Below are 56,977 nucleotides of genomic sequence, written 5' to 3'. Positions count from 1 at the left end.
TCCCCCTCGTACGTCGTCGGGGCCGCCGTACCGCCCTGGCCGCAGGGCGCCGGGTGCCGGGGGTCGCCGGGCGGGAGCGGGCTGGTGAGGACCGCGTCGTCCTTGATCAGGCAGGCGCGGGAGTCGGCGTACCGCTGGGACAGCAGCTCCTTCGTCGGCACGTTCTCGAAGGCCGGGTCGCCGACCCAGCGCCCGCGGTCGGCGAAGGCGATCCGGCTGGCCTCGATGAAGTGGTGCAGGTACTGCACCTCGCTCGCCTTGGACAGGTCGGTGTTCTCCAGGATGTTGAGCGCCTCGCCGACCGTGGTGCCGCCGGAGGAGGAGGGCGCGATGGAGTACACGTTCAGGCCGCGGTACGACGTCCTGGTGGGCGCCTGGAGCTTGGCGCGGTAGACGGCGAAGTCCTTCTCGGCCAGCTTGCCGGGGCGGGCGTTCCAGCCGGAGGCGGGGTCCACGGGCGGGTGTTCGACCGTCTTGACGATGTCGTCGCCGATGTCGCCGCGGTAGACCGCGGCGATGCCCTGCCGGCCCAGTTGCTCGTAGGTGCGGGCGAGTTCGGGGTTCTTGAACGTGGAGCCGACGACGGGCAGCCGGCCGTTCGGCAGGAACAGCTTGGCGGTGTCCGGGAAGTAGCGGAACCGGGTCTCGTTGGACGCGGTCTGCGCGCGGAACGTGTCGTCGACGGTGAAGCCGTCGCGGGCCAGCCGCTCGGCGGGCTTCAGCAGCGTGCCGAGCCGCTTGCTGCCCCACTGGTCCAGCGCCTTCTGCCAGGTGGCGGGCGTGCCCGGGGTGCCGACGCTCAGCCCGCTGCTGACGGCGTCGGCGAAGGCGAGCGGTTTGCCGTTCTCCGTGAACAGGTCGGCGTCGGCGCTCAGCGGCGCGGTCTCGCGCCCGTCGACGGTGTGCACCGTGCGGGACTTGGCGTCGTAGTAGACGAAGTAGCCGCCTCCGCCGATGCCGGCCGAGTAGGGCTCGGTGACGCCGAGCGCGGCGGCGGTGGCGACGGCCGCGTCCACCGCGTTGCCGCCGTGCTTGAGCACTTCGATGCCGGCGGCGGAGGCGTCGGCGTCGACGCTGGCGACGGCGCCGCCGTAGCCGACGGCCACGGGGACCTTCGCCGGCGTCCTGTTCGCCGTCGCACCGGGTGGCGCCGCCGCCCCCACCGACACCACGGCGGCCGAGACCGCCAGAACCGCCAGTTTCCGCGTGCCTGGACGACGACCCATCCGTACCTCCCGTCGGGACAAGTCCGCGCAGCGTAACCGGATGACCGGTACTACCGACAGTACGCCTGCGCGCCGTGGCCGTCGTCCGGGCCCGCTACCATGCGCGGCCATGAACGACGACGTGCGCAACATCGTCCTCGGGGTGATAGCCGCGGGTGTCTCGGCCGCGCTGGGCTGGGTCGCCCGGACGTACCTGTGGAAGCGCCGGCTGCGCCGCAAGCAGGCCTTCTTCGGGCTGCCGGACCACGCCGAGTCGCTGCTGGTGGTCAACCGCAACGCGGGCGGGCCGGAGCTGTCGGTGATGCGGCACGACGTGTTCGCCCTGCTGGAACTGTCCGCCCTCATCAAGGACTGCAACGCGCACGCGCGGGTGGTGGCGCACGACGCCGCCCAGCAGGGGTTCGGCGAGCGCACGGAGTTCTGCCTCGGTGGTCCCGCCTCCAACCGCCGGATGGAGGCCCACCTGTCCTCCCTGCTGCCGGGGGTGCGGATGAACGCGGAGGCCGCGACGGGCCCGGACGTCGGCGCCTTCCGGATCGGCGGCGAGGAGTACCGCATGGACGGCGGCCGCAGCGAGTACGTGCTGCTCGCCCGGCTCACCGCGGACGGGGGCCGGGACACCCGTCCGGTGTTCCTCTTCTGCGGTCAGCGGGCGATCACCAACCAGGCGGCGACCCGCTATCTCGCCCGCCACCACGAGCGGCTGGCCCGCAAGTACGGCGGCTCCTTCGTGTTGCTGCTGAAGGTGGTCAACTCCCAGGCGTACGGCCCGGATGTGGTCGAGCTGGTCGCGGACGTGACGCGCGCGGCGCGGACACCGCTGCCGGAGCCCGCCGCCCCCACCACCGCCGAGTGACGCTTCAACAATCTTTACCCGCACGTAACTTACCGACGGGTTACTTGCGGTAAGGGCGCGCGGTTACCGTCGGGTCACTTTGCACGGACACGAGTGAAGGAGTGACCCATGGGACACGGTCGCACCGCGCTGCGCGCCTCCGCCGCCGGAGCCGTCTCGGCGGCCCTGCTCGCCGGCTCCGCCGTCGGTCTGGCGCCGGCCGCCGAGGCCGCCCCGAGCATCCGGTTCGTCGACATCACCGGCGACGGCGGCACCGTACTGAAGGCCAACGTCCTCACGCCCGGGGGCGCCGACGGCTCGCGCCGCTATCCGCTCATCGTGCTGCCCACGAGCTGGGGCCTGCCCCAGGTGGAGTACCTGGCCCAGGCCCAGAAGCTGGCCGACTCCGGCTATGTGGTGCTCACCTACAACGTGCGCGGGTTCTGGCAGTCCGGCGGCCGGATAGAAGTGGCCGGTCCGCCCGACACAGCGGACGCCTCCAAGGTGATCGACTGGGCCCTCGCCCACACCCCGGCCGACCCGGAGCACATCGGCATGGCCGGGGTGTCGTACGGCGCCGGGATCAGCCTGCTCACCGCCGCCCACGACAAGCGGGTCAAGGCCGTGGCCGCGCTCAGCGGGTGGGCCGACCTGATCGACTCCATCTACTCGGGCCGCACCCAGCACCTCCAGGCGGCGGCCGTGCTGGACGGCGCGGCCACCCTCACCGGCCGAGAGAGCCCCGAACTGCGCGCCATCTTCGACAACCTGTACTCGTCGAACCTGTCGAAGGAACAGGAGATGATCGACTGGGGGCGGAAACGTTCCGCCACGACCTATGTGGACCAGCTCAACAAGAACGGCGCCGCGGTGATGCTGGCCAACGCCTGGGGCGACACGGTGTTCCCGGCGAACCAGTACGCCTCCTTCTACGAGAAGCTGACCGTCCCGAAGCGGCTCGAACTGCGCCCCGGCGACCACGCGACACCCGAGCTCACCGGTCTGTTCGGGCTGCCCAACGACGTGTGGACGGACACCCGGCGCTGGTTCGACCACTACCTCGCGGGCGCCGACAACGGCATCGACCGCGAGCAGCCCGTCCGGCTGAAGTCCCGTGGCGCGGGGGAGTACGAGGGCTACCCGGACTGGAAGTCGGTCACCGCGACCCGGCGCGAGCTCGCACTCACCGGCTCGCCCACGATCCACGCGAACGTCGACTCCGGCGCGGACGGCGGGATCGTCTTCCTCTCCAGCATCCTGGACCAGGTCGCCCAGCTGCCGCCCACCGCCTCCCTGCCGCTGCTGCCGCGCCGCTGGGCGGCCGTGTGGCAGTCGGAGCGGTACGGCGCCGCCCAGCGGGTGCGCGGCACGGCCACCCTGCACACCACGCTCACCCCGACCCGCGAGAGCGGCACGCTCATCGCCTACCTGTACGACGTGGGCCCGCTCGGCATCGGCAAGCTGGTCACGCACGCGCCCTTCACCTGGCACGGGCGGACGCCCGGCGAGCCGTTCGCCGTCGACCTGGACCTGTTCTCCACGGCCTACGACGTTCCCGCCGGGCACCGCCTCGCGCTGGTGGTCGACACGGTCGACCCGCTCTACGCCGAGCACAACCCGTCCGGCGCGCAGCTGACCTTCTCCTCGCCCTCGGACGACCCGTCGTACGTGTCCGTCCCGCTCGGCGAGCAGTGATCTCCGGCTGCCGCCGGACGAGCCTGGCCCGTTGAACTGCCGCCCCCCTCATGCCTTCGGGGCCGTGGGGGGCACCCCACCCGGCAGCAGCGCCCCCGGCCCGGGAGCGGCGACCGCCACCCCCTTGGTCCTGGGGCTGCGCCGCTCCCGCCGGGACACCCGGTCGGCGAACCAGGAGAGCAGCATGCACATCCCGATGCAGATCGGCGAGATCACCATCACCACAGGGATGAACGGCAAATCGTAGTCGAGGTTGGAGCCGATGAGCTTCCCCGCGTGAAGGAACTCCTCGTAGGCGATGAGAAAGCCCAGGGAGGTGTCCTTCAGGGCGACCACCAGCCGGCTGATGACGGCGGGCAGCATGGCACGCACCGCCTGCGGGACGAGGACGTGCGCCATGACCTGGGTCTTGCGCATGCCGAGCGCGAACGCGGCCTCGCCCTGGCCGCGTTCGACGGCGTTCACGCCCGAGCGGAGGACCTCGGCGAGCACCGAGCCGTTGTAGAGGGTGAGCCCGGCGACCAGCGCGGGCAGCGGCTGCGCCTTCAGCGGCACGAAGATGAAGGTGGGGCACGGTGTTGATGCCAGAGCGCAGCGCCTCGCAGATGAACACCGAGGTGGAACAGCCGAGGGCGAGGACGGCGAACACCTGGACGGGCAGCGCCAGTCCGAAGCGGTGCAGGCCGAGCAGGACCGCGAAGACTGCCGAGGAAACCGTCGCCGTAGGTGGAGAAGTTGTCGGTCAGTACGTTCATGCCGTTCGGTCAGCTCGCCGGGTAGCGGTCGATGGCGGGAGGTCTGGGTGGGGGCACGCCGGACAGGCCGAGCGTGGCGTCGTACGCCTTCTTCCAGTCGCCGTTCCTCTCCCGGGCCGCCAGGGCGTCGTCGAGGGCGAGGCGCAGCGCGTCGTCGGCGTGCGGGACGCCGATGCCGTACGGCTCCTCGGAGAACGGCCTGCCGGCGACCTTGAGTTCGCGGGGGGCCTTGGCCGCGTGGCCGATCAGGATGGCGTCGTCGGTGGTGACGGCGTCGACCTGGTAGGTGAGCAGGTTGTCCTCCTCGGCGAGGTAGGGCTGGTCCTCCCTGGCGCCGACGACGACGTGGCCGCGCTTCTCCGCCCGGGTCCAGTCGGAGAGGCGGGCAGGCGGAAGTCCCGGGCCACCTGTTAGTGCGGGAGCTTCCCGGGCGCCGGACCCTTGCCGGGCGGGCTGCCCTCCTTGCCGCAGGCGGCGGCCGGCACGGCCAGCAGGACGCACAGGGCGCGGGGCACACGGGCGGGACGGAGCACGACCGGCACTCCCCCGGTCAGTGCGTGAGGATCTTGGAGAGGAAGTCCTCGGCGCGGTCGCCGCCGGGGGGGGAAGAACTTCGCCCCCGGCGGCGACCGCGTCGTCTTCATGGCCGACGGCCGGATCGTCGAGGACCGCAGCCCGGACGGCCGGCGCAGCGGGTGTCAGGTCTCGGCGATCTCCGCGTACCACTGGGACAGCTCGGGAACACCGCTCACCGCCCATTCCTCACCGGCCGGCACCACCTCCACCGCACGGCCGGAGGCGAGGCGTACGACGGGCTCGCCGTCGGGCCGGATCAGCCAGGCGGCGCCGGGTACGGTGCGCACGACGACCGTGCCCAGGTACAGCCCGGCGTCGTGGCCCAGCCAGGGCAGGACCTCCGGGTCGTCCCGCCAGCGCGGGACCATCTGGTCCAGGGCCTCCAGGGAGGCCGGGGTGTCGTCGAGACGGACGCCCGCCCGGTCCGCCTGCGAGCGCAGCAGCTCGCACTCGGAGAGCAGCGCGGCGACCGCCTCGGGGTCGACGCGGAGCGCCGCTTCCGCCTTCTTCGCGTGCCGGGGGCCCAGGAACGGAAGGTTCATGGACCCAGCGTGGCATCACACGTCCAGGTCGACCACCACCGGCGCGTGGTCGGAGGCGCCCTTGCCCTTGCGCTCCTCGCGGTCGACGTACGCGTCCTTGACGGCCTTGGCGAACGGCTGGTTGCCGTACACCAGGTCGATGCGCATGCCCCGGTTCTTCGGGAAGCAGAGCTGGCGGTAGTCCCAGTAGGTGAACGGGTGGTCGTACTTCAGCGGGCGCGGCACGACGTCGTCGAGGCCCGCCTCGCGCAGGGCGGCCAGCGCGGCGCGCTCGGCGGGGGTGACATGGGTGGAGCCCTCGAAGGCGGCAGGGTCGTAGACGTCGTCGTCCGTCGGCACGACGTTGTAGTCGCCCAGCACCGCGAACGGGCGGCTGCCCTGCGCGTCGCCGTACACGGCGGCCTTCAGCGCCTCGAACCACTGGAGCTTGTACGCGTAGTGCGGGTGGCCGACCTCGCGGCCGTTCGGCACGTACACCGACCAGACGCGGACCGGGCCGCAGGTCGCCGAGAGGGCGCGCGGCTCGGTCACGCCGTCGAAGCCCGGGTCGCCGGGCAGGCCCTTGACCACGTCCTCGATGCCGACGCGGGAGAGCACCGCCACGCCGTTCCACCGGCCGGTCGCGTGGACCGCGGCCTCGTAGCCCAGCTCGCGGAGCTGGTCGAACGGGAACTGCTCCTCGGCGACCTTGGCCTCCTGGAGGCAGAGCACGTCGGTGCCGCTGCTCTCCAGCCAGGCCAGCAGCCGGGGAAGGCGGGCGGTGATCGAGTTCACGTTCCAGGTAGCGATGCGCATGCCTCACAACCTACCTGGCGGGTCCGACAACGCCGGTCCGCGTGCTCAGACCTCGGTCCACGCCCCGGGGTGGAGCCGCTGGTGCTCCGTGCCGCCCAGGCGGCCGAGGTGACCCTCGTAGATCGGCAGGGCGAGGTCGGTGATCAGGGCGTCGTGGACGTCGTACGCGCGCCGCGGGCCCACCTCGCGGACGTAGTCGATCACCTCGGAGATCTTGTTCCAGGGGGCCATCACCGGCACCAGCAGCGTCTCGACCGCCTGGCCGGGCACGGTGAAGGCGTCGCCGGGGTGGAACACCTTCCCGCCGTCGATCAGGTAGCCGACGTTGGTGATGCGCGGGATGTCCGGGTGGATCACCGCGTGCAGCTCGCCATGGACCTGGACGTCGAAACCGGCGGCGGTGAAGGTGTCGCCGTGCCCGACGGTGTGCACCCGGCCCGGGAAGGCCGCCTCGACCTGGTCGGCGACCGACTTCAGCGTCCAGATGTGGGCGGCCGGGTTGTTCTCCATGGCGGCCCGCAGCCGGAACTCGTCGAAGTGGTCCGGGTGCTCGTGCGTGACCAGGATCGCGTCCGCGCCGAGGGCGGCGTCCTCCTCGGAGAACCCGCCCGGGTCGATGACGAGGGTCTGCCCCTCTTTCTCCAGGCGGACGCAGGCGTGGGACTTCTTCGTGAGCTTCATGTCTCCCCATCCTGCCGTCTGCGGCCGCCCGCGGCGCTACTCGGCGGGCGTGGTCTCCTCCCGGATCACCTGCTGGGCCACCCGGAACGCGCTGTTCGCGGCCGGCACCCCGCAGTAGACGGCGGCCTGGAGCAGCACTTCCTTGATCTCGTCCGGGGTGAGCCCGTTGCGCAGGGCCGCCCGGGTGTGGAAGGCCAGCTCCTCCAGGTGGCCGCCCGCGACCAGCGCGGTGAGCGTGATGCAGCTGCGGGTACGGCGGTCCAGGCCGGGCCGGTCCCAGATCTCGCCCCAGGCGTAGCGGGTGACGAACTCCTGGAAGTCCCCGGAGAACTCGCCGGCCTGTGCCAGCGCCCGGTCCACATGGGCGTCGCCGAGCACCTCGCGGCGGACCTTCAGTCCGGTCTGGTACCGGTCCGGCTGCCCGGCGGGCCGCTCCGGCAGGGCGGCCGGGGCGATCTCGGCGACCGGCGCGGGCTGCGGCGCGGCGGCCGGGACCGGGACGGCCGGCATGCCCGGAAGGGCGGTCTGGCCGGTGTCGTAGGGCTGCTGCCAGGCGGTGGAGAAGTGGTGGACGAGCAGGTCGGTGACGGCGGCGGGCTGCTCCACCGGCACCAGGTGGGAGGCGCCGGGGACGACCGCGAGCCGGGCGTCCGGGATGCCGGCGACCAGGGTGCGGGCCTCGGCCGGGCCGGTGACCTGGTCGTCGGAGCCGACCAGCACCAGCGTCGGCACCCCCACCCGGCCCAGCTCGGGCCGTACGTCGAAGGAGGCCAGTGCCTCGCAGGCGGCGATGTAGCAGCCGGGATCGGTGGTGCGGACCATCTGCACGGCCCACTCGGTGATCGCGGGCTGCGCGGCGGCGAACCCGCCGGTGAACCAGCGGTCGGGCGCGGTCCGGGCGATCGGGTCGAGCCCGTTGGTCCGCACGACCACCCCGCGCTGGCGGAACTCGTCGGCGGTGCCGAACCGGGGCGAGGCCGCGACCAGGGCCAGGGAGGCGAGCCGCGCGGGGTGGCGCAGGGCCAGCTCGATGCCGATCGCCCCGCCCAGCGCGCAGCCCGCGTAGCCGAACCGCTGCACGCCGAGCGCGTCCAGCGTCGCCAGCAGCCGGGCACTCAGCTCGGCGACCGATCCGGCCGGGTGCGCGGGGGCGCCGCCGTGACCGGGCAGATCGAACCGGAAGACGCGCCACTGCTTGGCCAGCTCCGGTACCTGGCGGTCCCACATGTGCCATGTGGTACCGAGGGACGGTCCCAAGATCAAGACAGGGGCGTCTTCTGGCCCGTCAAAGCGGTATTGCAGCGTTTCGATCTTAGCTTCGCTCACGGGTCTACACCTTCATCTGTCACGATCTGTCACACGCCCCCTGCGAGACCTCCCCATGCCTCCGCGGCTGGAAGCAGGTCCGCCACGTCCGGCTTCACGTACCACTTCTTCGTCGTCTTCACGTTCGTGTGCCCGGCCCACATGGCGAGCAGGTGATCCGGCACCCCGTTGTTGGCGAGGTACGTGAGGCAAGACGCCCGAGCATCGTACAGACGGACTCTGCGAAGGCCGTTTGCGTCCATGATCTTGTATGCTCGCACCCGCAACTGCCGCCCGTTCAGCGCGGCGCCAAGTTCATTCGCGAGTACGTAGCCGGCGCCTTCGTAGCCTTCACCCGCCGCCAGGCGTTCCACTGCCTGCGTGGCGCGGAACGTCTTCAGCGCCTCCCTTACCAGGCTCGGGAGCGGCAAAACGCGCTCGCCCGCTATGCTCTTCGTGTCCTTCTCCACCACGGTGCGGTTCCCCATCATGGTCCGCGTGTTAACGATGCTGAGCGTGCCGGCGTTCAGGTCGATGTCCGACCACCTCAGGCCGCAGACCTCCGCCGGACGGAGCCCCATCAGGGACAGCAGCAGCGGCGCGTACAGCCGGTCCCCCTTCATCGCAGCGACGAAGGCACCCACCTCCGAGGCGTTCCATGGCTGGACGACCGCCTTCGTCTTCCGCTCCGCCTTCCGGGCCTTCAGCGGGATGTGTACTTCGCTGGCTACATTCACGGTCACCAGGCCGCGCGTGACAGCGCGGTTCAGGGCATCCTTCAGCCTGGCCAGGCTCATGTCTACCGACGTGACCCCGAGACCCATTCCGGCTTTCTCGCCACGCACACGGCCCCCCTGAAGTGCCCACCGCATCCACTCCACCACATGGTCCTCCGTAAGCTCTTGCAGCCGGAGGTTGCCGAGCTTTCCGCGCATACGATCCAGGGTCACCTGGTAGTTGTAGATCGTGGTCGGCTCCAGGTCTTCAGCCTTCATCGCGAGCCACTGATCCAGCCATTCGTTCACGGTGATCTTGTTGGGCGGGACGAATGTTCCCTCGTGCCGCTTGCTGGTGATGCGGGCATACTCCGCCTTCGCTTCCTTCAGTGTGCCGAAGGTGCGCCGCAGCTGCTTCCGCTTCCCCGTCTCGGGATCCACGCCCACGTCCACCACGAAACGGTAGCGCACCTGCCCCTTCGCGTTTGGCGGCAGCTTCTTGATCGGTTCGGGCATCTCAATCTCCTCCGTTGCTTGCCGGGTCTTCTTGCAGGGCAGTTCGCGAAGTCATCGCGCCGTACTCGCAGAGATCAATCGGGAAGTCGGATACAGCGAGGGACCGCGTCCCCATCTGTCGCCATGCGTGGAAGATCGACCTGGCGCTCTGCAACTCGCGGCATACCTCGTGGCTCGCTGAGGGCGCCCAGGGTCACGTAGTGCAACTCGCAGCAACAGCAACACGCGTCATCCAGCGGGGCGTTACCAAACCACAAGGAATAACGTTGCAAGCTTGGGCGCAGCTCAGGAAAACCGCTGGCTGTCTGTGCCCTTCGCGGCATCGCCTACTGCATCAATCCGGCTCCACCGCCGAGCGCAGCCGAATCGAACACAACCCATGGTCCAAAGGATCGCCGGTTTGGCCAACAGGCGATCGTCGTCTATGTTGCCGCTCGTCCACCAACAGCGCCGACCGGGTTAGGGGGGTAACCGACCCACTTCCCCAGTAAGGCCGGCGAGCAGGTGCTCACCTCATGACAGGAGCCACACATCGGTTCGCCAGTCACCTGCGCGATGACGACCTCAAGCTGGCCTGGAGGGCGAGCAAACGAGCTGGCAGCCGAAAGGAATTCAGGACACCCCAGCAGAGAGCTTCTCCTGACATCGTCGACGGCAGGTCACTTCGCGACCACTTACTTCCGCGGTGTTGTACGTTGACATATACCAGCCACGAGTTCCAGCTTTTGCAAGGTCTTTCTCGTCTGCCGTGGGCGAATGCCGGGTTCTCGGTGGACGCCAGGCGGTGATGCGCCGCCGCGGGAAGCACTTCATCGGCGCTGTTTCGCTCGGCTTTAAGCAAGGCAACGCAGGCAGGTAAAGGAGGCAACAGAGAGAAGACTTTCCTCTTGGTTACGTCGATGGGCGGTCCTTCGCTGACCACTTCCCAGAGCGTGGGAATCCCGATCAACTCGTGGCCCGACCGCCTGGGGGTCACCGTCGAGCGCTGATCATTACGGATGCCTTACAAGGCAGTCGGATGATCCCCTGACCTGCGGTATCAAAATTATGGCGGCGTCGCGAAAGTACTGTCATCCCGAGCCGCCTGGGGGCTACCTGCGACGGCGCCCGCCCCCACTAGGGAGCCTGAACCTGGTCGATGAGGCCGAGGAGGGTTGTGGTGACGGTGAGGTCAGGCACGACGTGGTTTGCTCCTGCGGCGTGTAGTTGCTGTTCGGTGGTGGTGCCTGACGCGACCGCGATGACCTTGGCACCACCTTCCAGGCCGGTGCGTACGTCTTCCAGCGAGTCACCCACGATCACGGTGTTGTCGCGGTCGAACCGGCCTCCGTGCTTCGCGGCTGCCCGGTCCTGTGCGATGCGGACAAGGGCCGGACGGTGGGGATCGTCGGACGCGTAGCCACCGATGGTGGTGTCGAGGTAGTCGATGAGGCCCAGCGCGGCCAGCTTGGTCTCCGCGCTGCCTCGCAAGTTCCCGGTAACGACGGTCGGGATCAAGTGCTCCGCCTGCTGGACCGCGGCAAGCGCGTCCACGGCTCCGGGCATGATGCTCCCGTCTTTGGCCAACAGCTCCCGGTGTCCGGCGAGGCGTTCGGGGAGTTCGGCGACGATGCGCGCCGCAAGCGCCTCCACCCTCTCTTCGGGAACCTGGTTGACGCGCAGAAGCTCCCGAACGGCCAAGGGCATGGTAACCCCCGTGCCGCGGGCGGGCAGGGCAGTTGGGGGACGACCGACGACGCTGGTGAAGGTCTCCTTGTAGACGCGCCGGTCGATGTCACCGGTGTAGAGGAGAGTGCGGTCGATGTCCCACAGAACCAGGATCATGCGGCACGTTCCTCCATGACGGTCCGACCGCGTTCCAGGAGTTCCCTGGCAGGTTCAGCCGAGGAGTAGCGGCGCGCTTCAGTGAGCATCGTGGCGAGGTTGTCGTCCAAGCGTGCGGAGCGGACTCCGGCGACAAGGGCCAGAACTTCGTGTCCAATGGCAGATCCGGCGTCGACATCGCCGGCGCGCATCTGGGCGGTGGCAGCGCGGGAGAGGAACTGGGCGCGGGTACGGATCTCGTCCGTGCTGAAGGCGTTGCGCGCGTCAGCGAACGCCTCGGCGGCTTGGTCGGGACGGCCGAGATCGAGCAGGCAGCTGCCTGTCTGGCCCATGATTTCTCCCGGGTTGATCCAGTACAGCCAGTGCGGATCGTCCTCTCCGCGTCCGCGGGCACACAGGGCCTGTGCCTCTTCCAGAGCGGTGAGGGCCTGACGGTCTTCGCGTAGGCGGGCGTGCCCGCGGGCCTGGCGTGTAAGGAGCATGGCGTGCAGGGCGGGTGCGTCTTGGTCGGCGATGACCTGGCGGGCGGTGCGCGCGGCGGTGACCGCGTCGCGGGGGTCGCCGGCGGAGTACCCGTGAATGGCGAGGAAGGACAGCGCCCCGGCCCTCAACCTGCTGTCACCACTGGCGTGGGCTGCGCGCAGGGCTCCAAGGAGGAGGTTGTGGGCAGCGGTGTGGGCGCCGCTGTCGAAGTGATACCAGCCGGTCTGGATTGCGGTGTCCGCAGTCACTGCCGCGAGGCGTCGGCCGGTCGCCTCGTTGTAGTTCCCTTCTTTCAGGAGTCGGAGCAGGACTTTGAGGTGCGCTGCTGCGGCTCGGGCGAGATTGCCGCTGCCGTGGCTGGCGTCGGCCTGGCGCAGGGCGTCAGTGGTGGACTGCAGGCTGGTGAGGAGCTGGTCGGAGACGCTGATTCCATTCCGGGCGGTGGCGGCGACGGCCTCGGGAGGGGCGACGGCTGCTTGCAGGATGTACTGCGTGAGACTGGCCCCGCCCAGGGCTGCGATCACGCTGCGGCGGTTCAATCCGTTCATGGCTCCTCCGACGGCTGCTTCCAGTGACGTCACCATACGAGCCGCCGTCCATGGCAAAGCCGGGTCGATGGCGTCGACAAGTCGCTGCGATTCGGCCTGTGCGAAGGGGACGAGGAGGAGCGGGCGGAGGTCGGAGGGAAGTCCGAGTCCGGTCAGGAGATCGATGATCGTCTCGCGACCGTTGACCTGTTTGAGGCCGCGCTCCAGGTCCGAAATAAAGCCCTGAGTGAGTCCGGTCAGCTCCCGTACGGCCTTCTGCGACAGCCCGGATCGGCGCCGGACCAGGCGCACGACCGTTCCGAAATCCCAGACCGCCAGGGCCCGTTGAACTTCCTCGTCGCGCCAAGCCCGGTCCGGGATGGTCGGTGTCGCTTCGGTCCGGGCGCAGGTGGAACAACGTGTATCCGGGTTGTACCGGCTGATCGGCAGCCCGCACCGCACGCATGTGCGCCCTGGTCCCCCTGGCATGTTCGCCTCGGCTCTCCTCGTCGCGATCCAGCTCGCCCCGGCCGTGATACCAGGCTAGGTGGAGATCGATATCGCTGCAGCGATATCGCTACAGCGATGCCCCTCATGGCCGACGCGCCTCCAAACTCATGGCACTGCACCGCCTCTGCGGCGCCCACCTGGGAGGACTCGGATGCGCCCTGGACTAGGCGTCGCACCGACCGCGGCCAAACCGAGTTGGCCTGATGCGAACAGGAATTGTGTCATGCGTCGTCCGATGACTTCTCGTCGCAACGCCCGCCAGCGCGTTGCCTCCACCAGACAGGACGGTACTGGCGCCGAGCTGGGCCCGCAGCGCGATCGGGCAGTGGCCGCAGCGGAGACGGTGGCGCTCGTGTTGGCCGAGGAGTCGCCGCTGCCGGAGAGCGCTGGCGACGTGGAAGAACTCGCGCGGCGCCTCCGCGGTCACATCAGCCAACTTGCGGTCGTGGCCCCGTCGGGAGCGTGCGCGCTGCGTTGCGCGCAGCAGCTCGCTTCGGCGGGCGTCCCGGATGGTTACATGCCCAGCAGGGTCCACCTGGTCCGTCTGGCCGAGGCAACCCAGGCACTTATTGCTGTCGTACGGGCGCACGGCGTTGTCCCCGCCAGGCCGAGAAAGAGACGGTGTTGGTGGAACGCGCGGGCCAACGTGCTGCGCGGAGCGGTATTCGCTCTTGCCTTGGCGTGCTTGGTTGTGGCCGCCTCGGTGCCCCGAACGTGACCATCACCGGGGCAGTTCTGATCGCGCTGATTCTCGGCCCCATGGCGTGGCTGGTTCTCCAAGGTGTCGAGCAACCGGCCGCTCCTCCGGCGGACGAGCACTCGGCGCCGAGGCAGAACAGGCTTCCTCGCTCCGGTGGCCAACGAGCCTCTCCTACCGACATCCCGGCTGCTACGGCGGCCCCGAAGCAATCCCCGGATTCCCGGGCCTACGGAGACCCACACGATGAATCGCCTTCCGCGCATCGAGCAGTACGGCCTGATCGGTGGCATGCAGACCAGTGCTCTCGTCTGCGACGACGGCATGATCGACTGGCTGTGTCTGCCCCGTTTCGACTCGCCGGCCGTCTTCGCCGGCCTGCTCGGCACGCAGGAGCATGGCACCTGGCAGATCGCTCCTGCCTCGACTACTGGGCGCCCCAGTTCCGGAGCGGTCGCCGAGCGCCGGTACCGCGGCGACTCGCTTGTCCTGGAATCGGTGTGGCGCACCTCAGCCGGTTCGGTCCGCGTCCTGGACTTCATGCCGCCGCGCGACGGGACACCGCAGGTGATCCGGATCGTCGAGGGCTTGGACGGCGAGGTGGAGATGGTCTCGGCCATGCGCCCGCGATCGGGATACGGCAGCGTCAGCCCGTGGATCCACGAGGCCGGTGGGCGCATGATCGCAGAGGCCGGCGTGGACGCGCTATGGCTCGACACCTCCGTCCCGCAGGCGGAGAAGGACGGCGTCATCGTCAGTGCCTTCGCCATCTGCGCTGGGCAGAGAGTGGCGTTCGTCCTCAGTTGGTGCCCGTCCCACGCACCCGCTCCGGAGATCCCCGATCCCGACGCCGCGCTCGCCGCGACGCTCACCTTCTGGCAGGACTGGACGCAGGAGTGCACCTACGACGGGCCCTACCGCGAGGCCGTGGTCCGTTCCTTGATCGCGCTGAAGGCGATGACCTATGGACCGAGTGGTGGGATCGTCGCGGCGCCGACCACGTCGCTGCCCGAGGAAATCGGCGGCAAACGTAACTGGGACTACCGCTTGACCTGGCTGCGCGACGCCGCCATGACCCTCGCCGCCCTCCTGGGCACCGGGTACGCGCAGGAGGCGCAGGCATGGCGGCGATGGCTGCTGCGTGCCGTGGCCGGTGATCCGGAGAACCTGCAGATCATGTACGGGATCACCGGGGAGCGTGACCTGGAGGAACGGGAGCTGCCCTGGCTGCCCGGGTACGAGGGCTCAACGCCGGTGCGGGTCGGCAATGGGGCAGCGGACCAGCTGCAGCTCGACGTGTACGGCGAGGTGATCGAGACTCTTTACCGCGCGCACGAGAGCGGTGTGGCCCATTGCGCCGACACCGCCGTGCTGCACCGGCGGCTCGTCGAGCACCTGGCACAGCGCTGGCAGGAGCCCGACGAGGGAATCTGGGAGATCCGCGGGGCACGTCGGCACTTCGTCCACTCCAAGGTGATGGCCTGGGTAGCGATCGACCGCACCATCCGCCTGGCCGAAGCCGGCGCGCTCGACATAGACCTGGCTCCCCTGGTCGAGCTGCGGGCAACCATCCACCACGAGGTCTGCGACAAGGGCTTCGACCCGGTGCGCAACACCTTCACCCAGTCCTACGGCTCCCAGGAACTTGATGCCGCCACGCTGCTGATCGCCCGCGTTGGCTTCCTGCCGCCCAACGACCCGCGCGTCATCGGCACCGTGGACGCAGTACGTCGTGAACTTTGCACCCCGGACGGGCTCGTACGCCGTTACCCGACCATCGGTGACCAAACCGGGATGGACGGCCTGACCGGAGACGAGGGCGCATTCGTCCTGTGCTCCTTCTGGCTCGTGGACGCCCTGGCCCTGACCGGTCGCCTCGACGAGGCCCACGCCCTGTTCGAACGCCTCCTGGCGCTGCGCAACGATCTCGGGCTCCTGGCCGAGGAGTACGACCCCGTCCGGCAGCGCCAGCTCGGCAACTTCCCGCAGGCGTTCAGCCACATGGGCCTGATCCAGAGCGCCCGGCTCCTTCAGGTCCTGGGGTTGCAGTTCCCCCACCACCGCGGCGTTGTCGCGGTTCCGGCGCCCCACTCGACCTCTCGTAGCACACGTCAGACCTGCGCAGACATGACGCCGCAGCACGCTTAACCCCCACCCCCTTACGAGGATTCCCATGCCTGACAGCGCCTTGCCGGCACGGCCGGCCGCTACCGGCCACCACAGACGGCGGCCTTCGATCGACGCGTTCACGCTGCACCGTGTCCGCCGCGCCGTTGCGCTGCCCCTGGTGCTGCTTGCTGCGCTGCTGGGTGCCGTCTTCTCCCTCTGGTCGGTGTCCGCGGTGAGCCCCGGCTGGCTCCTGGCCAGCCTGGTCTGCGGACTGACTGCAGTCGCCACGGTTGCGGCTCACGGAGCACAAAAGGCTGCAGGGGCAGTACAGATGGCCGCGGAGGAGGGCCAGGCCACGGCACTCGCAGCGACGGCGGGGGCAGCGGCGGCCGTCGAGAAGTCGGTGCAGTGGTCGGCAGACGAGCTGTGCCGCGGGGGACGGCCGCCGCTGCCGGACCTGCAGGTGCCACCATTGGCCAGTCCGAACGCTGAGATCAATAAGGCGTTGAGTGCCCTCCAGGTGCAGGCCATCGCGTCGCTGATACGGGTGCACGACGAGTCCCAGTCCGTCGTCCTCCTGGAAGTGCTGCGTCGCCTGGCCATGCGCGAGCACGCGCTGGTCGGCAAGGCGCTTGAGGCACTGAGCCAGCTGGAGATGCTGACCGACGACCCGGAGTTACTCGCCAAGATCTTCGAGATCGATCACCTCGTGACACGGATGCGTCGCCAGGTCGAGAGCACGGCGGTGCTGGGCGGGCAGTCCCTGCGCAGCGTGCGTCGGCCCGTTCCCGTCAAGAGCGTGCTGCGCGGCGCCGTCTCCGAGGTCGTGCAGTATCCGCGGGTGGCGGTTGCGGCCGGATCCGTGGGCGCGGAGCTGGGCCTTCCCGGCCATGTGGGTCCGGACCTGACGCACCTGCTGGCTGAGCTGATCGAGAACGCCTGTGAGTGTTCCGATCCGGCTACGAAGGTGATGGTGCGTGCGCAGCGGGTGGCGAACGGGCTGGCGGTCGAGGTCGAGGACCGGGCCATCCCCATGCATCCGCAGACGCGAGCACAGATGAACCACCTGCTCCAGGCCCCCGACGAGGTCGACGTCAGCGGCCAGGTGCGAGCGGGGCAGCTCGGCTTGCTGGTCGCCGCGAAGATCGCCCAGTCGCACGGGCTGTCCGTTCTCCTGCAGGAGAACGTGACGGGAGGCACCACCGCCCTGGTGGTCATCCCGGCACGGCTCCTGGTAGCGATTCCCTCCATCGACGATGCGAGCGCGCTGCCCCAGGACACCCGCCCCTTGGCACCGCAACCGCAGCAGGTTGCCGCGACTCCAGCCACCCCGAGGCCAGGCCCCGGTACCGCAGGAGCGCCGGAAGCCGCACAGGCAGGTCACTCTGCTGATGCGCCCGCCCTTCCCACGCGTAGACGCCAGGCCGGCACGTTCCATCCGCCGCACGAGCGGGAGCAAGCCCCCGTGACCGCGGCGACGCCAGGGCTCGCAGCCGCCTTCCGCACCGGCGTCCAGGCCGGCGGGCAAGCCGGTTCTCCCACCGCTTCGACAGAGCACCCCAGTCCCTGAACCTCGTCCCTCCACGTTCCCGCTGGCCGTTACATCCGCTGGCCCTTCCCCCCTTCTGGAGCGATCCCTGTGAGCACCCACCCCGCGATGAACAACGTGACCGGCGACGCACCCGCAACCGAGACAACGGCAAGCGGACAGCGGGACAACATGGCGTGGCTGCTGCGGCAGTTCGCCTCCGACACGACGGGCGTCACGCACGCCGTCCTGCTCTCGCGGGACGGACTACGGCTGCTGGACAGCGACGTCGACAAGGACTGGGCGGACGAACTGTCGGCCGCCATCAGCGGAGTGGCCTCACTCGCGGCGAACATCACCGGTCCCACCCACAAGAAGAGGCCGGCGAGGCAGGTCGTCATCGAGCGAGACGACTGTCTGATCTTCGTCCAGAGCTCCGGTCGCAGCGCGGCCTTCGAGGGCCATCCCGGCAACGAACGGGGCGTGGTGGACACGGTCCTCGCGGTGATCGCGACCATGGACGCCGATGCCGGCACCGTCGGGTTCGAGATGGGGCGCCTGGTGCAGAAGTTCGCCCCCTACATGCAGATCCCCGTCCGCGTCGGCACGGGTGATGAGGTCCGGTGACCGCACACGGCAGCGCGGCCGAGGATTCGACGTTCGTACGGACCTACACCCTGACGCGCGGTCGCACCCGGCCACGGCATCTGCTCGGCCTGGACACGGTGCTGGATGCCGGACCCGGGCGGCCCGGCCCGGGCCAAGCCGAGGAATGCGCAGAGATCCTCGCCCTGTGCCGGGAGCACCGGCGTTCGGTGACCGAGCTGGCGGGCCGACTCGGCCGTCCCGTAACCGCCGTCAAGATCCTCATCTCCGACCTCCTGGACGCCGACGCCCTGGTAGTCCCCGTCACCGCCTATGCCGCGTCCGACGCGCATGCACGTCCCTCTGCACAACTGCTGGCGGCCCTGTCTGCGGGCCTGAAGAGGAAGTGGCCCGATGCCATCGCCTACCCCCAGGCCGGGTGACCCGGCCGCGGTGCTGCGGCCGTCGTCGCGCCCGCGTACCGGTGCACCGACCATGCTGAAGGTCGTGATCGCCGGTGGTTTCGGCGCGGGCAAGACCACCGCCGTGGGTGCCGTCAGTGAGATCACGCCGCTGAGCACGGAGGAGTATCTGACCGAGGCGAGCGCGGACGTGGACAGCCTGGCGGGCGTCGAGGCCAAGCAGACCACCACGGTCGCCTTCGACTTCGGTCGCCTCAACCTGCCCGACGCGCCCGTGCCCCTGGAATTGTTCCTGTTCGGCACGCCCGGCCAGGACCGGTTCGTCGACCTCTGGTACGACCTTTGTCGCGGAGCCGTCGGCGCGGTCGTCCTGGTCGACACCCGCCGCCTGGAAAGCAGCTTCACCCCCGTCGGTTTCTTCGAGGACATCGGCCTGCCCTTCGTCGTCGCGGTGAACCAGTTCGACGGAGCACATCGCTACCACCCCGAAGAGGTCCGCGCCGCCCTCGAACTGCCCGCCTCTGTGCCGGTGGTCAGCTGCGACGCTCGCGATCCGAACCACGTCGCTGGCGTCCTGCTGACCCTCGTTGGCCACGCCTTGAAGAGCGCATCGGCAAGCCCCGATCGCCCCGCATCCACTACCACCTTTCAGGACGCCTGATGTCGTATCAGCCCAACGATCCCTACCGCGCGCGGCAGATCGCCCCCCTCACGCAGTCGCTGCCGCGACGCACCATGCGGGACGTCACCCATGGGCCATCCCTCCCCGCCGGCGCCGCCGTCCCCGTCCCGCAGGCCCAGCAGGCGACCGAGCTGGCGCAGCGGTACGAGCTGCTGGATCGCCTAGGCGTGCCCACCGCTGCCAACGAGGACTTCGACGAACTGGCCCGCGACATGGCCACACGAGCCGGGTTCCTGTACGGCTTCGTCAACCTCTTCCTGGAGGAGCAGACCTTCGTCGGGCTGCACCAGCCGCCCGCGGACAGCGGGTACGTCATCGTCGGCCGCACCATGAGCCGCGACCACGGCTGGTGCCCGGAGGTCATAGCCCGCAAGAAGGCGCTTCCGCTGCACGACGTGCACGCCAGCCCGCGCTTCAGCGGCAACCCCGTGGTCGACGCGGTCGGGATCCGCTCCTACTTCGGTGCCCCGCTCATCCACGACAGCGGCACCGTGCTGGGCACGGTGTGCGTCATCGACCCCGAGAAGCGGCCCCTGAGCGAGGCCCGACGGCTGAGAGACATCGTCATCAACGCCGGCGTCCAGGTGATGGACCACATCGCCCGCGCGCCCGTCCGCTAGTCCGTTGCACGACCCCCCACCCGGGAGCCGCAGGCGATCCCCGGCGGCTCCACCGTGCGACCTTCTTCCAGGGAGAGGGAGACGACCATGCCCGCCACACCCACCACGCCGCCGCCGGCGCTGCGCCCCTATCTCACCGCCCGCCACGAACTGCTGTGGGACGAGGCGGACGCCTTCGCGGCCGAGCACATCGCGCCGCGCGCCGCACGCATGGAGGCCGCCCCCGGCAGGGTGGAGCGCAAGGTCGCCGACCTGATGGCCGCACGACGCTGGTTCGCCGTCACCGTCCCGTCCTCCTTCGGCGGGCTGGGCGCCGGACACGTGGCCAAGACCATCCTCGTCCACCGCATTGCCCGCGTCTCGGCGGCTGCGGCGGCCATCCTCCAGGCCACGCTGATCCCCGTCGGCGCCCTGCTGCACTTCGCCACCTACGACCAGAAGGGCCACTGGCTGCCCCGCGTAGCGGACGGTTCACTGCTCTTGTCGATCGCCGTGACCGAACCGCGAGCCGGCGGACACATCGGCGGCATCGAAACCATCGCCGAGCACGTCGGCAACCAATGGGTGATCACCGGCAGCAAGATCCACATCGGGAATAGCCACCTCGCGGGAGCCCACCTCGTGGTCGCCCGGACCGCCAAGGCAGGCGTGAGCACCTCCCAGGCGCTGACCGCGTTCATGGTCGAATCCAAGCGCCGAGGGCTCTCAGTCGCCGACCACCGTCCCGGCCTCGGGCTGCACGGCTTCTCCGCCGGCCGCCTCGACCTCGATCACGTCCGCGTCCCCGAGGAAAACGTGGTCGGAGAGATCGGCCAGGGGCTGGGCGTAGCGCAGAGCAGCAGCATCCTGTACGGCCGTCCCAACCTGGCCGCAGTCAGCCTGGGAATACACGAGGCAGTCGTGGCCACCTCGACCGCATACCTGAAGGCGCGCTCCCGCTACCGGGGCGCCCTCTCCGATCTGCCGGTTCTGCGGGACCGCATCGGTGACATGGAGGCCCGCCTGCGCGCCGGGCGAATCCTGGCCTATCAGTCCGTGCACCTCCTCGACCAGGGCCTGCCCTGCGACACCGACCTGATCAATGCCAAGTATCTCGGCCACCAGTGGGCGATGCAGTCAACCCAGGACGCCATGGAGCTGCACGGCGCCCACGCCCTCAACGGCGACTACATCCTCCAGCGCCTGTGGCGTGACATCCAGTTCACCTACCCACCGGCCGGAACCGGCGAAGTCCAGCGCATACGCCTCGCCGACGCCGCCTTCGACGAGGCCCACATCCAGTGGTCAGAACGTCTCGCCGCCGAAGCGGCGTGGGCCCGCCCCGACCCGACAGCCGCATGAGCCCCCGTGTGCGGCGCCCCGTGAATCCAGACCGCCGCGCACGGGCCCGTGTCGCCGGCCCCCGTCCCCCGCGGGGTCCGGCGACACCCCACCCGATATCCCTCAACCCAGCCGCGAAAGAGACACCCGTGACCCCGCGCATGACGACCAGCGCACCGATCACCCCCCTGACCCCGACCCAGCAGCGCGTCGCCCAGCACCTCGTGGACGGCCTCGGCCCTCAAGAGATCGCCGCGAGGACCGGGCTGTCGGCCGTGACCGTCCGCCAGTACGTACGCGACATCCGGGAGAGCCTCCACTGCCCGCCCCGCTGCAAGCCCCCGGTGATCGTGCACTTCCTGTGCAGCGCCCGGCAGGTCGCTCCGCCCGCAACGGACAGGCCAAAGCCGGAACTCAGACCAGAGCAGCAACTGTTGCTGCGGGCGGTCGCTGAGCACAGCAATCCCAGCGACATTGCTGCCATAGCCAAGATCGCGCCCGCCGACGTGCGAGCCGCACATGACGAACTGCTCGACAAGACCGGGGCGGCCAACACCACCCAACTTGTCGTCTGGGCCCACGCGTGGGGCCTGCTGGGCGCCAGGCGGGCCACCACGATGGACAGCGGAGCGAGCAAGTGAATGCCTCACCCGCTTCTGCGGCCATCGAGTCCTCCCCCGCGCCTCGAAGCCAGTGCGCGACAGGGTTACCGGCCGTGTACGAGATGCGGTCGTTGCGCACCGACGCCGAACGGGACGAGGCCGCGGCCCTCGTCCAGGACCGTCAGCGCTGGCTCGCCATGCGCGGCGTGCCTACACCCGCCCGGTCCGATATCCCGGCCCTGTTCCGCGCCCCGCAGGTGAAGCCGGCTGGACTGTTCGAGGACGGGCTGCTGCTGGCCTGTATGATCCCGCAACGCGGGCCCGACCTCGGATGGGGCGAAGGCCCGTGCCTCTTCCTGGACTGCGTCCACACCCTGCCCGGTCACTCCGATGACACCGTCCGGCTGATCACTCTGTGGGCCTCCGACTTCGCCGCCCGGCTCGAGGTACCGCTTGTGCGGGCCGAGGCCATGGCCCGTCATCCTCTCGACGTCGATCCGATCGCCACATTCCTTCGTCGGCTCACCGACATGGGCTGGGACGTCCGTGGATCGGGCACCGGACAGCACCATGAGCGAGTCGCGCGCCTCGAACTCACCGCCGAGCTTCGGCCTGGGCTGAGCGCGCTCATCGGCTGCCAGGTCCACGAGCCGCAGTCCGCCGCCGACCAGCGGAGTATCGCGTGAGGACCGCGGAACCGCTGCGGCCGGACCTCGCCCGCGAACTCATCGCCCGCGCCGCACAGTCGGCAGCACGCCGGGCAAGACGCGTACGCAACCAGCTCGACGCCGTCCACCTCGGCCAGGACCGTCACGCTGAGCACGCCGACACCAAAGTGCTGCGCCGCATCCTGGCCGAACATGACTGGCCCGGCCACCGTCTCGTGGGCCCCGACGCAGCACGTGCCGCCTGGAGCATCGCTCTGCACGCCGACGACGAACCCGACTTCCAGCGGGCGGCCACCACCCTTTTGAAACGTGCGGTCCAGGACGGCGATGCGCGCATCCAGCACTGGGCCCACCTTCACGACCGCGCCCTGGTCAACAGCGGGCGACCCCAAGAGTTCGGGACGCAACTCGTCCTCAGCGCAGCAGGGGTGGAGCTGTGCCCACTGCGTGCGCCGCAGTTGCTGGACCAGCGAAGGGCCGCCGTCGGACTGCCGCCGATCGCCGTCGCTTTGGACACTGTGCGCCGCCGGTACGCCCTGGATCGCATTGACGGCGGCTCACCGGCCGTCGTGCTAGCGGGGGTCGCATGACGCAGCGAGCCCCGCAGGCTTCCACAGACCCGCCCTCGCCCCAGATCACTTTGCGTGAAAGGACCGTTAAAGCATGAAGCTCACCACCGCCGTCCTCGCTGCCGGCGCCGCGGTTTCCCTCGCCACCGTCGTGGTCGGAGCCGCCCGGCTGAGGCAGGACGCGCGGCACCAGGCCGAACGAAATGAGGCGACCGTCGCGCGCAACCAACTCGACTGGCTGACGCAGATGTCCGCCAACCCTGACCTCGCCAAGCTCTGGACGCCCGAGGACCTGGATGTCGAGGAGTACATGCAGCTGCTGAAGGCCAACCAGCTCATCTGCACGCTCAGCCTGCGCGACCGCCTCGGCTTCGTCCGGGACGGGCGTCTGCCGTTCTACTCCTCGAAACTGATGGAGAGGGACGTCTGCCGGCGGTACTGGGCCCGTTTCGGGGGCCTCCGCGCTCAGGAGGCCGAGGGCGACGAGCGCGCCGAGCACTTCACCAAGGTGCTGGACAAGGCCGCGAAGAACCACCTGGGGGCACAGCCCGTAGCCCCCTGAAGAGGCGGCTGCCCCACCCCGCCCAAATCAGCCACACCCTCACCTCTCGGAGAAAACGAATGGGCTTCACTGCTGTTCCACTACCGCCCGGCAATTTCACCATTGGTAAGAAGTTCGGCTTCGAGGCTGGCCATCGGCTTCCCCGGCTGCCGCATGAGCACAAGTGCTCCCGCCAGCACGGGCACAGCTACGAGGTTGAGGTCATCCTCACTGCATCCGCACTGGAGGATCCCGGCTTTGTCACGGACTTCGGTGCGCTCGCCCCGTTCAAGTCGTTCCTGGACACCGAGCTCGACCACCACAACCTGCACGAGATCCTGCCCTTCGAGCCCACCTCGGAGCGCCTGGCCCAGTTCCTGGCCGGCTGGTTCGTTCAGAACCTCCAGTCGGAGATCCCCGGCCGCCTTGTCGCCGTCCTAGTCCACGAGACCGCAAGCAGCTGGGCCCGCTTCGATGTGGTGGGCCAATGACCACAACCAAGCCGCTCAACCTCGAACCGGAAGCTGCCGAAGGCGAATTCCTGATCGTCGCGGAGTGCTTCGGTACCGAGGTGCCGACGTTTCAGGGCGAGGGCCCAAGCTGCGGACACCCGGCCCTGTTCATCCGCCTGTCCCGGTGCAACCTCACTTGCACGCGATGCGACACGAAGTACACCTGGGACTGGTCTCGGTTCGACCCGCACGAGGAGTCGACGAGGCAATCCGTCGCGGGCCTGGTGGCCTGGGCCTCGTCTTCACCGGTCGAGCTGGTCGTGATCACCGGCGGCGAGCCGTTGATCCAGCAGGCGCGACTGGTGCCTCTCGTCCGGGGACTGATAGCAGCCGGCAAGCGGATCGAGTTCGAGACGAACGGCACCATCGCGCCCACTCCCGAGCTGGTGGCCGACGGGGTCCGGTTCAACGTCTCGCCCAAGCTTGCCAGCTTCGGCGTGAAGGAGACCAAGAGCATCGTGCCAGCCGCGCTGGAGGCATTTGTGGCCTCCGGGCGCGCGGCGTTCAAGTTCGTCGCTTCCACGGTGCACGACCTCGACCGGATCGCCGAGCTGGCCGACGCCCACCGGCTCGCGCCGGTGTGGGTGATGCCGGAGGGCACCACCCCCGAGGTGATCACCGCGACTACCCGGGTCCTCGCGGACGGGGTCGCGGCCCGGCACTGGCACTTCACCACCCGCCTTCACGTGTTGGCCTTCGCGGACACCCGAGGCCGCTGACCGCACGCGACTCCACGCCCCATCCGTTCCCCAGTCCCCGGAAACGAGAGACGCCCATGACGACCTCTATCGCCAGCCCTGCGGCGGCGCCGACGGCTGCCGTCGCCGGGCCCGCTGCGGTCATCGACACCGGCCGGGTCGCCGCCCTGATCCACCAGCTCTTGGTCGAGCTGGGCGAGGACCCCGCCCGCGAGGGGCTGACCGGCACCCCGGACCGCGTCGCGGCCTGGTGGAAAGCCTTCCTGTCCCCGGACTGCGCCGAAACGGCCACCTGCTTCACCGAGTCCCAGCTGGGTGGTCAGCTGGTCATCGTGGGCGGCATGAGCGTGTGGTCGCTCTGCGAGCACCACATGCTGCCCATGAACTTGCAGGTCACTGCTGGATACGTGCCGGATGGCGAGGTGGTGGGCCTGTCGAAGTTCGGACGGATCGCCCAGCACTTCGCCGGCCGACTGCAGGTCCAGGAACGCTTCACCCGCCAGGTCGCCGAATACCTCAACGGCGTGATCGGACACGAGAACATCGCCGTCGCCGTGGTTGGCGTGCACCTGTGCATGAGCATGCGGGGCGTACGGATGGAGGAGGCTCGCACCACCACGGTGCACTCGGGCGGGCGCTTCGGCACCGACCCCGTCCTTTCCCAGCAGTTCCTCACCCTCACCACCGGCCTGTGGGGGGGCGTCGTGATCACCACCGCGGGCATCGACTTCTCCGTCATCGCTCCGCCTGCCTACCTGAAGAACTTCGTCGCCCAGGAGCCGGCCCGCGTCCACCACGTGGCCGCCCAGCACGTGCTGTCCGACGAGAGCTACCGGGCCTTCTTCGCTCACGAGGCCGAGCGCGGCGCCGAGATCATCATCGACAACGGGCTCTTCGACCTCGGCTACGCCCTGCCGGCGGAAAGCCTCGTCGAAGCCGCGCTGGCGGTGTCCGCGAGGGAGATCATCCTGCCGGACGTCATGCGGGACGGGACCGCGACCCTGAAGGCGAGCGAGAAGGCCGCGCGAGAGATCCGGAAGCTGTCCGGCGACGCATTCCGGCTGTGCGCAGTCCTGCACGCCGCGGACGACGACGAGTGGCTGCGCACCTACGACGCCTTTGTGACCAGCGGCTGGGCCGGGGCCATCGCCCTGCCGGCCTCGCGTCGACCGGATCCCGACGAGCAACTGTGCCGCACCCGCTGGTTGGCGACCGCCTACCTGCAGGATCGCGGCCTGGTCGACGATCTGCTCATCTACCGGCTGCTCGGTCTCGGCCGGACCGGGCACCTGGAGCTGATCGAGCAGCGCGAGCACGAGTGGATCTCCTCCGTGGACGGCGCAGCCCCGGTCATCCTCGGCGCTATGGGCATCGCCCTGCTACCCGAAGGGCCATACGAGAAGCCCTCCACGCCCCGCATCGAGAAGCTCGGCCCGATCCCCGAAGACCGGTTCGACCTCATCCGGAAGAACATCTCCGTCGTGCGCGCGGCGGCCGGCAGCACCGTGACGATCGCCGAGGAGCACCGATGACGCCCTTACTCGCCGACCCGACCCCCGGACTCCTGCGCGCCGCACCGATCGAGCCGGCCGGGCACACCATGACCCACGCGAGGCTGCTGCGCTACCTGGAGATCAAGGTCCACCACCTCATCCAGGACCAGGACTGGGACAGCATCCGCGTCATCGGCGGCTACGACCGCACGGCGGTGATCTCCCGGTACGAGAAGACCGGGAAGCTGTTCAACATCGAACGGCCCACCGCAGAGATCCACGGCCGTGACCTCATCGTCAAGGCGTTCCCCGGAGCCGACTACGTCCAGCACTACGCCCTGATCATCGCCACGTATCTGGCCATGACCGGCCGCCCTGTCGGCACCGTCACCTATCAGCCGCCCGAGCAGGAGGAGTGCCGAACGGCGCTCGACGCGCTCGACCTGGAACTGGACGGCGACCTGGTGATCGTCGGCTGGGGCCTTCAGTACCTTGCTCCCGAGAACGGAGTGTGGACCCGCGGACCCGGCTACGCGTGGCAGCGCACCGAAGTCGCCGGCCGTCGCGTGGTCTACCTCGGGTTCCTCCACAGCATATGGGGAGACGTGGCCGGACGGGTCGTCGCGCGCCTTGCCGAACTCGGCGCAGGCGATGTCGTCTACGTCGGCAAGGTCGGCTCGCTGACCCCCGGCGTCGAACCGAACGCCTGGCTGGCGACCGGCAACACCAGCCTGGTACGCGGGGCGATGGTGAGCTGGGACGACTTCTTCGACGACTACGCCGCCGCCCACGATGGGGTGCGCAGCGGCCTGCACGTGTCCTCCCCGTCGATCCTGCTGGAGAACCGCGACTGGCTGGCGCAGCACACCGCCTCGTACGCCTTCGTCGACCCGGAGATCGGCCCCATGGGGGCGGCGGCGCGCCAGGCGGGGATCAGATTCGGTTACCTCCACGTCATTTCCAACAACCTCGCCACCCACTATCCCGCCGACCTGTCCAATGAGCGTCACAGCGACGTCCTGCGCCAGCGCGCCGTCCTGGTGGGCCGCATCCGCACCATCATCACCGGCCGCCTGACCGCAGCCCGACCCACCCCCTGGGAGAATCCCGATGACGGCGAACGCGCCGACCACCACCGCAGCCGGGAAGCTGATCACCTTCGTCGGTGGTGACGGGGCCGGCAAGTCCACCCTCGCCGCCCGCCTGCACCAGGCCCTCAACGACGCCGGCCACACGGCAGTCCTCATCGGCAAGCACAGCACCGATGTCCGCCGGGACCCGGAGCTGTCCGCCTACCTCGACCGCCTCAACGAGCTGGTCTACCGGCGCGACGCCGGCGTCGCCCAGGCATGCGGCGACCACTACTGGCTGCTTGCCCTGGCCTCCTGGTACACCCTGCAGGACCGGCTCGTCATCCAGCCGGCCCTCGCTGCGGGAACCCACGTGATCCTCGACAACGCGCACCACAAGATCCTCGCCCGGTACGCGGTCAACCCCGAGGTCTCCCCCCGTCTGTGCGAGCAGGTCTTCGCGCATCTGACAAAGCCGGACCTGGTGTTCTTCCTGAACATCGGGGCCCGCGAGGCTCTCGTCCGCAAGGGCTCTTTCACTTCCCTGGAGGCCGGCCACGCCGGCGGCGGTGACGAGGACTTCATCCGCTACCAGGACACCGTCCTGGAGCAGATGCGCGAACAGGCGGAGCGCGGCGCCTGGCTGACGCTGGACGTGGCCCAGTTGGACCGCGACCAGGTCTTCAAGGCCGCCTCCGCTGCCCTGGCCGACCGTCTGCACCTGACCGTCTGACCCAGCCCCGATCCCGATCGACAAGGAACGCACCATGGACCAGGCCCTGCCCGCGAGCGGGACATACGTCTGTCACGGCATCACCTGGGCGAGTGGAGACCCCCGTCTTCTGCTCGCCCCCGTGACCGGCGGACCACTCGTCTACGCCCCGGTCATGGGCAGGCGCCTGGGTTACCAGGTGAGTGGTACCGGCCGGTGGTGCACCGGCCGGTACCGGTTCGCCGACCGCGTCCGCGTCGAGGCGGTCGCCTGCCCTGACCGGGCCCCGGCCGAGGCCGGCGGACAGTGCCCGGCCTGCGCCGGGCGGGACGACTTCCGCTTCGCCCACCGGTTCCACTCCGGCGGGCATGTTCCCGACGCCCTGGCGGCGTACATGGCCCAGCCGCACTGGCTGTACCTGGCGACGTTCGCCGACGGCACCACCAAGATCGGCACCGCGGCCGAACCCCGTAAGCGCTCCCGCCTCGACGAACAGGGTGCCCTGATCGCTACCTACCTCGCCCGGAGTGCTGACGGCCGCGCCGTGCGGTTCCTGGAGGATGCCCTCACCCGCCACCTCGGCCTGACGCAGACCGTGCGAGCCGCGGCCAAGCTGACGGCCCTGGCCGAGCTGCGCGACCTCGCCCCGCTCGGCGCCGCCCACCAGCGGCACCTCGACCGCACCACCGAGGCCCTGAGCGGCCTGAACGTCCCGGCCACACCGGAGCCGTGGACGCCGCCCAGCGAAGGCGACCTGCTGCGGACGCCGGAGACCGGGCGCGCCTTGTACCCGCACGACCCACGCTCCGGTGAGCACGGGCTGACGGTGCTCTCCTGCCTCGGCTCCCAGGTCCTCGCCACCCTCGACGGCGACGGTGAACAACTGCCCTACCTGCTCGACCTCGGCACCCTCAAGGGTCGGCGCATCGTCCTCGGCGCACAGTTCTCCTCACCGCCCGCCGCCGTACAGTCCGCGCTCTTTTGACCCTGCCCGAACGCCCGGCCTGCACTGCCGGGCCGCTCTGAGAAGCGAGGCCACAGCAACATGGCACCCCAGGACGCCATCCTCGGCTGGGACGAGGACAGCAACGCCGAGGCGTACGACGCCTTCACCCGCGCCCACCCCATGTACGACGCGACCAGCCGCGACCTTGCCCGCCGAGGCCATCTGGCCAACGCCAGCCTGGTGGTCGACCTGTGCGGCGGCGCCGGCGCGACCGCCCGCGCGATCCTCGACCTGATCCCGGCCCGCGCTCGGGTCGTCTCTGTCGACAACGCCGCCGCGATGCAGCGTGTCGGTCGCCGCACCCTGACCGACGCCCGCCTGACCTGGATCACTGCCCCGGCCGAACGGCTCGCCGACCACCTGCACGCCAGCAGCGCCGACGCCGTGGTGTGCAACTCCGCGATCTGGAAGACCGACACCGCCGCAGTGTTCGCGGCCGTCGCCCACATCCTGCGCCCAGGCGGGCGCTTCGTCTTCAACATCGGCGGTGGCTTCGCCGGCGTCCGGCACCCCGACGAACTGTCAACCCGCACCGGGCCTTCCCTGAACGCCCTCATCCGCCAAGTCGCCGCTGAGGCCCACGGATACACCCCACCGCCGCGCGACGCGGACAGGCCGCCGAAGCTGCCGCTGAAAACAGTCACCGAGCAGCTGACTTCAGCCGGACTGACGGTCGTCGGCACAGAGGTCACCGCCCAGCACAGCACCATGGCCGAGAAGAAGGCGTGGCTGTCCATCCCCGTCTTCGCGCGGCCCGAGGGCGACTTCACCCACGCCCAGCGGATGCAGATCCTCGACACCGCCTACGCCATGACCACCCCCGATGCCCCGGCCGTGACGAGCTGGCTCGTCGTCGTCGCCCAACGGCCAGAGGCCGCCGCATGACTCCGGCCGCCCCGGCTCCCGGCGGCGGGGCCCGCCTATGTGACCACGCAAGCGTCGGGGTACTGATCTCCTCCCCGAGCGGCCTGCTGGTGTTCGAGAGGGCGATTCCTCCGGCCGGAATCGCCCCGGTAGCCGGCCACGTCGACGAGCATGGCGGCCCCGAGCAGGCCGCGCGCGACGAAGTCACCGAAGAGGTCGGTCTTACCGTCACCCACCTGCACCTGCTGCTGGACCAGTGGCGGCCCAACCACTGCCACCGCGCGCTCAGCGGTCCGGTCGGCCACCACTGGTGGATCTTTCAGGCCGAGGTTTCCGGGTCGCTGTGCCCATCGCCCCGGGAGGTCCGCGCCCCTCGGTGGATCCACCCGGCCCAGCTGCAGCAGCACGCGCTGCGGACCGCCGCGCACGCCAACGGATGCCTGGACCGTGAGGAGTTCGAGCGCGAACCCGGCCTGGAGCCGGTGTGGTGCCGCTTCCTGCACGACCTTGAGCTCGTCACCATGCCCTTGGCCGACCTGGACCGGATCGAGGCCCTCCTGTGAACGGCGGCCAGGGGCCTACCTCAGCGGGAGCCGACCGCCCAGCCGGCTGCCAGACGGCGAGCGTGCGCATAGATCCGCTCGCGGTCCTCGGGGAAGACACTGTCCCACCCTGTGTCCAGACGGAACCATGCCGCCGGCTGGTTCTGCTCCCCGGCGAGCGGCACGTCGCGTCCCACGATCGCGGCGTAGGACAGGCCCAGCGTCGGAGACCAGTCGGCCCGGTAGGAACGCACCGCCACGGCCGCGGGCTCGGGCAGCAGCTCGCAGCGCAGGCCGGTCTCCTCCAGCAGCTCTCGTGCCGCCGCCGCACGCGGCGCCTCGCCCGGCTCCACCTTGCCGCCCGGCGGCACCCATCCGCGCACGCGGTGCTTGACCAGCAGGACGTGCTCGAAAGCAGGGTCGGTGACCCACACCTCGGCCGCCAGCGGCTCCATGGGATGTCGGCGGGCTTCCTCCAGCCAGGCCCGTGCACCGTCGAACTCCCATGCGGCGAGGCGGGCATCCGCAACAGCCTCGTCCAAGATCACCTGACCGACTTCACCATGACTCACCCGCCCCACCCTAGGCCGACGAACCGGCCGGACGTCGCAGCGACGAGCAGGCAGCCATCCGGGGATGTCCGGCCGGCCCGGTGGCCCCTTCGGGCTGCAGGGCGATCACCCGTGGCACCCGCTTCACACGAAGGAGACCAGCGTGCCCGATGAGCAGCCCTCGGACCGGGGAGCCTGGGTCGTCCTCGGCGGCGTCCACCTCCTCAACCGCACCGCGCCACGGCGACCAGACGAGCCGATCGTGCTCGTACGTGTGTCACCGCAGGAGGTATGCCGGCCGGCCACCACCGTGATCGTCCGCTGGAACGCGCTGGGGCCCTGCCCGGTCGAAGCGCTGTACCCGGGCGGCACCCGGCTCGGGGCGGCCAGGATCGACGGCGGCGAACTGTTCCCCGACGCCATCGCCGGCCCCGCCCTGCGCGGCCTGGTCGGTACCGAGGCCGCCCCCGGCCTGGTGCCGCTGTGCTACCTGGCCGAACACCCCGGCGGCGGCTACCACGCGTACGCGCAGATCCGCTTCCACCCCGAGGACGCCTGCTTCGTCCGCACCACCCGGGACCCAGTAGGCCACGGCCCGGTCGAGGAACTGCGCTGGTTCGACCCCGTGCTGACGGCGCACGCAGAGTCGAGCACGGCGCTCAACAATCATCTGCGGTACTTCCGCAAGCACTTCTCCGGCACTGAGCTGGAGTTCAAGTACACCCTCGACCCGGCACCGGACATCTGGTCCGCGTCCATGGAACTGCTCAAGGCACTGCGCGACGGCAAGCTGGAAGGCTGCCGTCCGGAGTACCGGGAAGAGTTCCAGATCCACCACACCGAGAACCATCTGTTCGACGTCACCGGTCCCGAGCCCGAGATCGGCTACGCCTCCTTCATCCCCACCGTCACCGCCGGGCACGTGCTCAAGCGAAAGTGGTTCACTGAGGACGCCTTCGCCCGCCGCGAGGAACTCACCCCTGGCCTCGACATCACCCCTGACCGCTTCGAGACGTTCCTGCGCGAAGACTTGAACCTCCAGGTCCGGGCCATGCCGCCCTTCCAGCGCGTCCGCTACGACATCCAGTGCGAGTCGCTGCGCACCGGACACGTCTACGGCATCTTCCTCGACCGCTGCGCCCTCCTGGCGGCCCCCGACGTGGTGCTCTCCCAGTGCGAGCTGGAGTACCTCCGCTCACGCAGCATCCTCGACCACGACCAGGACGAGATCCTCATCGAGATGAAGCGGATCGACAGCTGGCTCTGCGAGTACCTCGCCAGTCACGGTTGGGCCGCCGAGCACACCTTCTACTCCAAGCGCAGCTTCCTTCGCGACGCCGTCGCCCTCCGCCCGGACCTCGCCACGCGATGACTGACCAAGCGCCCCCGGCAATCCCCCGCAGGAGGTACCGCAACCCACATGAGTGATCGAACACTGCATCACAGCCCGCCCCACCCGACCGCACAAGGAGAGAGCCCGGTATTCGAAATCATGTTCTAGATTTCGCCCCCCTCCACCCGTTACGGCTACAGCAGGACCGCCGTTACCCGATCACCTGTCCGCATCTCGCCCCGAGGAGTCCCCATGCATCCCGTACGCCGTCCTGGACTCATTCATCCTGCGTTCGAAAATGCCGCTACCTCCTCGGGCGCCAGCCTTCGCCTCACCTCCAGTCGCGCAGCTCTGCTCGCCGACGGGTCACGACCGGATACGAGGTACCTGGCATGACACAACCCACACCTCTCCCGTCCTCCGTCCTCACCTATAGCTTTCGGCACGGCGGTGCCCTCGTGACCAATGGTCGGCACACCGTAGAACGCCTGGTACAGGAGGGCCGCCCGTGAGCGACTCGCCTCACCAGCTGATCGCCGACGTGGCACAGGTCCTGCTCCGTACGAACGGCGCCGCCCTGTGCGTACGCCGCGCGCTGGACGCCGCCCTCGCACCGGGACAGCTCACTGTCGTGGGCGGTCACCTGGAAGTCGGTGAACCACTCGACCATGCTGCGCGACGCGAGGCCATGGAGGAGGTGGGGGTCCTTATCACTGCTGAGCAGCAGGAGTTCTGCGGGCTAATCCACCACCACGACTCCGACGGTGGCCTGGACCGGATCACCGCCGTGTTCGTGGCGCAGTCCTGGACGGGTGAGCCGTACAACGCCGAGCCACACAAGCACGAGGGGCTCTTTTGGGTGCCGATGGAACGACCGTCGCCGGACTGTCACCCCTACACCGCCACCATCTTCCACATGCTCACCCACGGCCCGTCCTACCGAGCCATCAACTGGCCTACGGGAGGCGCCCGGTGAAGAGATTCTTCGGCCCAGTCACGATGGCCGATCCGCAGGTCTCCGACGCCGAACACGAGCTGTTCGGCGGCCCCCTGCGCTACGACATGGGCTGGTCCCAGCACGAGCACGCGACCTTGGACCTGACCATGATGTCCGCGCTGCGCTCCATGCCCGCACTCGTCGGCGCAACGCTGCGCATGGCGTGGCAGGCCGACCGGCGTGCTCTGCTCTCGGTCGGGGTCAGCGAGATCGGCCAAGGCATCGCCGCAGCCGCCGGCCTGCTCGCCGTCAACGCCGTCATGCACGCTCTGCTCGCCGGCAGCGGCAGCGCTGCCGAGCGGCTGCACGCCCTGTTACCCGGCCTGTTGGCCGCCGCCGCTATCGGCGTCATCAACTCCGCCCTGTCCGCCTGGTCCACCTCCCGCGCAGGGCGGCTGGAGCCGAAGGTCGAGCGGATCGCTACCACGCAGTACCTGGCCGCCGCAGCCAGCGTCGAACTGGAAGCCATCGACGATCCCGACTTCCGGCGGCTCGTGGACATCGCCCAGCATGGCCCGGGTTCGGCCCGCCGCATGATCAGCGCCTGCGTCGCCGCGCTGAACGGCCTCATCTCGCTGATCACCACCGCCGGCGTCCTCGCCGTACTCCACCCCGTACTGCTGCCCATGCTGATCCTCATCGCCGCCCCGCGCGGCTGGGGCGCCATGCGCGTGGCCCAGGAACGATACGTGTCGGTGATGAGCTGGATCGAGCACGTGCGGGCCAGCCGCCTGATCGGCAACCTACTCACCGAACGCACCGCCGCCCAGGAAGTGCGCCTCCACGCCGTAGGCGACTTCCTCCTGAGCCGCTACGAGCAGATGGCCGAGAGCGCCGAGGCCGAACAGGAACGCCTCGCCTCCAACAAGGCCCTGACCGAGTGGGTCGCCTCCGCGCTGTCCGGTCTGGCGATGGCGGCGACCTACGGGGCCATGTTCTGGCTGATCATGGCCGGGCACATGAGCCTCGCCGTCGCCGGGACCGCCGTCATCGCGGTACGCACCGGCTCGGCGAGCCTGGGCGCGCTGGTCATGAACATCAACCAGCTCCACGAGGAGAGCCTCTACGTCCGCGACCACGGCCGCTTCCTCACCCAGGCCGCCCAGCGGACGCTGCCCGCCGGCGGTGCGCCCGTACCGGAACGCGTCAGGGAAATCGTTCTGGACCAGGTCACCTACCGCTACCCCGACCGGGACACCGCCGCCCTGGACAGCGTGTCACTGACCCTGCCTATGGGATCGGTCACCGCCGTGGTGGGTGAGAACGGCTCCGGCAAGAGCACCCTGATGAAGATCCTCTCGGGCATGCTGCTTCCCGAGGCCGGCACCCTGCGCTGGGGCGACGCGGACCTCACCGGTCTCGACCGCTCCCAGGTCTTCGAGCGTGTATCCCTGCTCACCCAGGACTTCCAGCGCTGGCCCGTGACCGCCGCGATGAACATCCGCCTCGGCCGCCCCGACCACCCCGCTACAGACCAGGACCTCAAGCCCTCGGTCGACTACGCCGTTGCCAGCCCCGTCATCGCCAAACTCCCCGACGGCCTGCGCAGTCTGCTGGCCCGCATGTTCCGCGGCGCCATCGAACTGTCCGGCGGCGAATGGCAGAAAGTCGGCCTGGCCCGCACGCACTGGCGCAGTTCAACATCACAGGCAGACGGCGTCCTCATCGTCGACGAACCGACCTCCGCCCTCGACCCCGAAGCCGAAATCGAAGCCTTCGACCGCATCCGCCGCCTCGCCGCACCGAACCGAGCCGTCGTACTGGTCACGCACCGCATGTCCGGCGTCCGCCACGCCGACCACATCTACGTCCTCAACAACGGACACCTCGCCGAGCACGGCACCCACGACGAACTCATCGCCGCCCGCGGTCGGTACGCCGCCATGTTCGACGCCCAGGCCGCCCAGTACGCCCCGACCGCGACCATCCCGAACCCTGCAACGCCCACCGTCTCGGACCAGGTATGACCCGCACGACCGAAAGGCCCGACGTGACAACACGCCCCACCACGGACCTCGACGAAGCCACCGCTCTGCGCCACCAACTGGCCGACGAACTCGCCGCCGCCGGACACATCCGCACCCCCGCGGTCGACCGCGCCCTGCGCACCGTGCCCCGGCACGCCTTCGCCCCCGAAACGCCCCTCCATGCTGCGTACGCCAACGAGATCATCGCCACCCGCCACAGCGACGACGGCACCGTCATCAGCTCCATCTCCGCACCCTGGCTGCAGGCCGACATGCTCGAAGCCGCCCGCATCCAGCCCGGCCACCACGCTTTGGAGATCGGCTCCGGCGGCTACAACGCTGCTCTCATCGCCGAACTCGCCGGCCCGACCGGCCACGTCACCACCCTCGACATCGACCCAGCCGTCACCGACCGGGCCAACCGCTTCCTGACCCAGACCGGATACGGCCGCATCCGTCTAGGATCCGCGATTCAGTGAGCATTTCCGTGTGACCATGAGCAGGATCCGAGCAGATTCGGGTGATCGTGAGCACTGGTTACGTTCAGTAGCGGTCAGTTGTCGGCCTTCTGCGATTTTTCGACTCGGACTGGACGACTCCCTTCGTACGGTCCGGGGTATGGCGGTACGGAGTTCGGGCAAGGGGCGGAGTCGGGATCGGGTTCCCACGGTGTCGGTCCGGTACGTGGACGGATCGACGTGCGATATCCCGTTCGCGCGCCTTCGGGCGGCGGACTTCGCCGAATCGCAACCGTGGCGTCGGGTGCGGTCCGTCCATGGCATGCTGCACCACTCCGGGGATTACGCGTCGGCGACGACCGGCGGGCAGGTTGTGTACGAGAGCCGGTTGGAGCTGGCCCGGCTGCTGCTGGCGGACTTTGACCCAAGCGTGGTGGGCATCTTTGCGCAGCCGTGCCGTGTGGTGGCCCATGTGGACGGTCGTGTGCGCAGTCATGTGCCGGACTTCTTGCTGATCATGCGGCCGGGGACGGTGCGCGTGGTCAACGTCAAGCCGGCGGAGCGCGCGCAGGATCCGAAGATCGTCGAGGCCCTGGCCTGGCCGGGGCGGCTGGTCGAGCGGCACGGCTGGGAATACGAGGTCTGGACTGGCGCGGACCGGGTGCTCCTGGAGAACGTGCGGTTCCTGACGGGCTACCGGCATCCCGGCATCGTGCCCGCCGAGGAGATCGAGCGGGCCTGGCGCGAGGTCGTTGACGGCGAGGAGCTGGCCGTTGCGGAGCGGCGTCTGGCGGGCGGCGGCCCGAGGGAGGCGGCGCGGCCGCCGCTGATGGCCCTGTTGTGGTCTGGACGGCTGACCACGGACCTGACCAGGCCGCTGTCTGGCGAGTCCATCCTGCGGAGGTGCGGATGATCGAGTGGACGACGTCGCTGCGGCCGGGGCTGCCGATCGCCTACGACGGCGAGCAGTTCACGGTGGCGGAGATTGAAGGCCGTCGGATCCTGTTGCGGCAGACCGGGGTGGTCGGGGCACCGAAGCTGCGGCAGGTGGATATCTCGGCGCTGCTGGCGCATCCCAGTACGGAGATCCTCGTGCCGGCCCCGGCCGAGGAAGCAGCGCCGGCGGCGGCCCTCTTGGGTGGCCTGACCGACGACGAGGACGACGAGCTGACGCAGAAGGTCCGGCACATACAGGAGGTGCTGACCGGATACCGCCTTGGCGATGCAGTCCTCGCCCTGGACGGGGAACCACGGGAGGACTACGCGCCGGGAACTCCGATGCTGCATCGCTATGCCGCCAAGGCCACGGAGCTCGGGGTCGGGGAGAGCACGATCCGTCGCTGGATTACGGCGTTTCGCACGGCTGGTCCGGCCGGGCTGGTGCACGACCGCCCGGCACGCAGTGTCGTGGAGCGGGCCGACCCACGCTGGGTGGAGATGGCCCGGGCGGTGCTGGACAGACATGTCAAGGCGAGTCGGCCGGTACGGAACCTGATCCTGGCCGAGATCTAGGAGCGCCTGGCGAAGGAGTACGGGAAGGGTACGGTCCCGCTGCCGGGCCGCACCACCGGCTACGAACTGCTGAAGCAGCTGTCCAAGGGAACGAACGCGTTCGAGGGCAGCACGAAGGGCAAGCGGTCGATCGCCAACGCACCGCAGGGCACGTACGGGCGGCTTCGGGCGACTCGTCCGGGCGAGTACGTGGTGCTGGACACCACCCCGCTGGATGTGTTCGCGATGGAGCCGGTCACGTGCCGCTGGGTGCGCTGTGAACTCACCGTCGCCATGGATCTGTACAGCCGCTGCATCGTCGGCCTGCGGCTGACCCCGGTTTCCACGAAGTCGGTGGATGTGGCCGGGGTGCTGTTCGAGACGGTGCGGCCGCGCGAGGGGTCCGAGGCCGGTCCGTTGCCGTGCTGCGGGGTGCCGTCCACGGTGGTGCTGGACGCGGAGAAGCTCGTCGACCGGGACGGGCAGCCGCTGTTGCCGTCGGTGGCTGCCGAGACCATCGTCTTCGACCACGGCAAGATCTACGTCTCGAACCACATGCAGAGCGTGTGCGCCAAGCTGCGGATCTCGCTGCAGCCAGCGCGCCCGATGACCCCGACCGACAAGCCGGTGGAGCGCTGGTTCCGCACAATCAGCCAGGGTGTGCTGGCCGCGCTGCCGGGCTACAAGGGATCCGACGTCTACAGCCGTGGCGAGAGCGTCGAGGACGAGGCGTACTTCTTCCTCGACGAGCTTGAGACGATCATCCGCGAGTGGATCACTCTGGTGTATCACCGGCGCCACCACCGAGGGCTGTGCGTCCCGGAGGTGCCCGGGCTGAAGCTGAGCCCGCTGGAGATGTTCGAGCATGGCGTCACCCGCGCCGGGCCGCTGCGGATCCCCGCCCGTCCTCACCTGGCGCTTGAGTTCCTCGAAGAGGTCCGCACCACCATCCAGCACTATGGCGTGGAGGTCGAGGGCCTGCGCTACAACGGCGACGCGCTCAACGGCTACCGCAACCAGCCCAGCCCGTATCGCGGGGTCGACGCTGGCAAGTGGCCAATCGCCGTCGACCCCGGCGACATCACCAAGGTGTACTTCCAGGATCCGAGGACCCGAAAGTGGCATGCGCTCGGCTGGGAGCACGCCCCGGCCGTGAACGGACCGGTCAGCCGCGAGGCGTTGGTCTACGCACGCAAGCTCGCCAAGCGCACCCATCGGTTCCCGGACACCCAGCGGGCGCTGATCGAACTGCTGGACCGCTGGGGGGCAGGGCTGACGCGTGATGGCACCGAGCGCCGTATGGCGCTACGGCTCTCCCAGCAGAGGCTGCGCCTGGTCGGCGAAGACGACGTGCCCGCCGATGACGGGGAGGTGGCCGCCCTGCTCCCGTCCCTGCGACGGCTCGCGGAAGCCGGCGGGCCGGAAGCCCCAGGCCGGCAGGAGGCGGCGGGCCCGGCCTTGCACGTTGTCGACGAAGCCGTGCCTCCGGGTGGGGATGACGATGAGAGAGACGAGATCGACGCTGCTTTCCCCGGGGAGGAGATCGAGGTCGTGCCGGACGAGGAGGACTACTACGCCGACGTGTGGGAGACGCGTTGACCGCGCCGGAGGAGGACACGGACAGCGAGCCGTTCGAGGGCGATGACCGGCAGTACAGCCCGACCCGGCTGTCCGGCTGGCTGGTGGAGGTCTTCGCCCCGGACCGCGTCCAGCCCGATCAGCTGACCCGGGCCCAGCTCGCCGAGCTGTCGTCGCAGGCGCTGCTGGAGCACAACGATCGGCGCGAGGTGTGGCATGCCAACATCGGTCCGATCGACACGCCGCAGCTGCTGGCGCTGCACGCCGACCTTGCCGAAATTGTGGAGGCCAACCGTCAGGACGGCGACAAGACCAAGCCCGCCGCCCTCGTGGACGCTTACCCCGGGCTCGGCAAGAGCACGGCGGTGCGTGCCTACGGCCGCGCCCTGTACCGCAAGCAGGTCGCGCTGCGGGGCGAGACCACAGCGGCCGGGGACCGCCGCGTCCCGGTCATCTACATCGCCCTGACCGGGAACACCTCCGTCCGCGGCCTGAACGCCTCCATCTGCCGCTTCTACGGGCTGCCGACGTCCGGGAACGCGGACATGCTCGCCGAACGGGCCGTGGACGCGGTACTCAGTATGAACACGATCGCGATCATCATCGACGACGTGCACTTCATGTCCGGCTCGAACAGCAACGCGGTCCGGATGGCCAACCAGCTGAAATACCTGGCCAACGTCTTCCCCGTCACCCTCATCTACATCGGGGTCGGCGTACAGCAGCGTGGCCTGCTGCGCGAGGGCCTTTCGCCGCAGCAGGCGCTGCTGGCGCAGTTCGGACGCCGTACCACCCCGCTGACGCTGCTGCCGTTCCAGGTCGAGGACAACATGGGCCGTCACCAGTGGCGCACGCTGCTCAAGACGATCGAAAAGCAGCTGGTGCTGGCGGACAAGTACCCCGGCATGCTCGCGAGGGACCTGGCCGACTATCTCTACTCCCGCTCCACGGGCCACTTCGCCTCACTGATGACGTTGATCAACCGCGGCTGCCTGCGCGCGATCCGCTCCGGGCACGAGCGCCTGGACAAGAACCTGATGGACCAGGTCAAGAACGACGCCGCCGCCGAAGACGCCCGGCAAGAACTCCAGGCGGCGATCGAGGCCGGACTGTTGACCACCCGCCCGGACGACGGCGAGCAGCCCCGGAAGTCGGCATGAGCACCTGGACCCCGGACAGGATCCCGATCGCCCTCACGCCGCTGCCCGGCGAGGCCCTGGACAGCTGGATCAGCAGTTACGCGCGCCGACTGCGCACGACCAACCAGGGCTTCCTGCACCATGTCGGGTTGTCCGCCGCCCGCGTCGACCACATGCTGCTGCGGCTGACCGAGCCAGAGACCCAGGCGCTGCACAAGGCCACCGGCGTTCCCGCCGAGGCGTTGCGCGCCATGACGCTCGCCTCCTACGACACCTTCGCCGTCAACATCGCGCCGGGCCGCCGCCAGCTCGAGCGTCCGCCGGCCTGGGCGTTCCGCAGCAGCCGCACCCGCTACTGTCCCGCCTGCCTGCGCGAGAACGGCGGCCGCGGTCTGTTGCTGTGGCGACTGCCGTGGGCCTTCGCCTGCACCGAACACCAGCTCCTCCTGGCCGACCTCTGCCCCACCTGCGGCCGCCCGCCCCACCCTTGGAAGATCTACTTCAAGGGGCCTCGCGACATCGGCGTCTGCACACGAGATCGACTCGGCCAACCCGCCGAGGGCCGCCGACGCCTCTGTGCCACCGACCTGCTCCACGCCCCGGCGATCTCCCTTCCCCCGGACGGCCTGGTGCTCCGCGCACAGCAACGCGTGGCCGGCCTGCTGGCGGTCGCGCCGACCGAGAGGCCACAAGCCCTGGTCGAACTCAAACAGCTCTACGCCCTGGCCTGGCGGGTGCTGCGCGGCCTGCGGACCAACCGGGACCACGCGCCCGACCTCGTCCACGCCGTCCTCGACGAATGCGGCGGCACGCTCCCATACCCCTTCCCAGACGGCAACGGACAGCCGGCCTACCGCCTGTCCAGCAACAGCCGCGGCCGCCGCCGTGAGGATGCTGCCAGCCTTCTGACCCACCACGTCGCCGCGGGTACGGCCCTGGCACAGGTGGCGCTACGCGGCGGACACCATGAGCATCAGCGGCTCTTCGAATGGATTGTGCAATCGGACCACCCGTCCACCGCACGCGACCTCAACCTCGGGCAACTGGTACTCCGGTGGCGCGGGAGCGGCCCGGACCTATTCGCCCGCGTGATGTCCCACTACGATCCGCACACGCTCTTGCACAACCGACTCCGCTACGGCAGCGCCTCTCCCACCCCCCAATGGCCCGACCGCAGCAGCGAGGACATCCACCGGCGCGCCACCATGATCCCCGCGATGCTCTGGCCCGGATGGACCCTGCGCCTGCTCCCTATGGACCGTCTCCGGTCGCACCGCCGCGTCGACGCATTCCGCAATGGCTGCTCCGGCCTCCTCCTCGTCCCGGGCGGGCCGGCCGACGTCCCGTACGTACGTGCCGCTCCGCTGCTGGGGAACGTCCGCGCCGTCCGCGACCGCGAAAGCGTCGAGCAGCGCGTGTACCGCGACAGGGACCTCACCCCGCTTGCCTCCACGCTCGCGCAACTCGCCCGCGCGCTCGACGAACACGGCTCACCCATTGACTACGCCCGCCGACGCGCCACGTTCACCGAGGCCACTGTTGAGCTGGACCCAGGCGCCTACCAGCGACTGGTCCTCCAGCACGGCTGGCTTGCCGGCGGCAAGCACCGCCAGCAACTCCTGCGCTGGTACCTGCTGCTGTTGCTGACCGGGCACAGTCCACCCGCGCCAGAGGGAGCGGCTACCCGCTTTGCCTGGAGCTGCACTGAGTTCCGCTTCCGCGCTCCTCTGCCGCTGCGCGCCTTCCTGCATGAGCAGGCACGCGAGAACTTGGCGGCCCACGGCATCGACGAGCCGGTGACCTGGGAGCCTCCCGCCCACTGGGTCCGCGACGTCGACTGGCCAGGCATCGCACCCGAGCGGGTCGACGTCGCAGGGCTCCGTGCCGCCCTCGGCGGCAGCGACAAGATCGCCCCGGTCCCGGTCACCGAGGCCACCAGGATGACCGCAGAGCACCTCCGCCTCTACTTCGAGATCGACGACACCGTCACCGGCCCGCCGGACCAGCTCCTGGGCAAGGTCCGCGCACCAGACCCCGCTACCCGCGCCGCGATCCTCGCGCCCCGCCGCCTGCGCGAGCTGTACGTCACCGAACGTAAAACCACAGTGGAGATCGCCGGCATGGCCAAGTGCGCAGCCACCACGGTGCGCGCCCTCCTGGCCCTCGACGGCATCCCGCTCCGTACCCTGCGCCCGGAAACTGAACCGCCCGACTTCTATGTACCTGGCTGCACCGAGAGCACGTCGAAAAGTGGCGCCCTTTAAGGAAACTGGCACACGAATGCGGCATGAGCACCTGGGGCCTGTCGCAGAAAGCTCGCCGGTGCGGCATCACCATCCATCCTCCGGGCGGCTACAACGGCCTCGGCCACCTTGACCTCCCCCGTAGCTCTCACGCCCTGCGGGCGCGACTTCCTCTGAGAAGCACAGCGAATCCTGCGCAGGACCGTCCCGAATGGTGTGGTTGCAGGAGTCAGGCGTGCGTGGGGAAGCGGGCGAGGGCGCGCAATTCGGCTTCCACGGCTTCGATGCCATCGAGGCGCTTGCGGTCCCAGTCGGGGATTACATCGGGTTCCAAGTGCCGTGCCAGCAGCTCCGAAGCGTCGGTGGGCAGGGCGCGGCGGAAGGCGTTCGTGAGCGCCTCGGGGATGCGGGAGCGGTAGCTCACACGTTGAGCGACCTCCAGAGCGGTCGCGGCGGTAGTGGCATCTAGGTCGCCTGATTCGCTCAGGGTGCGCAGCAGCCATCGAACGTTGATGAGCGGCACGGTGACTGCCTCGCTGGTGATCGGGTCCATCAACAGGGCTACGTCGGCGTCGGAGTCAACGTGTCCGCCGAGGTACTGCGCGCAGACCCAGCCGTGCTGGATCATGCCGAGCGTGCGGCACTCCACGGCGCGCAGCGCGCCCATGGACGAGGCGCCGGCGAGATACAGGCCGCGCCCGAGGTATTCGCGGATCTCGGTGACGGAGACCGAGAGGTTCTGGCCGAACTGGCCGTCCAGGATGAGGGTGCGGTTGTTCCACTTTCCCTCGGTCGGCGTCTGCAGGAGGTCGCCGCGGATGATCGGTGGCCGCATGACCAGGTCGACCGCGAGAGTGTCGGCGAGCTCGCTCAGTGCCTTGATGTCCCCAGGGGCCAGCGAACTGCCCGCATAGACCGTCAGTTTCACTGCCACGCCGCCGTCCAATCCGGTCGATCCGCCGTGCGGGCGTTCAAAAGGCGCACCCCGACCCGCAGGTGGTCGACGTGGGTGAACTCACTGCCCGGCACCACAACTTTGACGATGGAGAACGGAAGCCCCTCTGGGGCCAGGCTGGTGCGCAGAACGAGATGCAGGCCATGCTCCCCGAGCATGTCGAGCAGGAACGCCAGGTCGGTCTCGTTGTCGCCGGAACTGCGGTCGGGGATCGCGTGGAACGGCAACCAGGGCCGACCCTCGCTCCAGGTGTGGAGGTAGTCGCGTAGTTCGTCGTAGGAGGCGTGGCGCCGATACGCCTGCCCCTCCAGGTCTTCGCGGGCGCCGGCGAGCACGACGAGACGGGACTGTGCGGCCTCGGTGAGCGCCCGCATCAGGGCGATTTCTGGGTTGAGGTGGCAGCCTGCTCCTCCGTTGAAGAGCATGCCGTCGCGAGAGTGGGTGTCGTCGGTGGTGACGAAAAAGGTGGGGACGGGCAGCCCGCCGGTATAGGCATGGATGGTGACGCTGATTGATGCTCGCTCGAAACGCTCGACGACCTCCCGGTGCGTGTCGGGGAGGGTGTCGATGGGCACGCGGTGGCCGAGGCCGAGTTTCTCGCCGAATGCCGTGCTGTCGTGCTCGATGACCTCGTACAGGGCCTGCACTGTGGCGTCGACGGGGTCGTTGCCAGCGGCCAGGCCTATGGTGTTGGACGACATCAGTCCGCCCTCGTGCGGGAAGGGCGTGAAGACGGCGACCGCAGGCACCGCGATCTCTACATCGTTACGCAGACAGCGCATCGGCCACCAGGTGGTGGGCGTTTGCGGGGTCCAGTGGTGGCCGCGGCGGGGGACGAGCCGCCGAGGGTCGAGCGTCGGCATCCGCTCGCACATGACTTCGTACGGCAGTGGCGCCTCAGGGCGGCCGTCCGGTTCGCAATAGCGGCGTTCGATGGCCTCCATCATGGCCGAGACCCGGGCTGCCTGGCGGGTATAGCCCTTCCCGCTGGTGACCGTGTTAAGACCACGGGCGGCCCTCGGGCGCACGGACTGGTAGACCGGGATGCCGAGGAGGTCCAGGTCGGTCACCTCGCTGACGCGGGTAACGCCGACTCGCTCCAGCAGCGCCTGTGCCAGCCACTCGACCTCATCAAGGGAACGGCTGCGCAGGGCAAGGCTCTGGTCCACGGCGGAGTCCTCCCGTTGGTGCCGGTGATCAAGGTGCCCGGCATTCGATGACATGGCCGCGGTCGAAGGCTGCGGACCGTCGGCGGACGCATCCGTCACGGGCGGCCGGTTGCCAGGAGCAGCAGGTCGGCCGGGTCCATCGCGGCGAAGTAGCGGGCGAGTTCCTCACGCACCCAGTCCGCCTTCTGGTCGGTAGGCAGCAGGTGGTGGCGCCGATGCGCTTCCTGCCGTTCCAGATGTGCGGCCCCGGCCTGTCGCAGGGCTTTGACGATCTCGCTGGTGGCCGGTGACCGCTCGGCAAGGACGAGCAGCAGGCAGTCATCGCCTGCCGCGGCGACCGCTCCTCGGGTGGTGCCCGCCGGGACATACACGGCGGTGTGTGCCGCAGCCTGAAGTGGTGGGGAATCCGGCTCGTCGCCGTGCCAGGCGATGCTGCCGGAGCAGACGAGGACGACGGCGTCAACGGCCGCTTCGGCGTAGGCGACCGGCGAGCCGGCCGCCGCGAGATAGGCCGTCGCTTCGACGCGCGGGCCGAGCACCGCACGCACGGATTCGACGGCAGGCCGTGCGGTAGGCAGCCAGTCGGCGATCGACGGCAGACGCAAGGTGGCGCCCGCGGCGTAGTGGCCGGTGACGTTGCGGTGATGGACGAAGCCGGTCACCTTGTGGTTTTGAACCCTGCGCGCGGTGAAGACCTCAGCGGCCGGCCGTTTTGCGCCGTCCCGGTACACCTCGATGTAGGGGTGGGCGAGCAGGCCGCAGTCGATCGTGCCGAGCACGTCCTGGGCGGTCGGGAGCGTCACGCTGCTGGCCAAGGCCATGTGGGCGGTCGGGCCATGGCGGCGTCCGGCGAGCCAGGCCTCGAAGTTGATGTCCACATCGGTGTGCGGCTGGGTGTGTGTCATCGTGATCCGTCCCGCAGACGTGCGGTGGCAAGGGCCCGGTCGACGAGCGCGGCACTGTCGATGTGGGAGCCGAAGTCGTTGAGGTCGGCCAGCAGCGCGGCGGCTCGGGTGAGCGGCGAGGTCGCATCGCGGCCGATGGTGGCGGGGCGCCCGGAGTCGATCCACTCGCCGATGTAGGCCTGCACCAGCGCCGACGGGAAGGGCTCAGTGAGCGTGAACGTCATGTGAAGGGAGGTGCAGTCGATCGCGGTGGCGGCGTGCCCAGTGCCGTGCGGCAGGTAGAGCAGGTCGCCCGGCTCCATGACGACGACCTGCTCCTTCGAGGTATCGACGTCCAGGCCGGCGTTGGCCGCCGAATCCGGGGGCGTGTCGTACAGGTGCCACTCCTTGGCGCCCTCAAGCTGGACGGCGATAACGCGGGAGCCATCACGATGCGGCAGCATGCCGCGCTTACCCGCCGGTGTGTAGAAGAGGAACGCCTTCGACTCGGCAGGGAAGACCGCATTGAGCGCATCGTTGAGGTCCCGGAGGACGGGATGCCAGTCCTCAACCTGATTGAGTTTCAGGGTGGCCCCGCTGGCCAGTTGCTTGCCCACGGCGACGGAGTCGATGAACCCGTCGACCCGGGTGCCAGCCACCGTACGCGTCGCAAGCAGTTCGCTGTCGGCGGGCGCCATACCGTCTTGGAGGACGGAAAAGTACGGGCGGCGGAGAAGACTGCCGTCGATAAGCGCGAGGATGTCGCCGATGCGTGGCAGTCCGTCAAGCGCCACCGCGTTACGCAGAACCAGGGGTTGCTTTCCGTGATACGCCGTGCGCAGGTCGCTGCCATCCTGCAGCAGATCAGTCAGCGTGCTTGCTGGCAACGACGGCTCTCCTATCGTGAGTTGGCCACCGTGCCGACGGCTGGGCGGCAGATCCCGCCGAACCGCCGGACACGTCGCGTCTAGGCGCGGCTTCGATCAGGCGAAGTCGATGTTCTCGATCAGCATCGGAGCCTCGCCGTCGAACTCGTCGAGCTCGTCGATCGCCGCAGCGCGCAGCTCTTCCTCAGTGGGCTTGATCAGGGTGTCAATGCTCACAATGATCTCCTTGTCTCGTCGACCGTGACTGCGTCTCCGCTTGCTGATCAACGGGCAGCCAGGGGAGAACGTAAGCCAGCCCAACAACGCCGGTCAACCAGCATGTTCACGCCATAACGCCAGCATCTCGGCCTATTTGACGCTAAGTTCGGGGAGGCTTCCAAGATCTTCATCGAGAGGCGCCCGGGCGCTTCAGGGAGCCGCGAGAGGCCAGGTTTGCATGCTCTACGCTCATGGCGCGCAGGGGGCCTTCAACACCACGCCGGGTTCTACGCGCACGACTTGATGCACCGCACGACGGCTCCAACTCCGTGAGGAGACTCGCCTGCCATGACCACCTCGTCCAGCACGTCAGCGATAGCCGCTGCGCCGAGCAAGTCGCTGCTGCGCGCCCACCGGGGTTTCCAGCTACTCCTCACCGGTAACACGGTGAGCCAGTTCGGCAGTCAAGTCACCATGCTGGCCCTGCCGCTGGTGGCCTTGACCGTCTTTGATGCGTCCGCGCTGCAGATGGGCCTACTCACCGCGGCCTCCACGGTGCCGATCGCCGTCGCCGGTCTGCCGGCCGGCGCATGGGTGGACCGCATGCGGCGCCGCCCGGTCCTGATTGCCACAGACCTGATGCGTTTCGGCCTGCTGGCGTCCGTTCCGCTGGCGTACGCCCTCGATGTGCTCACCCTGGTCCATCTGTATGCGGTGGCCCTGCTGGCCGGCACGGCCACGGTGTTCTTCGACGTCGCCCATCTGTCCTACATGCCGTTCCTGGTCGGACGCGACCGGCTGGCAGAGGGCAACGCGGTGTTGCAGACGGCCACCAGGGGCGCCAACTTCAGCGGCCCGGCGGTCTGCGGCTGGTTGGTGCAGGCGGCCGGTCCCGTCGGTGCCCTCGTGGTCGACGCCGTCAGCTTCCTCGTATCGGCCGGCACCATCGGCGCGATCCGGCGTTCCGAGCCGCAGCCGAAGAGTGAGGCGCGCGGCTCACTGCGTCAGCAGATTGCCGTGGGACTGCGCTACATCTTCGACCACGCGGTGCTGCGCATGCTGGTGACCAGCGGTGTGCTGTTGTGCCTGGCGACCACCGCGTTGCTGGCCATCCAACCGATTCTGCTCGCGCGGGACTTGAAGATCAGCCCGGGACTCTACGGCCTACTGCTCGCCGCGGACGGTGTCGGCGGCATCCTGGGCAGCCTGACGGCGAGGGCAGCGATCCGGCGGCTCGGCATCGCCCGCACGATCTGGGTCCCGAGCCTGGCCATCGTGCCCTTCGTGCTGCTGATGCCGTTCACCGGCCACGGCTGGCTGCTCCTGCTCTACCCGCTGGGTTCGTTCGCCTTCGCGGTCGGCATGTCTATGCGCAACGTGGCCCAGCTGACCTACCGCCAGAACGCCTGCCCGCCGGAGCTGCTCGGCAGGATGAACGCCTCCATGCGCGTGCTGACCTGGGGGGCCATGCCGCTGGGCGGGCTCCTGGGCGGCGCGCTCGCCCAGTGGGCCGGGACCCGTGCCGCCTTGTGGGCGGTCGTCGCTCTGGCCGCCTTGTCTGTGCTGCCGGTGCTCACGCGCGCACTGCGTGCGGCCCAGGACTGACCTGGGCCGCACGCAGGCTCTACTTGTCGCCCAAGAATCCGACGAGGGCGCGGCGTAGTCCCGCGCTGTCCAGACCGTGTGCGATCGCGTGCTGGCGAGGCGAGCCGTAGTTACGCAACTCCTCACGGCCAACGCCAAGTCCGAGCACACGGTGCGGCAGGTCGCTCAAGGTGTCGGTGACGCAGGGCACGGAGGTGCCCGCGAGGTACGGCTCGACGAGGACGACAGCGGGGTCGCGCTGCCCGGCCACGGCCGCCCGCAGCCCCACGGCATCGAACGGCCGGATGGTGGCCGCATACATCACGGTGACGTCCAGCCCTTCGGTCGCCGTCAGCACGGCGTCGGCCAGCGGGCCCACCGTGATGACGACGGCCTGCGTCCCCTGCCGCAGCGTGCGCAGGCCGCGGTGGATGCGACCGTCGACGAGGCCGTGGGCGTGCGCGTTTGTCTGGTTGGAGAGCCGTAGATAGACCAGCTCATCGCTGTCGGCGGCCTCGCGCAATTGGGCCTCGGCCTCGTCGGGGTGGCCGGGGACGTCGATGGTCCAGTCAGGCAGTGTCGACAACAGCGCGACGTCGCCCGGCGACTGGTGCGTGCGCCCGCTGCTGGAGATGTCGTAGGACGCCCCGGCGCTGACCAGCACCGCCGAGACCGCCTGGTGGTTGAGGTCCAGCTTGATCTGTTCAAAGGGCCGCTCGATGAGGAACGGCGCGAAACTGTGGGCGATCGGCCGCATCCCGGCGAGCGCAAGGCCGCCGGCCGCGCTGATCAGGAGCTGCTCGCGGATGCCGAAGTTCAGCACCCTTTGTGGATGGCGTTCACGCGCGCCGTCGAAGAGAGCTGACGTGAGGTCGGCGGTCAGTACCGCCACCCGCTCGTGCGTGTCCAGCAGTTGGGTTGAGACCTCGACGAAGCGCTCGCGCATGATTCCGGCCATGGGGGTCCTCCTAGGGGTGACGACGGGACGGGTTGGCTGCCAGGGGTGGCGACGGGCGTGGCTGTGCCACGGGGCTGTCACTGCATCCTGGTGTCGGCCACCACAAGCCGTGGCACGCCCGGGTGCGGGGCGCGAAAGGCCGTCTCCAACGAGTCGTGGTCGCGTCCGTTGGTCCGTGTCGTCGACCAGCCTTCGACCTCGAAGCGCGTCTCCATGCCGCCGGGCCAGCCGTGACTTGCGGAGTGGTTGTCGACCACGATCACGTGCAGCTGCTCCAGGCCCACGCGGCCCGCATAGGCGATGGCCTCATGGTTGGACCCTTCGTCCAGCTCGCCGTCGCCGATGAGGACCCACACGTCCGAGGGAATGTTGCGTGCGCGCAGGCCCAGGGCCGTGCCCACGGCCAGCGGCAGCCCGTGCCCCAGCGACCCACTGGATATCTCGACGCCGGGGATGAGGGCCCGGTCCGGGTGCATGCCCAAGGGGGAGCGGAAGGCACCGAACCGGCGCAGTTCGGCCGGGGCGATGAAGCCCTTGGCGGCCAGCACCGCGTAGTAGGCCATGGGTCCGTGGCCCTTGGACAGGAAGAACCGGTCGCGGTCCTCGGCCATCTCCGGGGTGACACGCAGCACCCGGTCATACAGCACCCACAAGGCGTCGACTGTGGAGGTCGCTGCTTCCTGGTGCTTCTCGTCGCCCGCCATCATCGCCATCAGATCGTGCAGGTCTTCGAACGTTGCGGTGGTCATTGAGCGGGATCTCCAGACGTGTGTGAGACGGGCAGTCAGGATGCGTACGGTTGACTCGTAGGGGAGTTGAGGCCGGCGCGGGCCCAGCGGGGTCGGGGAAGAAGGGGGGCGCCGTGCTGGCCCGGCCGGCCAGCGAGGAGTGGGGCGCCGGCTACCAGATACGCACCCGGTCGGCCGGGTCCCACCACATGCCGTCGCCCTCGCGGACGTCGAAGGCTGCGTGGAATTCGGTGAGGTTACGGACGGCGGCGTTGCAGCGGAACTCGGCAGGGGAGTGCGGGCCGACCGTCAGCCGGCGGCGGAGCTCGGCGTCGCGGGCCTTGAACCGCCACACGCGCGCCCAGCTGAGGAAGAAGCGCTGCGCCCCGGTTAGGCCGTCGATGACCGGTGGCTCGGCGCCGTTGAGCGAGAGGCGGTAGGCCCGGTAGGCCATGGTCAAGCCGCCGATGTCGCCGATGTTCTCACCGACCGTCAGCGCCCCGTTGACGTGCTGGCCGGGAGTCTGTTCCGGCTCCAGGGCGTCGAACTGCGCGATCAGCGCGCCGACCCGCTGGTCGAAGTCCGTGCGGTCGGCTTCGGTCCACCAGTCGGAGAGGGCGCCGCGGGCGTCGTACTTCGAGCCCTGGTCGTCGAATCCGTGGCCTATCTCGTGGCCGATGACCGCACCGATGGCCCCGTAGTTGACGGCCGCGTCGGCCTCCGGGTCGAAGAACGGCGGCTGCAGGATCGCGGCCGGAAAGACAATCTGGTTCATCCTGGAGTTGTAGTAGGCGTTGACCGTCTGCGGGGTCTTGAACCACTCGCGTCGATCCACCGGTCCGCCGAGTCGGGCCAGATCCCGGTCGAGTTCGAAGGCTGCGGCACGCTGCGCGTTGCCGACCAGGTCGTCGCGGCACACCGTCAGGGTGCTGTAGTCGCGCCAGTGGTCGGGATAGCCAATCATCGCCGTGAAGGCGTCCAGTTTGTCCAGCGCTTTGCGCTTGGTCTCGGCGCGCATCCAGTCCAGGCCCGTGATGTTGTGCCGGTGCGCGGCGATGAGGTTGCCGATGAGCTCGAGCACCAGGCCCTTGGAACGCGGCGGGAAGTGCTCGGCGACATACAGGCGGCCCAGCGCGTAGCCGAGGCCGGACTCGACCAAGTCCAACCCGCGCTTCCACCGTTCGCGTTGCTCGGGTACTCCGGTGAGGACCGTTCCGTAGAAGGCGAAGTGTTCGTCGGCGAAGGCGCTGCTCAACAGCGGTGCACTGGCGCGCATCAGGTGCCAGGCCAGCCATTCCTGCCAGCGCTCGATCGGGGTCTGGGCCCACAGCGCGGCGACCTCTTCGAGGTAGTCGGTCTGCCGCACCACGACTTCGGCGAGCGCTGCGGCGGGTGCTGCGATCCCTTGCTGCCATGCGTCCCAGTCGAAGGCGGGGGTCAGGGCGCCGAGGCCGGATCGGTCGAGGAGGGTGTAGGCGCGCACGACGTCGCGGGCGCTCGCCCTGTCCCAGTGTGCCGAGGCGATCTGGGTCTCCAGTTCGACCACGCGGCTGGCGGTGCCCGCCGGGTCCGTCCAACCGGTGAGCTTCAATATCGTCTCGATGTGCGCGCGGTACGCGACCCGCACGGCCGCAAAGGACTCGTCCCGGTAGTACGACTCGTCGGGCAGGCCGAGTCCGGCCTGGCGGAGATGGACGAGATAGCGGTCGGGCCGACGCGCGTCGATGTCCACCTCGGCAGTGAACAGGCCGGTGACGCCCCAACGCTGCACCTGCCCCAGGACACGGGCAAGCGCCCCGTGTGTGTCGGCGGCAGCAACCAGGTCCAGGCCCGGGCGCAGCGGCGCCGCACCGAACTCCTCGATCCTTTGCTCATCAAGGAAACTGGCGTACAGGTCGCCGATGCGCCGCTCGTCGCTGCCTTCTGGCGCATCCGAGGCCGCGGCCCGCTCCACGATCTTGCGCGAGTTCAGCTCGGCGGTATCGCGCAGCTCAACGAGCGTTCCGGCGACGGCGCGGTCCTCGGGGATGACGGTCTCGTCGAGCCAGCGGCCATTGACATGACGGAAGAGATCGTCCTGCGGGCGCACCGTGGGACGTCCCCCGGACAGATCGAGGCCTCTCGAGACCGACTCGCGCATGCCAGATCCTCCTGTGTCGTGGCCGTCCGCCAGACCGTATCCGACCTGCAAAGAGTCACAACAGATCGAACAGGCCACGCAGCCAACGCCTCCCAGATGCCGGGACGTCTTGATCCACAACAGGCATGTTCCCGCGACAGGCGGTCGCCTACGATGCCTGACAGATCACAAGCCGTGTGATGACGAGCGGGTGGGAGACGGAGTGAGTCTGCGTGACCTGGGGTTTGGTGTCGGCGAGTTTGTCGACGGGTGGCCGGACCGCGCCCTGACGGCGACGGCACGGCCGACGGTGCGCGCGGCGTTGTCGCCTGCCGATGTGGACGAACTCATCGCCGAACGAGGGCTGCGCATGCCCGCGTTCCGCATGGCCCGCGACGGAAAACTGATCAACCCTCGCCACTACACGCTGGCCTCCAACTCCGATGCGGCCACGACGGTCGGGCAACTCGCCGACCCCGAAGGGATCGCGCGGCAGCTGGGCCGGGGATCGACGTTGGTCCTCCAAGGTCTCCAGCGCTTCCACCCCCCGGCGGGCCGACTCGTGCGCAGCCTCGCGACCGACCTGGGCGCCCGGGTCTTCGCCAACGCCTACCTGACACCAGATGCGGCCCAGGGTTTCGCCGAACACAGCGACCCCTACAGCGCGTTCCTCGTCCAGCTCGCTGGCAGCAAACGGTGGCTGGTGCGCCCTTCGCCAAGCGCGTCACTGGAAGAAGTGATCCTGCGGCCCCTGGATGTGCTCTGGCTGCCAGCGGGCTGGCTGCATGCAGGTGTCGCGCTGCCCGGCAGCCCCAGTGTCCATCTCACGCTGGCCATCAACCCCATACCGCTCACCGACGTCGTCGCGGCGATCACTGAGAGCCTGATGCGGCAGATGGACGGCGGGACGCTGCCGCCGCTGCCGGCCGATGACGCACTGCAGATCGTGGAGCGCGAAGTCGACCAGGTGGCTGCGCGTCTGCGCGCAGTCCTCGAGGGCATCGACAGCAAGGAACTGGCCCGCGTCCTGCTGGCCCGCAGTCTGGAGAGCACCATGGCGCCAGGCGACCAGGTGAGCACGGCGCTCGGCTTCCTTCCTGCCGACGGCACACCCGATGACGGCCGGAACGGCGGCGTGGAGTAACCCGACGCGACGCTGAACACCGGGCTTCGGCTCGCGCCTGATCCTACAAGTCAGCGAAGCAGCGCTATCACCTTGGCGAAAGCGTCCAGCGCCGCTTCCTGCACCGTGATGTAGTCGATGCCGAACCGCTCCTGGCGAGCGCGGAGTTGCTCCGCGATCTGCTCCGGGCTCCCGATCAGAACTGCGGGTAGGGTTCCGATCTGCTCCGGGCTCAGCGTGCCCCGCAAGAAGCGGGAGTAGTCCTCCCGCGCGCCTTGACGATCATCCGTGACCTGCGTGCGCAGAACGATGATGTTTCGGTGCACCGGCTCCCGGCCTGCCGCCTGCAGCTCCGCATTGACCAGCGCCACCCGCCCATCCAGCTGACTCTCTGTCAGGTACTGCATGCCCCGACCCTGCGGGTCGAACCGCGTGCCGGCGAAGGACACGATGTCGGCCCGCCGGGCAGCCAGCCGCAAAACCCGGTCGCCGTTTCCGCCGATCATCACAGGCAGCCGGTCGGATGCGGCGGCGCGCGTCACCGCGTCCAATGTCTCAACGAGCCGATCCACGCGTCGGCCTGGAGCCTCGAACGGGATGCCGGCTTGGTCGAACTCGGGTTTCTTCCATCCCGCGCCGAGCCCCACCTCCAGGCGCCCATCCGTTGCCTGGACCGTGGTGACCACATCCCTGGCGAACAGCGCCGGACGATAGAAGGACGTATTGCTCACGAACGTGCCGACCTGGACGCTACGGGTCGCCTCGGCAGCCATGGCGCACGCCAAGAAGGGCGATGGCATGCCGATGTGATCGGGCACGGTGATCACGTGGTAGCCGAGTTCCTCGGCGCGCCGGGACTTATCCCGCCAAGAGGCCCGATCCTCGAGCTTCGTGAAGTTCACACCGAACCGCATTGCCATGGCACAGACCCCATCCTTCACATATCGGCGGCACCCAGCACGCAGGCAGAGATCGCGAGTCTCCTCTCACGTCCCTTTGCCTGATCTCGGCCGCTCACACTAGAGCACTGCTGATCATGTATGTTCGGCGTCCTACAGCGACTTGGGGGCGCCATGACCGAGTTGGACTACGAGGCAAATGCACTGGCCGACACGGCCGAGCGTCTCGTCAAAGCGAAGGTGGCCAGGCAGGACGGCATTGCCACCTATCACGACCACCACATCCGGCGCGCTCTCACCATGGCCCGCCGCACCGGCCGGATCGACGAAGTGAGCACCTACGTCGAGCTGTTGACAGCGGACCGATTCCAAGATCCGCTTCCGCGTCTCGACCGTTCCGACCAGGACGTGCTCGCTGCCCTGGCATTCCCGGTGCAGAACTTCGTCGCCACCCAAGGCGTCACCGACCACCTGACCTGGGCCGGTCAGCCGCTGTACAAGACAGTGTTCGACTTGGCCTGCTACCCCATGCTGATCGCCGAGCTGTCTCCGGGGACGATCATCGAACTCGGCTCCGGTAGTGGCGGAAGCGCACTCTGGCTCGCCGACGTCGCCCAGGCGCACGGCATACAGCCTGTGATCGTCTCGGTCGACCGCACACCGGTAGGACTCACCGACGACCGCGTGAGCTTCCGCACCGGCGACGTCAGCAACCTCGACGACGTGCTCGCCGACTGCACCCAACTCCCCAGGCCCTGGCTGGTGATCGAGGACGCGCACGCATATGTGGGAACAGTCCTCGACTTCTTCGACACCAGACTGCAGACCGGCGACTACCTCGTGGTCGAGGACAGTCTGGCCAAGCGCGCCACCCTGCGGGAGTTCCTCCGAAGGAGCCCACACCGCTACCAACTCGACACCCGGTACCTGGACTTGTTCGGCCAGAACAGCAGCTCAGCAATCGACTCCATCCTGCGCCGCGCATAGCCCCCGCCCCAACACCGTTGCGTAGTCTGGCCGCCGAATCGGACAACCACGACGAGGAACAGCGCATGCACGATAGCACCAGGATCCGCCTGATCGAGCCCACCGACGCCGCCCCGATCGCGGCGCATCGGACACGGGACGCTGAAGCCTTTCGACCGTGGGAACCAACTCCGCCACCCGAGTTCTTCACCCCCGAGGGCCAGGCGGAGCGGATAGACAAACTGCTGGCCGCACACCAGGCCGGCACGGTCTGGCCCGGCGTGGTACTCGCCGACAACCAGGTGATCGGGCAGGTCACCATCGCAAGTATCCTGCCGCAGCCGCACTTGCGCCGCGGCTCCCTGGGATACTGGATCGCCACTGTCGCCCAGAACCAAGGCCACGCCGGGCGCGCCGTCGCGCATGCGCTCCGCGTGATGTCCGATGAGCTCGGCCTGCACCGCGCCGAGGCATCTACCAACCTGGAGAATCTGCCGTCGCAGCGGGTGCTGCGTCGCAATGGGTTCAGCCCATACGGCGTCGCGCACTCCTCGATCTTTCTCGACGGGCAATGGCGGGACGGGCTGCTGTGGGAGCGGATCCTCGACGACTAGCACACGGCAAGCGGCTCTTGCCGTGGGGATCCAGTCGGTTGGTCCTCCCGCGCGATCGACTGCGCCTGGAGGACGCAGGGTGGGAGTTCGTCGGACCACCCCTGCTGATCGGCGAGGCGCCGTTAGGCGGGCCGTCGCAGCAGGTCACGTAGCCGTCTGGGCCGCGGCGGCACGGGCTGGCGGCGCGAGGGGGGCGTCGCTGACCTCGGGGTGAACACCGAGACGCTGCGGAAATGGATCTGGGCAGATGACGGCCGACGGACGGGTTCACACGCGGCGCCACGTGCGGCTTCGTCGGTGCCGGCGGTGGGTTCGGCGGAGGCCGAGCTCGCGGCCGTGCGGAAGTGGATCCGCGAGCTGGAGGAGGAACGCGACATCGTGCGCAAGGCGGTCCGGTGTTTTGCCGGGGATGCGAGCTGGTGCTCCGCTGCCAGTTCGTTGAGGACCGCCAGCGCCCGATACGGTTCGCCAAAGTCGGCACCATGGCGCAGTCGGCACTCGCCAGGCGTTCAACGTTCAGTCGATCCCGACACTCGCGGTCGTCGGCGACAAGGTGGCCATCTTCGCTCAGCCCGGCGCTGTCCGAGGCGGCCCTGGAGCAGGTCATCGCGCAGTCACGGACGGTGACGTGGACGAAGCGCGCAAGCAGATCGAGGCCCCGACGGCGAGGCGGGCGAGGCGCCGCAGTCACCCTGAGGAGAAGGTGAAGGCATTGCGCTCTCGGGTGATGTACGGCACATATCACTCGAGGGCAAGGCGGGAAGCCAGCAGCGCCATTGCGCTAACCACGCTGTCGGCGCTCGGTTACAGGGAGTCGCGATGTCAATGGCTGCCAGCGTCGGGACTGCTTACCGAGCTTCGAAATCAGCGCTGCCCGCGAAGCGTGGATCACCGCGTTTCCGGAGGGCCCGTTGCTCACGGATACGCGGATCCTAGAATCCGCGTGGTCACCGCGGACGCCGAGCACGTGCCTGCCGAGGTGGTGCCGGACGGCGGATTCGACGCCATCGTGGTGACCGTCGACACCTGGGATCTGCCGTGGATCGACGCCCTGGCCGAGGGCGGCCGTCTCGTCGCATCGTTGCGTCTGCACGGGTACCACTGGGCCATCAGCTTCACCAAGCGCGATGGGGCCTTGCACAGCGACGAGCCGCTCATCGTCTGCGGCTTTGTCGCCATGCAGGGCGACGGCGCCTGGCACAGGAATCGCCGCACCGTCCCAGGCACCGGCGTCCACCTGTCCTGGGAAGACGGCACCCCGTTGCCCGTCGACGAACTCGCCCCAGCCCTCACCTGCGAGCCGACCGTGACGCACACCCACGTCACCGTAGGCGGCCAGGAACCCTTCGACGCCCTCACCCTCTACCTCGCCGGCGCCCTGCCGGGCTTTTGCCGCCTCTCGGCCGACTCCGACGGCGACAACGGGGTCCTGAACCCGCCGCCCAAGCACTGGCCCGGCGCCGCGATCGTCCGCGGCAATTCCCTCGCGCGACTGGCCACCGAGCGCATCGGCGACGGAGACGATGGCAAGGGCCTGTACGAGTTCGTTGTCCATGGCCACGGCACCCGAGGACACCTCGCTGCACAGGAGATGGCCGAGCAGGTCCGGCACTGGCAGCACAACCACCGCGGCGCCCTCTGCCCCCGCATCACCGCCCGACCGGCCGCCAGTTGCGCCCCGCCGGCCAGAGACCACGAACTGCACGTATTTGCCAAGAAGCACACCCGCATCACCGTGGACTGGCCGATCGTTCCCGGCCCCGCTGCACTGCTCATCGGCCGAGGGAGCTGCAGCGCCGGATGAACGGCGGTACCTGTCGGCGTACACCTGAACGTCCCCAACCGCGTACGGGTGAACGGGGCCAGTTCCTGACACGCTGAGGGCCGATGCTTGGCACTCTGCTGCTCGT

Annotated in this window: 53 protein-coding genes and 3 pseudogenes (1 of these 56 cut by a window edge); 36 read left to right on the top strand and 20 right to left on the bottom strand. The window is 69.2% G+C overall.

The features are described from left to right. A protein-coding gene (gene ggt, locus ACH4LD_RS22615; protein ID WP_398058752.1) for a gamma-glutamyltransferase crosses the window boundary here: on the bottom strand, positions 1-1,226 show its 5' portion. Its footprint begins 580 nt before the window's first position; the window shows 1,226 of its 1,806 coding nt (coding positions 1-1,226); it begins with the start codon at positions 1,224-1,226; its stop codon lies off the left edge, out of view. Between the two features lie 109 nt (positions 1,227-1,335). On the opposite strand from ggt, the gene ACH4LD_RS22610 reads away from it, so the two are divergent. Both ACH4LD_RS22610 and ACH4LD_RS22605 read left to right on the top strand, forming a co-directional pair. Then, positions 1,336-2,082, top strand: a complete 747-nt coding sequence (locus tag ACH4LD_RS22610; RefSeq protein ID WP_398058754.1) for a hypothetical protein — start codon at positions 1,336-1,338, stop codon at positions 2,080-2,082. A gap of 108 nt (positions 2,083-2,190) precedes the next feature. Beyond that, entirely contained in the window at positions 2,191-3,756 is a 1,566-nt protein-coding gene (locus tag ACH4LD_RS22605) for a CocE/NonD family hydrolase (RefSeq protein WP_398058755.1), read from the top strand. Positions 3,757-3,804: 48 nt separating this feature from the next. Here ACH4LD_RS22605 and ACH4LD_RS22600 read toward each other — a convergent pair. The 10 genes and pseudogenes from ACH4LD_RS22600 to ACH4LD_RS22555 all read right to left on the bottom strand — a co-directional run. Beyond that, positions 3,805-4,320: pseudogene (locus ACH4LD_RS22600) on the bottom strand (ABC transporter permease subunit); the annotation flags it as partial. Continuing rightward, positions 4,321-4,456 (bottom strand): annotated as a pseudogene (locus ACH4LD_RS22595) (amino acid ABC transporter permease); the annotation flags it as partial. Between the two features lie 64 nt (positions 4,457-4,520). Beyond that, positions 4,521-5,044, bottom strand: a pseudogene (locus ACH4LD_RS22590) (hypothetical protein). Between the two features lie 165 nt (positions 5,045-5,209). Further along, entirely contained in the window at positions 5,210-5,629 is a 420-nt protein-coding gene (locus ACH4LD_RS22585) for a DUF6278 family protein (protein ID WP_398058756.1), read from the bottom strand. Positions 5,630-5,644: 15 nt separating this feature from the next. After that, positions 5,645-6,424: an exodeoxyribonuclease III gene (locus ACH4LD_RS22580; protein ID WP_398058757.1), complete on the bottom strand. Its 780-nt coding sequence runs from the start codon at positions 6,422-6,424 to the stop codon at positions 5,645-5,647. A 45-nt stretch (positions 6,425-6,469) separates the two neighbouring features. Next, complete coding sequence (locus tag ACH4LD_RS22575; protein ID WP_398058758.1) at positions 6,470-7,105, bottom strand: MBL fold metallo-hydrolase; 636 nt, start codon at positions 7,103-7,105, stop codon at positions 6,470-6,472. A 36-nt stretch (positions 7,106-7,141) separates the two neighbouring features. Then, positions 7,142-8,431: a 4-carboxymuconolactone decarboxylase gene (pcaC, locus tag ACH4LD_RS22570; protein WP_398058759.1), complete on the bottom strand. Its 1,290-nt coding sequence runs from the start codon at positions 8,429-8,431 to the stop codon at positions 7,142-7,144. 29 nt (positions 8,432-8,460) lie between these two features. Then, positions 8,461-9,642 carry a tyrosine-type recombinase/integrase gene (locus ACH4LD_RS22565; RefSeq protein WP_398058760.1) on the bottom strand — a complete coding sequence of 394 codons (1,182 nt, stop codon included), beginning with the start codon at positions 9,640-9,642 and terminating at the stop codon, positions 8,461-8,463. Positions 9,643-10,758: 1,116 nt separating this feature from the next. Then, positions 10,759-11,466: an HAD family hydrolase gene (locus ACH4LD_RS22560; RefSeq protein ID WP_398058761.1), complete on the bottom strand. Its 708-nt coding sequence runs from the start codon at positions 11,464-11,466 to the stop codon at positions 10,759-10,761. Continuing rightward, the gene (locus ACH4LD_RS22555; RefSeq protein WP_398058762.1) at positions 11,463-12,965 is read right to left on the bottom strand and encodes a helix-turn-helix domain-containing protein; all 1,503 of its coding nucleotides are present in this window, start codon (positions 12,963-12,965) and stop codon (positions 11,463-11,465) included. Before ACH4LD_RS22555 ends, ACH4LD_RS22560 begins: the two co-directional genes overlap by 4 nt. Positions 12,966-13,137: 172 nt before the next feature. Between ACH4LD_RS22555 and ACH4LD_RS22550 the strand changes: the two genes are divergently transcribed. The 20 genes from ACH4LD_RS22550 to ACH4LD_RS22455 all read left to right on the top strand — a co-directional run bounded on the left by ACH4LD_RS22550 (position 13,138) and on the right by ACH4LD_RS22455 (position 30,247). Further along, entirely contained in the window at positions 13,138-13,704 is a 567-nt protein-coding gene (locus tag ACH4LD_RS22550; RefSeq protein ID WP_398106183.1) for a DUF6415 family natural product biosynthesis protein, read from the top strand. A gap of 225 nt (positions 13,705-13,929) precedes the next feature. Further along, on the top strand, positions 13,930-15,831 hold the full coding sequence (locus ACH4LD_RS22545; protein ID WP_398058763.1) for a glycoside hydrolase family 15 protein: 1,902 nt from the start codon (positions 13,930-13,932) through the stop codon (positions 15,829-15,831). Between the two features lie 25 nt (positions 15,832-15,856). Next, a complete protein-coding gene (locus ACH4LD_RS22540; protein WP_398058764.1) occupies positions 15,857-17,362 on the top strand; it encodes an ATP-binding protein in 1,506 nt (501 codons plus the stop codon). A 69-nt stretch (positions 17,363-17,431) separates the two neighbouring features. Continuing rightward, entirely contained in the window at positions 17,432-17,947 is a 516-nt protein-coding gene (locus ACH4LD_RS22535) for a roadblock/LC7 domain-containing protein (RefSeq protein ID WP_061916021.1), read from the top strand. Continuing rightward, on the top strand, positions 17,944-18,348 hold the full coding sequence (locus tag ACH4LD_RS22530) for a DUF742 domain-containing protein (protein ID WP_006143017.1): 405 nt from the start codon (positions 17,944-17,946) through the stop codon (positions 18,346-18,348). The genes ACH4LD_RS22535 and ACH4LD_RS22530 overlap by 4 nt, the downstream gene beginning before the upstream one ends. A 52-nt stretch (positions 18,349-18,400) precedes the next feature. After that, positions 18,401-18,988 carry a GTP-binding protein gene (locus tag ACH4LD_RS22525; protein ID WP_398058765.1) on the top strand — a complete coding sequence of 196 codons (588 nt, stop codon included), beginning with the start codon at positions 18,401-18,403 and terminating at the stop codon, positions 18,986-18,988. After that, on the top strand, positions 18,988-19,629 hold the full coding sequence (locus ACH4LD_RS22520; RefSeq protein WP_398058766.1) for a GAF domain-containing protein: 642 nt from the start codon (positions 18,988-18,990) through the stop codon (positions 19,627-19,629). Before ACH4LD_RS22525 ends, ACH4LD_RS22520 begins: the two co-directional genes overlap by 1 nt. Positions 19,630-19,716: 87 nt before the next feature. Further along, positions 19,717-20,970 (top strand): acyl-CoA dehydrogenase family protein, encoded by a 1,254-nt coding sequence (locus ACH4LD_RS22515; protein ID WP_398058767.1) that lies wholly within the window; start codon positions 19,717-19,719, stop codon positions 20,968-20,970. Positions 20,971-21,098: 128 nt separating this feature from the next. Then, a complete protein-coding gene (locus ACH4LD_RS22510; protein WP_398058768.1) occupies positions 21,099-21,590 on the top strand; it encodes a LuxR C-terminal-related transcriptional regulator in 492 nt (163 codons plus the stop codon). Between the two features lie 74 nt (positions 21,591-21,664). After that, positions 21,665-22,237, top strand: a complete 573-nt coding sequence (locus ACH4LD_RS22505; protein WP_073948156.1) for a hypothetical protein — start codon at positions 21,665-21,667, stop codon at positions 22,235-22,237. Continuing rightward, positions 22,234-22,809 (top strand): DUF6624 domain-containing protein, encoded by a 576-nt coding sequence (locus tag ACH4LD_RS22500; RefSeq protein ID WP_159774750.1) that lies wholly within the window; start codon positions 22,234-22,236, stop codon positions 22,807-22,809. The genes ACH4LD_RS22505 and ACH4LD_RS22500 overlap by 4 nt, the downstream gene beginning before the upstream one ends. Before the next feature lie 73 nt (positions 22,810-22,882). After that, complete coding sequence (locus ACH4LD_RS22495) at positions 22,883-23,350, top strand: DUF6082 family protein (RefSeq protein WP_398058769.1); 468 nt, start codon at positions 22,883-22,885, stop codon at positions 23,348-23,350. A gap of 59 nt (positions 23,351-23,409) precedes the next feature. Next, on the top strand, positions 23,410-23,820 hold the full coding sequence (locus ACH4LD_RS22490; protein WP_398058770.1) for a 6-pyruvoyl trahydropterin synthase family protein: 411 nt from the start codon (positions 23,410-23,412) through the stop codon (positions 23,818-23,820). Continuing rightward, a complete protein-coding gene (locus tag ACH4LD_RS22485) occupies positions 23,817-24,560 on the top strand; it encodes a 7-carboxy-7-deazaguanine synthase QueE (protein WP_398058771.1) in 744 nt (247 codons plus the stop codon). The genes ACH4LD_RS22490 and ACH4LD_RS22485 overlap by 4 nt, the downstream gene beginning before the upstream one ends. Positions 24,561-24,616: 56 nt before the next feature. Beyond that, a complete protein-coding gene (gene folE, locus ACH4LD_RS22480; protein WP_398058772.1) occupies positions 24,617-26,071 on the top strand; it encodes a GTP cyclohydrolase I in 1,455 nt (484 codons plus the stop codon). Next, positions 26,068-27,204 carry a hypothetical protein gene (locus tag ACH4LD_RS22475; RefSeq protein ID WP_398058773.1) on the top strand — a complete coding sequence of 379 codons (1,137 nt, stop codon included), beginning with the start codon at positions 26,068-26,070 and terminating at the stop codon, positions 27,202-27,204. The genes folE and ACH4LD_RS22475 overlap by 4 nt, the downstream gene beginning before the upstream one ends. Continuing rightward, a complete protein-coding gene (locus ACH4LD_RS22470; protein ID WP_398058774.1) occupies positions 27,143-27,835 on the top strand; it encodes a dTMP kinase in 693 nt (230 codons plus the stop codon). Before ACH4LD_RS22475 ends, ACH4LD_RS22470 begins: the two co-directional genes overlap by 62 nt. 34 nt (positions 27,836-27,869) lie before the next feature. Then, the gene (locus ACH4LD_RS22465) at positions 27,870-28,799 is read left to right on the top strand and encodes a DUF2797 domain-containing protein (protein WP_392366306.1); all 930 of its coding nucleotides are present in this window, start codon (positions 27,870-27,872) and stop codon (positions 28,797-28,799) included. A gap of 60 nt (positions 28,800-28,859) precedes the next feature. Further along, positions 28,860-29,705, top strand: coding sequence for a class I SAM-dependent methyltransferase (locus tag ACH4LD_RS22460; RefSeq protein ID WP_365154691.1), 846 nt, complete (start codon positions 28,860-28,862; stop codon positions 29,703-29,705). Next, positions 29,702-30,247 (top strand): NUDIX domain-containing protein, encoded by a 546-nt coding sequence (locus ACH4LD_RS22455; protein WP_398058775.1) that lies wholly within the window; start codon positions 29,702-29,704, stop codon positions 30,245-30,247. Before ACH4LD_RS22460 ends, ACH4LD_RS22455 begins: the two co-directional genes overlap by 4 nt. Positions 30,248-30,267: 20 nt before the next feature. Here ACH4LD_RS22455 and ACH4LD_RS22450 read toward each other — a convergent pair whose 3' ends face one another. Then, positions 30,268-30,768 (bottom strand): NUDIX domain-containing protein, encoded by a 501-nt coding sequence (locus ACH4LD_RS22450; protein WP_398106182.1) that lies wholly within the window; start codon positions 30,766-30,768, stop codon positions 30,268-30,270. 172 nt (positions 30,769-30,940) lie between these two features. On the opposite strand from ACH4LD_RS22450, the gene ACH4LD_RS22445 reads away from it, so the two are divergent. From ACH4LD_RS22445 to ACH4LD_RS22405, 9 genes are all read left to right on the top strand, one after another. Then, positions 30,941-32,149 (top strand): hypothetical protein, encoded by a 1,209-nt coding sequence (locus ACH4LD_RS22445; RefSeq protein ID WP_392366303.1) that lies wholly within the window; start codon positions 30,941-30,943, stop codon positions 32,147-32,149. Positions 32,150-32,618: 469 nt separating this feature from the next. After that, positions 32,619-33,086, top strand: coding sequence for an NUDIX domain-containing protein (locus tag ACH4LD_RS22440; protein WP_398058778.1), 468 nt, complete (start codon positions 32,619-32,621; stop codon positions 33,084-33,086). Then, positions 33,083-35,074 (top strand): ABC transporter ATP-binding protein, encoded by a 1,992-nt coding sequence (locus ACH4LD_RS22435; RefSeq protein ID WP_398058779.1) that lies wholly within the window; start codon positions 33,083-33,085, stop codon positions 35,072-35,074. Before ACH4LD_RS22440 ends, ACH4LD_RS22435 begins: the two co-directional genes overlap by 4 nt. Before the next feature lie 23 nt (positions 35,075-35,097). Beyond that, positions 35,098-35,553 carry a hypothetical protein gene (locus ACH4LD_RS22430; protein WP_398058780.1) on the top strand — a complete coding sequence of 152 codons (456 nt, stop codon included), beginning with the start codon at positions 35,098-35,100 and terminating at the stop codon, positions 35,551-35,553. A gap of 205 nt (positions 35,554-35,758) precedes the next feature. Further along, the gene (locus ACH4LD_RS22425) at positions 35,759-36,445 is read left to right on the top strand and encodes a TnsA-like heteromeric transposase endonuclease subunit (protein WP_398058781.1); all 687 of its coding nucleotides are present in this window, start codon (positions 35,759-35,761) and stop codon (positions 36,443-36,445) included. Next, a complete protein-coding gene (locus ACH4LD_RS22420; protein WP_398058799.1) occupies positions 36,442-37,044 on the top strand; it encodes a helix-turn-helix domain-containing protein in 603 nt (200 codons plus the stop codon). The genes ACH4LD_RS22425 and ACH4LD_RS22420 overlap by 4 nt, the downstream gene beginning before the upstream one ends. Before the next feature lie 189 nt (positions 37,045-37,233). Next, positions 37,234-38,622: a Mu transposase C-terminal domain-containing protein gene (locus tag ACH4LD_RS22415; RefSeq protein ID WP_398058782.1), complete on the top strand. Its 1,389-nt coding sequence runs from the start codon at positions 37,234-37,236 to the stop codon at positions 38,620-38,622. Continuing rightward, a complete protein-coding gene (locus tag ACH4LD_RS22410) occupies positions 38,619-39,761 on the top strand; it encodes an ATP-binding protein (RefSeq protein ID WP_398058783.1) in 1,143 nt (380 codons plus the stop codon). Before ACH4LD_RS22415 ends, ACH4LD_RS22410 begins: the two co-directional genes overlap by 4 nt. After that, entirely contained in the window at positions 39,758-42,004 is a 2,247-nt protein-coding gene (locus ACH4LD_RS22405; RefSeq protein WP_398058784.1) for a TniQ family protein, read from the top strand. The genes ACH4LD_RS22410 and ACH4LD_RS22405 overlap by 4 nt, the downstream gene beginning before the upstream one ends. A gap of 208 nt (positions 42,005-42,212) precedes the next feature. On the opposite strand, the gene ACH4LD_RS22400 is transcribed toward ACH4LD_RS22405, so the two are convergent. The 4 genes from ACH4LD_RS22400 to ACH4LD_RS22385 all read right to left on the bottom strand — a co-directional run bounded on the left by ACH4LD_RS22400 (position 42,213) and on the right by ACH4LD_RS22385 (position 45,878). After that, positions 42,213-42,917, bottom strand: coding sequence for a TfuA-like protein (locus tag ACH4LD_RS22400; RefSeq protein WP_398058785.1), 705 nt, complete (start codon positions 42,915-42,917; stop codon positions 42,213-42,215). Beyond that, positions 42,908-44,107: a YcaO-like family protein gene (locus ACH4LD_RS22395; protein WP_398058786.1), complete on the bottom strand. Its 1,200-nt coding sequence runs from the start codon at positions 44,105-44,107 to the stop codon at positions 42,908-42,910. The genes ACH4LD_RS22400 and ACH4LD_RS22395 overlap by 10 nt, the downstream gene beginning before the upstream one ends. Positions 44,108-44,202: 95 nt before the next feature. After that, positions 44,203-45,012 (bottom strand): hypothetical protein, encoded by an 810-nt coding sequence (locus ACH4LD_RS22390; RefSeq protein WP_398058787.1) that lies wholly within the window; start codon positions 45,010-45,012, stop codon positions 44,203-44,205. Further along, positions 45,009-45,878 (bottom strand): JmjC domain-containing protein, encoded by an 870-nt coding sequence (locus tag ACH4LD_RS22385; RefSeq protein ID WP_398058788.1) that lies wholly within the window; start codon positions 45,876-45,878, stop codon positions 45,009-45,011. Before ACH4LD_RS22385 ends, ACH4LD_RS22390 begins: the two co-directional genes overlap by 4 nt. Before the next feature lie 546 nt (positions 45,879-46,424). Between ACH4LD_RS22385 and ACH4LD_RS22380 the strand changes: the two genes are divergently transcribed. Continuing rightward, a complete protein-coding gene (locus ACH4LD_RS22380; protein ID WP_398058789.1) occupies positions 46,425-47,681 on the top strand; it encodes an MFS transporter in 1,257 nt (418 codons plus the stop codon). A 19-nt stretch (positions 47,682-47,700) separates the two neighbouring features. Here the strand turns inward: ACH4LD_RS22380 and ACH4LD_RS22375 are convergent, their stop codons facing one another. From ACH4LD_RS22375 to ACH4LD_RS22365, 3 genes are all read right to left on the bottom strand, one after another. Beyond that, the gene (locus tag ACH4LD_RS22375) at positions 47,701-48,618 is read right to left on the bottom strand and encodes a transketolase family protein (protein WP_398058790.1); all 918 of its coding nucleotides are present in this window, start codon (positions 48,616-48,618) and stop codon (positions 47,701-47,703) included. Positions 48,619-48,695: 77 nt separating this feature from the next. Then, entirely contained in the window at positions 48,696-49,367 is a 672-nt protein-coding gene (locus ACH4LD_RS22370) for a thiamine pyrophosphate-dependent enzyme (protein WP_398058791.1), read from the bottom strand. Between the two features lie 151 nt (positions 49,368-49,518). Beyond that, positions 49,519-51,486, bottom strand: a complete 1,968-nt coding sequence (locus ACH4LD_RS22365; RefSeq protein ID WP_398058792.1) for a M13 family metallopeptidase — start codon at positions 51,484-51,486, stop codon at positions 49,519-49,521. Between the two features lie 202 nt (positions 51,487-51,688). Here ACH4LD_RS22365 and ACH4LD_RS22360 point away from each other — a divergent pair, with 202 nt between their 5' ends. Next, positions 51,689-52,609 carry a JmjC domain-containing protein gene (locus ACH4LD_RS22360; RefSeq protein WP_398058793.1) on the top strand — a complete coding sequence of 307 codons (921 nt, stop codon included), beginning with the start codon at positions 51,689-51,691 and terminating at the stop codon, positions 52,607-52,609. A gap of 50 nt (positions 52,610-52,659) precedes the next feature. Here the strand turns inward: ACH4LD_RS22360 and ACH4LD_RS22355 are convergent, their stop codons facing one another. Beyond that, the gene (locus ACH4LD_RS22355; protein ID WP_398058794.1) at positions 52,660-53,508 is read right to left on the bottom strand and encodes a TIGR03621 family F420-dependent LLM class oxidoreductase; all 849 of its coding nucleotides are present in this window, start codon (positions 53,506-53,508) and stop codon (positions 52,660-52,662) included. A 153-nt stretch (positions 53,509-53,661) separates the two neighbouring features. Here ACH4LD_RS22355 and ACH4LD_RS22350 point away from each other — a divergent pair, with 153 nt between their 5' ends. The 3 genes from ACH4LD_RS22350 to ACH4LD_RS22340 all read left to right on the top strand — a co-directional run bounded on the left by ACH4LD_RS22350 (position 53,662) and on the right by ACH4LD_RS22340 (position 56,871). Beyond that, the gene (locus ACH4LD_RS22350; protein ID WP_398058795.1) at positions 53,662-54,474 is read left to right on the top strand and encodes a CmcI family methyltransferase; all 813 of its coding nucleotides are present in this window, start codon (positions 53,662-53,664) and stop codon (positions 54,472-54,474) included. 65 nt (positions 54,475-54,539) lie between these two features. Then, on the top strand, positions 54,540-55,067 hold the full coding sequence (locus ACH4LD_RS22345; RefSeq protein WP_398058796.1) for a GNAT family N-acetyltransferase: 528 nt from the start codon (positions 54,540-54,542) through the stop codon (positions 55,065-55,067). A 943-nt stretch (positions 55,068-56,010) separates the two neighbouring features. After that, on the top strand, positions 56,011-56,871 hold the full coding sequence (locus ACH4LD_RS22340) for a hypothetical protein (RefSeq protein ID WP_398058797.1): 861 nt from the start codon (positions 56,011-56,013) through the stop codon (positions 56,869-56,871). The last annotated feature ends 106 nt before the right edge of the window (positions 56,872-56,977 follow it).

It is taken from the genome of Streptomyces sp. NPDC017676 (assembly GCF_044329325.1).
Lineage (GTDB): Bacteria > Actinomycetota > Actinomycetes > Streptomycetales > Streptomycetaceae > Streptomyces.
The sequence above is the reverse complement of the archived record's forward strand: the minus strand, read 5'-3'. Positions and strand labels throughout refer to the sequence as shown.

Coding starts and splice junctions, on each gene's coding strand:
- ACH4LD_RS22420 (WP_398058799.1), top strand. CDS start 36,442: ATGATCGAGTGGACGACGTCGCTGCGGCCGGGGCTGCCGATCGCCTAC.
- ACH4LD_RS22575 (WP_398058758.1), bottom strand. CDS start 7,105: ATGAAGCTCACGAAGAAGTCCCACGCCTGCGTCCGCCTGGAGAAAGAG.
- ACH4LD_RS22355 (WP_398058794.1), bottom strand. CDS start 53,508: ATGGCAATGCGGTTCGGTGTGAACTTCACGAAGCTCGAGGATCGGGCC.
- ACH4LD_RS22380 (WP_398058789.1), top strand. CDS start 46,425: ATGACCACCTCGTCCAGCACGTCAGCGATAGCCGCTGCGCCGAGCAAG.
- ACH4LD_RS22495 (WP_398058769.1), top strand. CDS start 22,883: ATGAAGCTCACCACCGCCGTCCTCGCTGCCGGCGCCGCGGTTTCCCTC.
- ACH4LD_RS22375 (WP_398058790.1), bottom strand. CDS start 48,618: ATGGCCGGAATCATGCGCGAGCGCTTCGTCGAGGTCTCAACCCAACTG.
- ACH4LD_RS22390 (WP_398058787.1), bottom strand. CDS start 45,012: ATGACACACACCCAGCCGCACACCGATGTGGACATCAACTTCGAGGCC.
- ACH4LD_RS22610 (WP_398058754.1), top strand. CDS start 1,336: ATGAACGACGACGTGCGCAACATCGTCCTCGGGGTGATAGCCGCGGGT.
- ACH4LD_RS22525 (WP_398058765.1), top strand. CDS start 18,401: ATGCTGAAGGTCGTGATCGCCGGTGGTTTCGGCGCGGGCAAGACCACC.
- ACH4LD_RS22605 (WP_398058755.1), top strand. CDS start 2,191: ATGGGACACGGTCGCACCGCGCTGCGCGCCTCCGCCGCCGGAGCCGTC.
- ACH4LD_RS22550 (WP_398106183.1), top strand. CDS start 13,138: ATGCGCCCTGGACTAGGCGTCGCACCGACCGCGGCCAAACCGAGTTGG.
- ACH4LD_RS22460 (WP_365154691.1), top strand. CDS start 28,860: ATGGCACCCCAGGACGCCATCCTCGGCTGGGACGAGGACAGCAACGCC.
- ACH4LD_RS22565 (WP_398058760.1), bottom strand. CDS start 9,642: ATGCCCGAACCGATCAAGAAGCTGCCGCCAAACGCGAAGGGGCAGGTG.
- ACH4LD_RS22520 (WP_398058766.1), top strand. CDS start 18,988: ATGTCGTATCAGCCCAACGATCCCTACCGCGCGCGGCAGATCGCCCCC.
- ACH4LD_RS22545 (WP_398058763.1), top strand. CDS start 13,930: ATGAATCGCCTTCCGCGCATCGAGCAGTACGGCCTGATCGGTGGCATG.
- ACH4LD_RS22560 (WP_398058761.1), bottom strand. CDS start 11,466: ATGATCCTGGTTCTGTGGGACATCGACCGCACTCTCCTCTACACCGGT.
- ACH4LD_RS22465 (WP_392366306.1), top strand. CDS start 27,870: ATGGACCAGGCCCTGCCCGCGAGCGGGACATACGTCTGTCACGGCATC.
- ACH4LD_RS22485 (WP_398058771.1), top strand. CDS start 23,817: ATGACCACAACCAAGCCGCTCAACCTCGAACCGGAAGCTGCCGAAGGC.
- ACH4LD_RS22580 (WP_398058757.1), bottom strand. CDS start 6,424: ATGCGCATCGCTACCTGGAACGTGAACTCGATCACCGCCCGCCTTCCC.
- ACH4LD_RS22555 (WP_398058762.1), bottom strand. CDS start 12,965: ATGCCAGGGGGACCAGGGCGCACATGCGTGCGGTGCGGGCTGCCGATC.
- ACH4LD_RS22470 (WP_398058774.1), top strand. CDS start 27,143: ATGACGGCGAACGCGCCGACCACCACCGCAGCCGGGAAGCTGATCACC.
- ACH4LD_RS22475 (WP_398058773.1), top strand. CDS start 26,068: ATGACGCCCTTACTCGCCGACCCGACCCCCGGACTCCTGCGCGCCGCA.
- ACH4LD_RS22350 (WP_398058795.1), top strand. CDS start 53,662: ATGACCGAGTTGGACTACGAGGCAAATGCACTGGCCGACACGGCCGAG.
- folE (WP_398058772.1), top strand. CDS start 24,617: ATGACGACCTCTATCGCCAGCCCTGCGGCGGCGCCGACGGCTGCCGTC.
- ACH4LD_RS22490 (WP_398058770.1), top strand. CDS start 23,410: ATGGGCTTCACTGCTGTTCCACTACCGCCCGGCAATTTCACCATTGGT.
- ACH4LD_RS22585 (WP_398058756.1), bottom strand. CDS start 5,629: ATGAACCTTCCGTTCCTGGGCCCCCGGCACGCGAAGAAGGCGGAAGCG.
- ACH4LD_RS22455 (WP_398058775.1), top strand. CDS start 29,702: ATGACTCCGGCCGCCCCGGCTCCCGGCGGCGGGGCCCGCCTATGTGAC.
- ACH4LD_RS22370 (WP_398058791.1), bottom strand. CDS start 49,367: ATGACCACCGCAACGTTCGAAGACCTGCACGATCTGATGGCGATGATG.
- ACH4LD_RS22405 (WP_398058784.1), top strand. CDS start 39,758: ATGAGCACCTGGACCCCGGACAGGATCCCGATCGCCCTCACGCCGCTG.
- ACH4LD_RS22540 (WP_398058764.1), top strand. CDS start 15,857: ATGCCTGACAGCGCCTTGCCGGCACGGCCGGCCGCTACCGGCCACCAC.
- ACH4LD_RS22515 (WP_398058767.1), top strand. CDS start 19,717: ATGCCCGCCACACCCACCACGCCGCCGCCGGCGCTGCGCCCCTATCTC.
- ACH4LD_RS22365 (WP_398058792.1), bottom strand. CDS start 51,486: ATGCGCGAGTCGGTCTCGAGAGGCCTCGATCTGTCCGGGGGACGTCCC.
- ACH4LD_RS22345 (WP_398058796.1), top strand. CDS start 54,540: ATGCACGATAGCACCAGGATCCGCCTGATCGAGCCCACCGACGCCGCC.